This is a genomic window from Spirillospora sp. NPDC048823, from assembly GCF_043198445.1.
Classification (GTDB): Bacteria; Actinomycetota; Actinomycetes; order Streptosporangiales; family Streptosporangiaceae; genus Spirillospora.
The window spans coordinates 1-54635 of sequence record NZ_JBICUT010000013.1 but is presented as its reverse complement, the minus strand read 5'-3'; the positions used below and the strand labels follow the sequence as shown (position 1 = coordinate 54635).

The 54635-nt window shown below is 70.4% G+C and carries 59 protein-coding genes, 2 pseudogenes and 1 riboswitch (1 of these 62 running past the window's edge); of the genes and pseudogenes, 29 read left to right on the top strand and 32 right to left on the bottom strand.

Features of this window, described 5'->3' with window-relative positions; translation table 11 throughout:
* A protein-coding gene (locus ACGFK0_RS26675) for a radical SAM protein (RefSeq protein WP_392909386.1) crosses the window boundary here: on the top strand, positions 1 to 891 show its 3' portion. 699 nt of this gene lie to the left of the window's left edge; only the last 891 of its 1590 coding nucleotides appear in the window; the start codon falls outside the window, past its left edge; it ends in the stop codon at positions 889 to 891.
* Here the strand turns inward: ACGFK0_RS26675 and ACGFK0_RS26670 are convergent.
* The 3 genes from ACGFK0_RS26670 to sigE form a co-directional block, all read right to left on the bottom strand.
* Positions 873 to 2693, bottom strand: a complete 1821-nt coding sequence (locus ACGFK0_RS26670; RefSeq protein ID WP_392909384.1) for a RelA/SpoT family protein — start codon at positions 2691 to 2693, stop codon at positions 873 to 875. The genes ACGFK0_RS26675 and ACGFK0_RS26670 overlap by 19 nt on opposite strands.
* A gap of 172 nt (positions 2694 to 2865) precedes the next feature.
* On the bottom strand, positions 2866 to 3681 hold the full coding sequence (locus ACGFK0_RS26665) for an alpha/beta fold hydrolase (protein ID WP_392909382.1): 816 nt from the start codon (positions 3679 to 3681) through the stop codon (positions 2866 to 2868).
* Positions 3682 to 3739: 58 nt separating this feature from the next.
* Positions 3740 to 4270, bottom strand: coding sequence for an RNA polymerase sigma factor SigE (gene sigE, locus ACGFK0_RS26660; RefSeq protein ID WP_392909789.1), 531 nt, complete (start codon positions 4268 to 4270; stop codon positions 3740 to 3742).
* 231 nt (positions 4271 to 4501) lie between these two features.
* Between sigE and ACGFK0_RS26655 the strand changes: the two genes are divergently transcribed.
* Both ACGFK0_RS26655 and ACGFK0_RS26650 read left to right on the top strand, forming a co-directional pair.
* A complete protein-coding gene (locus tag ACGFK0_RS26655) occupies positions 4502 to 6076 on the top strand; it encodes an acyl-CoA synthetase (protein WP_392909380.1) in 1575 nt (524 codons plus the stop codon).
* Positions 6077 to 6133: 57 nt separating this feature from the next.
* The gene (locus ACGFK0_RS26650) at positions 6134 to 7951 is read left to right on the top strand and encodes a serine/threonine-protein kinase (RefSeq protein ID WP_392909378.1); all 1818 of its coding nucleotides are present in this window, start codon (positions 6134 to 6136) and stop codon (positions 7949 to 7951) included.
* Positions 7952 to 7973: 22 nt separating this feature from the next.
* Here ACGFK0_RS26650 and rho read toward each other — a convergent pair.
* A pseudogene (gene rho / locus ACGFK0_RS26645) lies at positions 7974 to 9098 on the bottom strand (transcription termination factor Rho); the annotation flags it as partial.
* A gap of 563 nt (positions 9099 to 9661) precedes the next feature.
* Between rho and ACGFK0_RS26640 the strand changes: the two are divergent.
* Positions 9662 to 10435, top strand: coding sequence for an enoyl-CoA hydratase/isomerase family protein (locus ACGFK0_RS26640; RefSeq protein WP_392909376.1), 774 nt, complete (start codon positions 9662 to 9664; stop codon positions 10433 to 10435).
* Positions 10436 to 10448: 13 nt separating this feature from the next.
* Here the strand turns inward: ACGFK0_RS26640 and ACGFK0_RS26635 are convergent, their stop codons facing one another.
* From ACGFK0_RS26635 to ACGFK0_RS26620, 4 genes are all read right to left on the bottom strand, one after another.
* A complete protein-coding gene (locus tag ACGFK0_RS26635) occupies positions 10449 to 11342 on the bottom strand; it encodes a hypothetical protein (RefSeq protein ID WP_392909374.1) in 894 nt (297 codons plus the stop codon).
* Between the two features lie 97 nt (positions 11343 to 11439).
* Positions 11440 to 12084, bottom strand: a complete 645-nt coding sequence (locus ACGFK0_RS26630; protein ID WP_392909372.1) for a response regulator — start codon at positions 12082 to 12084, stop codon at positions 11440 to 11442.
* On the bottom strand, positions 12048 to 13361 hold the full coding sequence (locus ACGFK0_RS26625) for a sensor histidine kinase (protein WP_392909370.1): 1314 nt from the start codon (positions 13359 to 13361) through the stop codon (positions 12048 to 12050). Before ACGFK0_RS26625 ends, ACGFK0_RS26630 begins: the two co-directional genes overlap by 37 nt.
* A gap of 250 nt (positions 13362 to 13611) precedes the next feature.
* Entirely contained in the window at positions 13612 to 14445 is an 834-nt protein-coding gene (locus ACGFK0_RS26620) for a polysaccharide deacetylase family protein (protein WP_392909368.1), read from the bottom strand.
* Positions 14446 to 14557: 112 nt separating this feature from the next.
* Between ACGFK0_RS26620 and ACGFK0_RS26615 the strand changes: the two genes are divergently transcribed.
* Together ACGFK0_RS26615 and ACGFK0_RS26610 are read left to right on the top strand one after the other, a co-directional pair.
* Positions 14558 to 14758: a hypothetical protein gene (locus ACGFK0_RS26615; RefSeq protein ID WP_392909366.1), complete on the top strand. Its 201-nt coding sequence runs from the start codon at positions 14558 to 14560 to the stop codon at positions 14756 to 14758.
* Positions 14759 to 16015: an amino acid deaminase gene (locus tag ACGFK0_RS26610; RefSeq protein WP_392909364.1), complete on the top strand. Its 1257-nt coding sequence runs from the start codon at positions 14759 to 14761 to the stop codon at positions 16013 to 16015.
* 19 nt (positions 16016 to 16034) lie between these two features.
* Here ACGFK0_RS26610 and ACGFK0_RS26605 read toward each other — a convergent pair whose 3' ends face one another.
* From ACGFK0_RS26605 to ACGFK0_RS26595, 3 genes are all read right to left on the bottom strand, one after another.
* Complete coding sequence (locus tag ACGFK0_RS26605; protein WP_392909362.1) at positions 16035 to 16664, bottom strand: TetR/AcrR family transcriptional regulator; 630 nt, start codon at positions 16662 to 16664, stop codon at positions 16035 to 16037.
* Between the two features lie 392 nt (positions 16665 to 17056).
* Positions 17057 to 18127 (bottom strand): IS481 family transposase, encoded by a 1071-nt coding sequence (locus ACGFK0_RS26600; protein WP_392909360.1) that lies wholly within the window; start codon positions 18125 to 18127, stop codon positions 17057 to 17059.
* 172 nt (positions 18128 to 18299) lie between these two features.
* Positions 18300 to 18761, bottom strand: coding sequence for an ester cyclase (locus tag ACGFK0_RS26595; protein ID WP_392909358.1), 462 nt, complete (start codon positions 18759 to 18761; stop codon positions 18300 to 18302).
* An 87-nt stretch (positions 18762 to 18848) separates the two neighbouring features.
* On the opposite strand from ACGFK0_RS26595, the gene ACGFK0_RS26590 reads away from it, so the two are divergent.
* A complete protein-coding gene (locus tag ACGFK0_RS26590) occupies positions 18849 to 19316 on the top strand; it encodes a MarR family winged helix-turn-helix transcriptional regulator (protein WP_392909356.1) in 468 nt (155 codons plus the stop codon).
* 308 nt (positions 19317 to 19624) lie between these two features.
* Here ACGFK0_RS26590 and ACGFK0_RS26585 read toward each other — a convergent pair whose 3' ends face one another.
* From ACGFK0_RS26585 to ACGFK0_RS26555, 7 genes and pseudogenes are all read right to left on the bottom strand, one after another.
* The gene (locus tag ACGFK0_RS26585; RefSeq protein WP_392909354.1) at positions 19625 to 20455 is read right to left on the bottom strand and encodes a response regulator transcription factor; all 831 of its coding nucleotides are present in this window, start codon (positions 20453 to 20455) and stop codon (positions 19625 to 19627) included.
* A gap of 181 nt (positions 20456 to 20636) precedes the next feature.
* The gene (locus ACGFK0_RS26580) at positions 20637 to 22271 is read right to left on the bottom strand and encodes an AMP-binding protein (protein WP_392909352.1); all 1635 of its coding nucleotides are present in this window, start codon (positions 22269 to 22271) and stop codon (positions 20637 to 20639) included.
* Positions 22268 to 23995: an AMP-binding protein gene (locus ACGFK0_RS26575; RefSeq protein WP_392909350.1), complete on the bottom strand. Its 1728-nt coding sequence runs from the start codon at positions 23993 to 23995 to the stop codon at positions 22268 to 22270. Before ACGFK0_RS26575 ends, ACGFK0_RS26580 begins: the two co-directional genes overlap by 4 nt.
* Positions 23996 to 24137: 142 nt before the next feature.
* Positions 24138 to 24212 (bottom strand): annotated as a pseudogene (locus ACGFK0_RS26570) (DUF664 domain-containing protein); the annotation flags it as partial.
* A 26-nt stretch (positions 24213 to 24238) separates the two neighbouring features.
* Complete coding sequence (locus ACGFK0_RS26565; RefSeq protein ID WP_358456048.1) at positions 24239 to 25246, bottom strand: nucleotidyl transferase AbiEii/AbiGii toxin family protein; 1008 nt, start codon at positions 25244 to 25246, stop codon at positions 24239 to 24241.
* Positions 25243 to 25893 carry a hypothetical protein gene (locus ACGFK0_RS26560; protein ID WP_392909347.1) on the bottom strand — a complete coding sequence of 217 codons (651 nt, stop codon included), beginning with the start codon at positions 25891 to 25893 and terminating at the stop codon, positions 25243 to 25245. Before ACGFK0_RS26560 ends, ACGFK0_RS26565 begins: the two co-directional genes overlap by 4 nt.
* 112 nt (positions 25894 to 26005) lie before the next feature.
* Entirely contained in the window at positions 26006 to 26524 is a 519-nt protein-coding gene (locus ACGFK0_RS26555; RefSeq protein WP_392909345.1) for a DinB family protein, read from the bottom strand.
* 439 nt (positions 26525 to 26963) lie between these two features.
* On the opposite strand from ACGFK0_RS26555, the gene ACGFK0_RS26550 reads away from it, so the two are divergent.
* Positions 26964 to 27266, top strand: coding sequence for a hypothetical protein (locus ACGFK0_RS26550; RefSeq protein WP_392909343.1), 303 nt, complete (start codon positions 26964 to 26966; stop codon positions 27264 to 27266).
* Positions 27267 to 27320: 54 nt separating this feature from the next.
* A complete protein-coding gene (locus tag ACGFK0_RS26545; protein ID WP_392909341.1) occupies positions 27321 to 27752 on the top strand; it encodes an EF-hand domain-containing protein in 432 nt (143 codons plus the stop codon).
* A gap of 72 nt (positions 27753 to 27824) precedes the next feature.
* Here ACGFK0_RS26545 and ACGFK0_RS26540 read toward each other — a convergent pair whose 3' ends face one another.
* A complete protein-coding gene (locus tag ACGFK0_RS26540) occupies positions 27825 to 28646 on the bottom strand; it encodes an SDR family NAD(P)-dependent oxidoreductase (protein ID WP_392909339.1) in 822 nt (273 codons plus the stop codon).
* A gap of 113 nt (positions 28647 to 28759) precedes the next feature.
* On the opposite strand from ACGFK0_RS26540, the gene ACGFK0_RS26535 reads away from it, so the two are divergent.
* Together ACGFK0_RS26535 and ACGFK0_RS26530 are read left to right on the top strand one after the other, a co-directional pair.
* Positions 28760 to 29362: a TetR/AcrR family transcriptional regulator gene (locus tag ACGFK0_RS26535; RefSeq protein WP_358456283.1), complete on the top strand. Its 603-nt coding sequence runs from the start codon at positions 28760 to 28762 to the stop codon at positions 29360 to 29362.
* A 324-nt stretch (positions 29363 to 29686) separates the two neighbouring features.
* The gene (locus tag ACGFK0_RS26530; RefSeq protein WP_358456033.1) at positions 29687 to 30217 is read left to right on the top strand and encodes a hypothetical protein; all 531 of its coding nucleotides are present in this window, start codon (positions 29687 to 29689) and stop codon (positions 30215 to 30217) included.
* Between the two features lie 61 nt (positions 30218 to 30278).
* On the opposite strand, the gene ACGFK0_RS26525 is transcribed toward ACGFK0_RS26530, so the two are convergent.
* Genes ACGFK0_RS26525 through ACGFK0_RS26515 form a run of 3 tightly spaced genes read right to left on the bottom strand, consistent with a single transcriptional unit; the run spans position 30279 to position 30987 of the window.
* The gene (locus ACGFK0_RS26525; protein ID WP_392909337.1) at positions 30279 to 30479 is read right to left on the bottom strand and encodes a hypothetical protein; all 201 of its coding nucleotides are present in this window, start codon (positions 30477 to 30479) and stop codon (positions 30279 to 30281) included.
* Positions 30476 to 30790: a hypothetical protein gene (locus tag ACGFK0_RS26520; RefSeq protein ID WP_358456030.1), complete on the bottom strand. Its 315-nt coding sequence runs from the start codon at positions 30788 to 30790 to the stop codon at positions 30476 to 30478. The genes ACGFK0_RS26525 and ACGFK0_RS26520 overlap by 4 nt, the downstream gene beginning before the upstream one ends.
* On the bottom strand, positions 30787 to 30987 hold the full coding sequence (locus ACGFK0_RS26515; RefSeq protein WP_358456028.1) for a hypothetical protein: 201 nt from the start codon (positions 30985 to 30987) through the stop codon (positions 30787 to 30789). Before ACGFK0_RS26515 ends, ACGFK0_RS26520 begins: the two co-directional genes overlap by 4 nt.
* Before the next feature lie 209 nt (positions 30988 to 31196).
* Between ACGFK0_RS26515 and ACGFK0_RS26510 the strand changes: the two genes are divergently transcribed.
* The 4 genes from ACGFK0_RS26510 to ACGFK0_RS26495 all read left to right on the top strand — a co-directional run bounded on the left by ACGFK0_RS26510 (position 31197) and on the right by ACGFK0_RS26495 (position 33325).
* Positions 31197 to 31991 carry a helix-turn-helix domain-containing protein gene (locus ACGFK0_RS26510; protein WP_392909334.1) on the top strand — a complete coding sequence of 265 codons (795 nt, stop codon included), beginning with the start codon at positions 31197 to 31199 and terminating at the stop codon, positions 31989 to 31991.
* Positions 31988 to 32191 (top strand): DUF397 domain-containing protein, encoded by a 204-nt coding sequence (locus ACGFK0_RS26505; RefSeq protein ID WP_392909332.1) that lies wholly within the window; start codon positions 31988 to 31990, stop codon positions 32189 to 32191. Before ACGFK0_RS26510 ends, ACGFK0_RS26505 begins: the two co-directional genes overlap by 4 nt.
* A gap of 2 nt (positions 32192 to 32193) precedes the next feature.
* Entirely contained in the window at positions 32194 to 32388 is a 195-nt protein-coding gene (locus ACGFK0_RS26500) for a DUF397 domain-containing protein (RefSeq protein WP_392909330.1), read from the top strand.
* A gap of 424 nt (positions 32389 to 32812) precedes the next feature.
* Positions 32813 to 33325 carry a transcriptional regulator gene (locus ACGFK0_RS26495; RefSeq protein ID WP_392909328.1) on the top strand — a complete coding sequence of 171 codons (513 nt, stop codon included), beginning with the start codon at positions 32813 to 32815 and terminating at the stop codon, positions 33323 to 33325.
* A gap of 40 nt (positions 33326 to 33365) precedes the next feature.
* On the opposite strand, the gene ACGFK0_RS26490 is transcribed toward ACGFK0_RS26495, so the two are convergent.
* A complete protein-coding gene (locus tag ACGFK0_RS26490) occupies positions 33366 to 33992 on the bottom strand; it encodes a TetR/AcrR family transcriptional regulator (RefSeq protein WP_358456013.1) in 627 nt (208 codons plus the stop codon).
* Positions 33993 to 34104: 112 nt separating this feature from the next.
* Between ACGFK0_RS26490 and ACGFK0_RS26485 the strand changes: the two genes are divergently transcribed.
* A complete protein-coding gene (locus tag ACGFK0_RS26485; RefSeq protein WP_358456011.1) occupies positions 34105 to 35103 on the top strand; it encodes an NADPH:quinone oxidoreductase family protein in 999 nt (332 codons plus the stop codon).
* A gap of 71 nt (positions 35104 to 35174) precedes the next feature.
* Here the strand turns inward: ACGFK0_RS26485 and ACGFK0_RS26480 are convergent, their stop codons facing one another.
* The 6 genes from ACGFK0_RS26480 to ACGFK0_RS26455 form a co-directional block, all read right to left on the bottom strand.
* Positions 35175 to 35771, bottom strand: coding sequence for a TetR family transcriptional regulator (locus ACGFK0_RS26480; RefSeq protein ID WP_392909325.1), 597 nt, complete (start codon positions 35769 to 35771; stop codon positions 35175 to 35177).
* Complete coding sequence (locus ACGFK0_RS26475) at positions 35768 to 37894, bottom strand: MMPL family transporter (protein WP_392909323.1); 2127 nt, start codon at positions 37892 to 37894, stop codon at positions 35768 to 35770. Before ACGFK0_RS26475 ends, ACGFK0_RS26480 begins: the two co-directional genes overlap by 4 nt.
* Before the next feature lie 126 nt (positions 37895 to 38020).
* Positions 38021 to 38791: a group II truncated hemoglobin gene (locus ACGFK0_RS26470; protein WP_392909321.1), complete on the bottom strand. Its 771-nt coding sequence runs from the start codon at positions 38789 to 38791 to the stop codon at positions 38021 to 38023.
* Positions 38792 to 38865: 74 nt separating this feature from the next.
* Positions 38866 to 39495: a copper resistance protein CopC gene (locus ACGFK0_RS26465; RefSeq protein WP_392909319.1), complete on the bottom strand. Its 630-nt coding sequence runs from the start codon at positions 39493 to 39495 to the stop codon at positions 38866 to 38868.
* A gap of 19 nt (positions 39496 to 39514) precedes the next feature.
* Complete coding sequence (locus ACGFK0_RS26460) at positions 39515 to 39658, bottom strand: hypothetical protein (protein WP_392909317.1); 144 nt, start codon at positions 39656 to 39658, stop codon at positions 39515 to 39517.
* Positions 39659 to 39737: 79 nt separating this feature from the next.
* Positions 39738 to 40376 carry a hypothetical protein gene (locus ACGFK0_RS26455; protein WP_392909315.1) on the bottom strand — a complete coding sequence of 213 codons (639 nt, stop codon included), beginning with the start codon at positions 40374 to 40376 and terminating at the stop codon, positions 39738 to 39740.
* 106 nt (positions 40377 to 40482) lie between these two features.
* Positions 40483 to 40702: riboswitch (cobalamin riboswitch) on the top strand.
* Between the two features lie 124 nt (positions 40703 to 40826).
* On the opposite strand from ACGFK0_RS26455, the gene ACGFK0_RS26450 reads away from it, so the two are divergent.
* Both ACGFK0_RS26450 and ACGFK0_RS26445 read left to right on the top strand, forming a co-directional pair.
* Entirely contained in the window at positions 40827 to 43181 is a 2355-nt protein-coding gene (locus tag ACGFK0_RS26450) for a ribonucleoside-diphosphate reductase subunit alpha (protein WP_392909313.1), read from the top strand.
* A 23-nt stretch (positions 43182 to 43204) separates the two neighbouring features.
* Positions 43205 to 44200, top strand: coding sequence for a ribonucleotide-diphosphate reductase subunit beta (locus ACGFK0_RS26445; protein WP_392909311.1), 996 nt, complete (start codon positions 43205 to 43207; stop codon positions 44198 to 44200).
* A gap of 38 nt (positions 44201 to 44238) precedes the next feature.
* On the opposite strand, the gene ACGFK0_RS26440 is transcribed toward ACGFK0_RS26445, so the two are convergent.
* A complete protein-coding gene (locus ACGFK0_RS26440) occupies positions 44239 to 44739 on the bottom strand; it encodes a MarR family winged helix-turn-helix transcriptional regulator (protein WP_392909309.1) in 501 nt (166 codons plus the stop codon).
* A 106-nt stretch (positions 44740 to 44845) separates the two neighbouring features.
* Here ACGFK0_RS26440 and ACGFK0_RS26435 point away from each other — a divergent pair, with 106 nt between their 5' ends.
* From ACGFK0_RS26435 to ACGFK0_RS26420, 4 genes are all read left to right on the top strand, one after another.
* On the top strand, positions 44846 to 45775 hold the full coding sequence (locus ACGFK0_RS26435; protein ID WP_392909307.1) for an EamA family transporter: 930 nt from the start codon (positions 44846 to 44848) through the stop codon (positions 45773 to 45775).
* A 32-nt stretch (positions 45776 to 45807) separates the two neighbouring features.
* On the top strand, positions 45808 to 46998 hold the full coding sequence (locus tag ACGFK0_RS26430; RefSeq protein ID WP_392909305.1) for an MFS transporter: 1191 nt from the start codon (positions 45808 to 45810) through the stop codon (positions 46996 to 46998).
* Positions 46999 to 47075: 77 nt separating this feature from the next.
* Positions 47076 to 47234 (top strand): hypothetical protein, encoded by a 159-nt coding sequence (locus ACGFK0_RS26425; RefSeq protein ID WP_392909303.1) that lies wholly within the window; start codon positions 47076 to 47078, stop codon positions 47232 to 47234.
* Between the two features lie 167 nt (positions 47235 to 47401).
* A complete protein-coding gene (locus tag ACGFK0_RS26420) occupies positions 47402 to 48523 on the top strand; it encodes a hypothetical protein (protein ID WP_392909301.1) in 1122 nt (373 codons plus the stop codon).
* Positions 48524 to 48594: 71 nt separating this feature from the next.
* On the opposite strand, the gene ACGFK0_RS26415 is transcribed toward ACGFK0_RS26420, so the two are convergent.
* Complete coding sequence (locus tag ACGFK0_RS26415; RefSeq protein WP_392909299.1) at positions 48595 to 49302, bottom strand: HEAT repeat domain-containing protein; 708 nt, start codon at positions 49300 to 49302, stop codon at positions 48595 to 48597.
* Between the two features lie 134 nt (positions 49303 to 49436).
* Here ACGFK0_RS26415 and ACGFK0_RS26410 point away from each other — a divergent pair, with 134 nt between their 5' ends.
* The 5 genes from ACGFK0_RS26410 (at position 49437) to ACGFK0_RS26390 (ending at position 52774) form a co-directional block, all read left to right on the top strand.
* Positions 49437 to 49730, top strand: a complete 294-nt coding sequence (locus ACGFK0_RS26410; protein WP_392909297.1) for a hypothetical protein — start codon at positions 49437 to 49439, stop codon at positions 49728 to 49730.
* A 155-nt stretch (positions 49731 to 49885) separates the two neighbouring features.
* Positions 49886 to 50743, top strand: coding sequence for an ATP-dependent sacrificial sulfur transferase LarE (gene larE / locus ACGFK0_RS26405; protein ID WP_392909295.1), 858 nt, complete (start codon positions 49886 to 49888; stop codon positions 50741 to 50743).
* Positions 50740 to 51423, top strand: a complete 684-nt coding sequence (locus ACGFK0_RS26400) for an AIR carboxylase family protein (RefSeq protein ID WP_392909293.1) — start codon at positions 50740 to 50742, stop codon at positions 51421 to 51423. Before larE ends, ACGFK0_RS26400 begins: the two co-directional genes overlap by 4 nt.
* Positions 51420 to 52040 carry a nickel pincer cofactor biosynthesis protein LarB gene (gene larB, locus ACGFK0_RS26395; protein ID WP_392909291.1) on the top strand — a complete coding sequence of 207 codons (621 nt, stop codon included), beginning with the start codon at positions 51420 to 51422 and terminating at the stop codon, positions 52038 to 52040. Before ACGFK0_RS26400 ends, larB begins: the two co-directional genes overlap by 4 nt.
* Complete coding sequence (locus ACGFK0_RS26390) at positions 52037 to 52774, top strand: LarC family nickel insertion protein (RefSeq protein ID WP_392909289.1); 738 nt, start codon at positions 52037 to 52039, stop codon at positions 52772 to 52774. The genes larB and ACGFK0_RS26390 overlap by 4 nt, the downstream gene beginning before the upstream one ends.
* A 23-nt stretch (positions 52775 to 52797) precedes the next feature.
* Here the strand turns inward: ACGFK0_RS26390 and ACGFK0_RS26385 are convergent, their stop codons facing one another.
* Complete coding sequence (locus ACGFK0_RS26385; RefSeq protein ID WP_392909786.1) at positions 52798 to 53190, bottom strand: ATP-binding protein; 393 nt, start codon at positions 53188 to 53190, stop codon at positions 52798 to 52800.
* Between the two features lie 136 nt (positions 53191 to 53326).
* On the opposite strand from ACGFK0_RS26385, the gene ACGFK0_RS26380 reads away from it, so the two are divergent.
* Positions 53327 to 54139 (top strand): helix-turn-helix transcriptional regulator, encoded by an 813-nt coding sequence (locus ACGFK0_RS26380; RefSeq protein ID WP_392909287.1) that lies wholly within the window; start codon positions 53327 to 53329, stop codon positions 54137 to 54139.
* Positions 54136 to 54330, top strand: coding sequence for a DUF397 domain-containing protein (locus tag ACGFK0_RS26375; RefSeq protein ID WP_358455957.1), 195 nt, complete (start codon positions 54136 to 54138; stop codon positions 54328 to 54330). Before ACGFK0_RS26380 ends, ACGFK0_RS26375 begins: the two co-directional genes overlap by 4 nt.
* Positions 54331 to 54635 lie beyond the last annotated feature (305 nt).

Here is a 54635-nt window from a genome sequence, read left to right as displayed (position 1 = left end):
CCGACGATCGTGGACAGCGTCGAGGAACTGTTCGGCCTGGGGGTGCGGGCGTTCTCGTTCCACAGCGGCACCCTGGAGGGCGTCACCGACGCCGAGGCCGACGCCGCCGGGCTGATGCCGGTCGACCCGCTGGCCTGGCGGGCTCTGGCCGACCGCCTGCTGGCCTTCCGGGACGTCCACCGGGACCTGTGGCATTTCAACGTCCCGTTCCTGTACTTCACCGAGGGCGAGCTGCGCGAGCAGGTGATCGGGGACGCCGGGCAGACCGACGCCTATCTGGAGCATGTGGACGCGGTGGAGGCGGGCCGCCCTTCGACCAAGCCGGTGCACGCCTGCCCGGCGCTGGACGTCCCCCAGGTGTACGTGTGGGCGAACCAGGGGCCGCAGGGGCGCGGGACCCTGTCGTTGTGCAACATCGACCGGGACCCGGTCGCCGACGCCTACGCCGACTTCGACCCCCAGGCGCGGCGCTGGCGGGTCCGTACCGAACCCGAACGCAACCAGCTACGGCACATGGCCGACTCGCCGCACCTGTGTCCCGCCACCCCGTTCGCGCTCCGTACCCGGACCGACCGCGCGGTCACCGAGATCGGGCCCCTGTTCCACGCCTGCCGCTATATCGCGTCCAACCAGATGGCCGACCCCGCACGCATCGGCCCGCGGATCTACCGCGACGCCGCAGAGTTCTACCGGGTGGTCGGTCGCGCACTGCACGCCTACCCCCGCGGTGGCGGCAGGTCGCCGTTGGCGCGGATCACGCGGGTGACCGGTGGCATCGTCGCGCTGGCCGACCGCACCCGCGCCCTGCGCGCGGACCTGAACGCGGCCGCGGGCGGCGATGAGGAAACCGCGGACCAGGGCGAGGTGAGCCCTCAGGCACCCGGTTTCTGACCGGGGTCCTGGTCCGTGTCGCCTTCCTGCCGGCCGGGGGCGTCGGCCAGGAGCCGGGCGGTGAGGTCGCCGACGGTGACGGTGTTGGCGGCCACCGCCGAATACAGCGATTCCAGATCGTGATACCCCAGGTGCCGCGCCGCCGTCAGCGCGGCCCCGCCGGTCTCCAGGTCCAGAAGCTCCACGTCGCTGGCGGCCAGGGCGTCGGCGACCAGCCGGCGCCCGGCCTGCCCGGCCGCCTCGCTGCGCCGCCCGGCCAACCACTGCTGGATCTCCACGCGGGCACGGCCCGTACGGGCGGCGTCCAGCCACTCGTCCGACGGGCCGGAGCCGGGTCCGGTGAGGATCTCCACGACCTGCCCGTCCTCCAGCGCCGCGGTCATCTGCACCAGCCGTCCGTTGGCGACTGCGCCGATCGCCGTGTGGCCCAGGTCGGTGTCGATCGCGTACGCGAAGTCGACGGCGGTGGCACCCTGCGGAAGGGGGACGACCTCGCCGGACGGGGTGAACGACACGATGCCGCCGCCGTGCAGATCGACCCGCAGGCTGTCGAGGAAATCGGCCGCCGGGGCGTGCGCCTGCCATGCCAGCAGGTTCCGCAGCCACTCCAGATCCGGGCGGCGCGCGGCCTGCCGCGCCCCCCGCCGGGACCCGGCGGCGGCGTCCTGGATCTGGCTGACGATTCCGTAGTCGGCGATACGGTGCATCGCCGGGGTGCGGATCGCCAGTTCCAGCGTCCCGGCTTCGGTGACCACCGTCGTGTGCAGCGATCGGTACATGTTGTACTTCGGCAGCGCGATGAAATCCTTCATCTGGCCCGGGAGCGGCCGCCACACCCCGTGCACGACTCCCAGCGCCACGTAACATTCTTCGGGCGTCCCGTCCACCAGGACCGTGATCCGGGATACCTCACCGGGCTGAAGAGCGTCCGTCGGCTGCACCGGGTTTCTGCGGTGGTCCTGGTAGATCGAATACCGGTGCCGGTCCCGGACCGCGACCTCCGCCTTGAGATTCGCGTCCGCCAGCGCCTTCTCCAGCCGTGCGACCAGGGGCCGCAGCGCGGCGGCGCGGTCCTCGGCGCTGGCCTCCATCGCCGCGGCGATGGCCTGCTCGGCCTCGGGGCGCAGCGTCGCGAACGCCACGTCCTCCATCTCGCGTTTGAAGACGTAGATGCCGAGCCTCTCGGCGAACGGGACCAGAAGCTCCATCGACTGCCGCGCGATCCGCTCCCGCTTGGCCTGCTTGGAGTGGAAGCCCAGGGTCCGCAGGTTGTGCACACGGTCGGCGAGCTTGATGACCAGTACCCGCAGGTCGCCGGCCGCCGTCAGGATCATCTTGCGGAACGTCTCGGCTTCTGCCCCCTCGCCCCACTTGGACCCGTCGAGCTTGGTCACCCCGTCCACCAGGACGGCGACCTCCTCGCCGAAATCGGCGTGGACCTGCCCCAGCGTCAGATCGGTGTCCTCGACGGTGTCGTGCAGCAGCGCCGCCGCCAGCGTCGCGGTGTCCACACCCATCTGCGCCAGCAGGATCGCCACCGCCAGCGGATGCGTCACATAAGGGGCCCCCGACTTGCGGGTCTGCCCCCGGTGGTACCACTCCGCCACCACGAACGCGCGGCGCAGCACATCCACGTCCGCACGCGGGTAGAACTGGCGGTGCTCGTGTATCAGCGGCTCCACTGCGGTGTCGATCTGCGAAGGCGAAGACGGCAGGCTCGACCGCATCAGATCCGTGAACCGCGTCATGCGCTTGCCCGTCCGCCGTCCCGCCGGGTCGGTCGGCTCCATCGGCTCACTCACCCCTCCCGGTCACGTCGCCTTTGCATTGATGTAACCACCATCGGTTCGGCCATCATCCCGCACCACGTCGAACCCGCCGAGGCGTTCGGGTGATCCGGGTTCGGCCACGGCGAACCGGCCCGCCCACCGGATCGAAGGGCGGGCGAGGCGCCGGGTTGCGGGCCGCTGAGGCTCAGGAGGCGGCGGATCGGGGGTGGCTGCCCTGGAGGGGGTGGGCGCTGCCCTCCAAGAGGACCCCGGCGACCTGGGGCGGGTCGTCGGACATGGGGACGTGGCCGCAGCCCTCCAGCCAGACGAAGCGGGCGTGGGGGAGGCGGCGCTGGGCGCGGATGGCCTGGCTGCGCAGGAGGAGGCGGTCCTTGGTGCCCCAGGCGATCGTGACGGGGACGTCCGCGCAGGAGCCGAGGAAGCGGGTGGTTCGGCCGGCGCGGAGGGTGGGTTCGAAGCCGAGGGCGTCGCGCATCGCGCGGGCGTCGCCGGTGAGGGCCTCGATGTCCATCAGGTCGGGTCGGCCGTAGACCATGCCGAACATCGCGGTGCGGCGGCGTGGGGAGCGGGCCAGGCGGGTGAGGAGCGTGTCGGGGACGCGGGCGCCCAGGCGGGACGCGCGCAGGACGGACGCCGCGTAGCGGAGTTCGAGGGCGTTGAAGAAGCCCGCCGGGGACAGGGCCGTGGCGGAGCTGACGAGGCCGCGGTCGGCGGCTTCGAGGGCGAACAGGCCGCCCAGGGAGTTGCCCGCGACGTGCGGTTTCTCCAGGCCGAGGTCGTCGAGCGTCCTGGAGAGGATGGTCAGGACGGTGTCCATGGTGTACGGGGTGCCGGGCGGGAGGGGCGGGGAGTCGCCGAAACCGGGCAGGTCGACCGCGATGACGTCGCGTTCGGCGGCGAGCAGGTCCATGACGGGGGACCAGCCCTGCCGGCGGTGGCCGATTCCGTGCAGGAGGACGAGGGGCGGCCCGTCGCCGCGGCGTTCGAAAACGATGTCCACGGGCCGAGAGTAATCAGAAGTTACTCACCGGTCACTAGTGACGCTCGTCACTCTCGCATCAGCTCTGGGTGACCTCGGCCGGGCGGCGGTGCTCCAGGGCGTCGCGGAGCTGGGCCCGGCCCCGGTGGATGCGGGAGCGGACGGTGCCGAGCTTGACGTTCAACGTCGCGGCGATCTCCTCGTAGGACAGGCCCTCGATGTCGCACAGGACGACGGCGGCCCGGTACTCGGGAACCAGGCCGTCGAGTGCCTTCTGGATGTCGGCGTCCAGGTGCCGGTCGTCATAGGCCTGCTGCGGGGTCGGTTCGCGGCCCTGCAGGCGTTCGGCGGCCTCGTCCCCGAGGGAGTCGAACCGGATGCGCTGCTTGCGGCGCGCGCGGTCGAGGAACAGGTTCGTCGTGATCCGGTGGAGCCAGCCTTCGAACGTGCCCGGACTGTAGGAGGACAGCGAGCGGAAGACCCGGATGAAGACGTCCTGGGTCAGGTCTTCGGCATCGTGCCGGTTGCCGGTCAGCCGGTACGCCAGCCGGAACACCCTGGTCGAGTGCTCGCTGACGATCTCCTCCCACGTCGGCGGGGTCCACGCCATCGCACCTGCGCTCACCACTACCCCCGTCTGATGCTGAATCGTTACGGCCAAGCATGCCGGTACCCGGATAAGAGCCGTGTAAGGACCGACGGCGTGGCCGGATCAGGCGCCCCGGCCGGGGATGCCGATGTGACCCATCTCATTGGACTGGATTACAACAAGGATTGAGTTCGCCGTCCCGCGGCAGGGAGGATCGGGTTCAGGTCCCCACCCCGACATGCGAGGACGTGCATGGTGCGAAGCTACAACCTGGCCGACCTCCTGGAGATCCTGGCCGCGGCCGGGCCCGGACGTTCCGCGCTGGTGGCGGGGGACGAGCGGCGCACATACGCCCAGCTCAACGAGCGTGCGAGCCGGGTGGGCCACCATCTCGCGGGGGCCGGTGTGCGGCCGGGCGAGCATGTCGCGATCCTCGCCCACAACCGCGCCGAATGGATCGAGGCGATGCTCGGCGCGTTCAAGATCCGGGCCGTGCCGGTGCCGGTGAACTTCCGGTACGTCGCCGCGGAGCTGCGGCACGTCCTGTCCGACTCCGACTCTGTCGCGCTCATCGGGGAGCGTTCGCTCTTGGCGAAGGCGGAGGAGATCCGCGCGGATCTGCCGAAGCTCCGGCATGTCGTGGTGCTGGAGGACGGGGCGGCGGACGAGATCCCCGGCGCGGCCGAGTACGAGAAGGCGCTCGCGGACGCCGATCCGGGCGACGGCTTCCCCGAACGCTCCAACGACGACCGCTACATCATGTACACGGGCGGTACGACGGGTTACCCGAAGGGCGTCGAATGGCGCTGCGAGGACATCTTCTTCGGCGCGCTCGGCGGCGGAAACGTCCTCGGCGACCCGATCGGAAGCCCGGAAGAACTCGCCGCCAACGCCGAACAGCCGCCGATGGCCGTCCTCGACTGCGCACCCGTCATGCACGGCGCCGGTCAGTGGGTCGCGTTCATGGGTTTGTTCAGCGGCGCCAAAGTCGTCCTTTACACCGACCACGCATTCGACGCGGACAAGGCGCTCCGGCTGCTCGCCGAAGAACAGGCGAATGTGCTGATGCTCGTCGGTGACGTAATGGCGCGGCCTGTCGCGAAGGCGCTGGCGGCCGGCGATTACGACACGTCCTCGCTGATGGCGGTCGCGTCCGGTGGCGCCCCGCTGACCGAGGGTGCGAAGCAGGCACTGCAGGCGCAGTTGCCGAACATCATGTTCCTCGACAACTACGGCGCGTCGGAGACGGGTGCGTGCGGCCCTTCCGTCGGCGGCAAGGAGGGGACGGCCCGGTTCATGATGAAGCCGGGCATCACCGTCCTGGACGACGATCTGAAGCCCGTCGCGCCCGGCCAGATCGGCAGGCTCGCCCGCAGCGGCCACATCCCGATCGGCTACTACAACGACCCGGAGAAGACGGCGTCGACGTTCTTCACCGACGCGGACGGCACCCGCTGGTCGATCCCCGGCGACTTCGCCTCCCTGGAGGAGGACGGGACGATCGTGCTCCTCGGCCGGGGCTCACTCATGATCAACACGGGTGGGGAGAAGGTGTATCCGGAGGAGGTCGAGGTCGCGCTCAAGGACCACCCGGACGTGTACGACGCGGTCGTCGTCGGGCTGCCGGACGAGCGTTTCGGCGAGCGCGTCGCCGCCGTGATCGCGCCCCGGCCGGGCGCGGAGGTCACGCTCGAGCAACTGACCGGGTACTGCCGCGGCCGCCTCGCCGGCTACAAACTGCCGCGCCAGATCAAGGTCGTGGACGAGGTGCAGCGCACGGCCGTCGGCAAATCCGACTACAAATGGGCCCGGAGCGTCCTCGGCTAAACACTTGGGGTTATACCACGTCCGGGCACTTTTTCCCCGGCGGGCACCGGTCAAGAAATGATTGATGCCGAGGGAGCGTGCCTTGAGCGCGTCCGGGCGATTAACTCCGGCATGAATGGGGATCGGCTGATACCGCTCGCGCGCCGGTATCGTCTGCTCTCTGTGGTCGGCAGGGGCGGCATGGGCACCGTCTGGCGGGCTTACGACGAGATGCTGGACCGGGACGTCGCGGTCAAGGAGGTCCGCCTCCCCGGCCGCGTCACGGAGGGCGAACGCCGGGTGATGTGCCGGCGCCTGCTCACCGAGGCGCGGGCCACCGCCGCGCTGAGACATCCGGGCGTGGTCGCCGTCCACGACCTCATCATCGAGGACGGCCGTCCCTGGATCGTCATGGAGTTCCTTGAGTCGTGCTCCCTGAACCGCCTCGTCGCCGAGGACGGCCCACTCGGCGTGCGCCGGACGGCGGAGATCGGCGCGGCGGTCCTGTCGGTGCTCCGCGCATCGCACGCCGCGGGAATCCTGCACCGCGACGTCAAACCCAGCAACGTCCTGGCCTGCGACGACGGAAGGGTCCTGCTCACCGATTTCGGCCTGGCCGTCCACATGGTCGGCGACCACCGGACCGCCGACACGATGCCGGCGGGGATCGAGGGCTCTCCCGCCTACCTCCCGCCGGAGCGCGTCAACGGACTGCCGGGCGTGGAGGCGTCCGACCTGTGGTCGTTGGGCGCGACGCTTTACACGGCGGTCGAGGGTTTCTCGCCGTTCCTGCGTTGCCACGCGCTGGCGTCCATGATGGCGGTCCTGCTGGGCGACTATGCGCGTCCTGTACGGGCCGGGCCGCTCACCCCCGTCATCGAAGGGTTGCTGCGTCAGCGTCCGGAAGACCGCCTGACGGCCGAAGCGACCGCCGAGTTGCTGCAGGACGTGATCGGGACCGTCCCCGAACCGGGCGCCACGCCGGCGACGCTGCGTCGCGTCCCGCACGACCTGCGCGGCTTCTCCGCGCGGCGGTTCGTGCTCCGCCGTCGTGCGCCGTGGGCCGCGGCGGGCGCCGCGTGGGTGTCGCGGGACGCGGAACGCTCTCGTGTGCGCGTGTTCCGGGGGCCGCGCGTCCCGTGGGCGCTGCGCGGTGCGAAACCGCCCGGCGACCCGCAGGGCGGCACGCCTCCGTGCGGTTCACGGCGAGTCCGCGGCTGGTGGCGGCATCGCGACGCGTGGACCCCGCGTCATTCGGCGCAGCGGGCCGTGCCGGAGCGGCGTGTCCGGTGGAGGCCGCGCGTCCCGGCACTGGCGGCGGGGCGCAGGGTCCGGCCGGGCGCCGTCGCCGGTGTGGCGGTGCTCGCCGTCCTCGCGGCCGGTACCGGCACGTGGGCGGCCCGGTGGACGGCGATCGGCAAGGGCGACTCGGTCGCGCTGCGTCCGGCGGCGGGTGTGACGGCCAAGACGACGAAGTACAGGGAGGCGGGCGGCTACTCGGTGCGCGTCCCGGCGGGCTGGCAGGCCGAGCGGTACGGGCCGGTGATGCGCTGGAAGGACGTCCGCACGGGGCGGGGGCTGCGCATCTCCCCGGCGCCGGGCGACCCTCTGGCCGGGCTGCGCGCCGTGGAACGGGAGGCCGCGGCGGAGCACCGCTACCCCGGATACCGGCGGCTGCGGCTCCAGGCCGCCCCCGAGGTCATCGCCGGCGCGGCGGAATGGGAGTTCACCTGGAGGGGTGAGGTCACCCGCACGTACGAGAACGGCGTCAGGCATGTGCTGTGCAGCCGGGCGGAGGGGTACGAGTTCTGCTTCTACGCGCCCGACCGGGGGTGGACGCCGGGCCAGCGCCTCTACGACAAGATCCTGGATTCGTTCCGTCCGGAGCGGGGCTGAGACGCGTCGCCTGGACGTCCCGTCAGGTCGACTGCTGGAGGCGCAGGAGGAACTCGGCGTTGGACGAGGTGCCCTTCATCTTCTCCAGGAGCTGCTCGACGGCCTGCTGCCTGTCCAGGCCCTGGAGGGCGCGGCGCAGCCGCCAGGAGAGCGCGAGTTCCTCGGGGGACATGAGCAGCTCGTCGCGGCGCGTGCCGGACGCCTCGATGTCGACGGCGGGGAAGATGCGGCGGTCGGCGAGGCTCCGGTCGAGCTTCAGCTCCATGTTGCCGGTGCCCTTGTACTCCTCGAAGAACACGTCGTCCATGCGGGACCCGGTCTCCACCAGCGCGGTGGCGAGGATGGTCAGCGAGCCGCCGTTCTCGATGTTGCGGGCGGCGCCGAAGAACTTCTTCGGCGGGTAGATCGCGGTCGTCGCGACACCGCCGGCCAGGATGCGGCTGCTGGACGGCGCCGCCAGGTTGTAGGCGCGGCCGAGCCGGGTGATCGAGTCGAGCAGCATGACCACGTCGTGGCCCTGCTCGACGAGGCGCTTGGCCCGCTCGATGGCCAGTTCGGCGAGCGCCGTGTGGTCCTTCGCCGGACGGTCGAACGTCGAGTGGATCACCTCGCCGCGCACCGACCGCTCCAGGTCGGTCACCTCCTCGGGACGCTCGTCGACGAGCACGACCATGAGGTGGACCTCGGGGTTGTTCTCCGCGATCGCGTTGGCGAGGGCCTGCATGACCATCGTCTTGCCGACCTTGGGCGGCGACACGATGAGCCCCCGCTGCCCCTTGCCGATCGGTGCGATCAGGTCGATGACGCGGGTGGCGAGCGGGCCGGTGTCCAGGCGCAGCCGCTCGTCGGGGAACAGCGGCGTGAGCATGCCGAACTCGGGGCGGTTCGCCGCCTCGGCGGGCGTCACCCCGTTCACGGTCTCGACGGCGGCGAGGGTGGGGAACTTGTCGCGGCCCGACTTCGGCGGCCTCGCGGTGCCGGTGACGGCGTCGCCGGGACGCAGGTTGCTGGAGTTGACCTGGGCGAGCGAGACGTGGACGTCCTCCTGCCCGGGGTGGTAGCCGGAGGTGCGGACGAACGCGTGCTTGTCCTGGACGGCGAGGATGCCGTGGAACGGGACGACCGGCCCTTCATCGGCGGGGCGCCGTCCCTGGCGCCCGCTCTTCCGGGCGCCCTGTGCGGGCACACCGTGCGCCTGCGACTTGTGATCGGCGCGGCGCTCGGCGGCGGGCCGTTCTGTGGTGAGGGTGGAAGTGGACATGTGGGTCCCTTCTCAGGCCGGTGCGGAACACTCCGCGCGGCCCGGGGTCGAATCCCGTGTACGGCGGCGGAACCCGCGGCGCGTACGCGAGAGAAATGTGAGAGATGCAGCTCCGTTCACCGGGCTGACGTCGACTCCCTTGTGCGGCGGTTCGAAACGCCGGTCTGCGCGCGTACCGAACCGGGGATCACCGAGCTCTCAGATGGCCCGGGCGGGGAAGAAGCGACCTCGCCGCCAATCGTGGCAACTTGAAGACGCTGTCTCGACAATACAGCACTCCGGGACGGTTTCGCATTCCCGGAGTTCCGTGATGACTTTCATGCGGCCCCCCTGTGGCGCAGACGTGCGTCTCCAAGGAGACCACGTGAGAAGCGTCGAAGACCACCCCGGGGATCATCCTGGTGAACAGACCTTCGTACGATGAGCCGCGTCGAAGCATAGGGGGGACGATGGCCGCCGGGCTCAACGCAGAGGTCGCCGAAGGGGTCGGGACGATCACGATCGACCGGCCGGCCAAGCGCAACGCCATGTCGGCGGACATGTGGCGGGCACTCCCCGGCATCCTGGACGGCCTCGCCGCGGACCCGGGCGTGCGGGTCGTGGTGCTGACCGGGGCCGGCGGCGATTTCTGCGCGGGCGCCGACATCTCCGAGCTGGCCGACATCCACCGCGACGACGAATCGCACCTGTCGACGGTCGCCGAGCAGGCCCTCGCCGCGTTCCCGAAGCCGACGCTCGCGGCGATCGAGGGGTACTGCGTCGGCGGTGGCTGCCAGCTCGCGGCGGCCTGCGACCTGCGGTTCGCGGCGGACGGCGCCCGCTTCGGGGTCACCCCGGCGAAGCTCGGCCTCGTCTACCCGGCCACCGCGACGACGCGTCTCGTCCGCCTCGTCGGCCCGTCCGCCGCGAAGTACCTGCTGTACTCCGCGGACCTGATCGACGCCGGGCACGCGCTGCGGATCGGGCTGCTGGACGAGGTCGTCCCCGCGGACGGCCTGCGCAAGAGGGTCGACCAGTTCACCGGGACCCTCGCGTCCCGCTCCCTGCTCACCCAGCAGGCGACGAAGGACATCGTCGACGCCATCGCCGCCGCCGGCCCCGTCGCGGAGAGGACGCGGTGGTGGCTGGAGGAGATGGTCGCCGTCGGCGAGTTCGAGGAGGGCACCGCCGCGTTCCTGGAACGCCGCCCGCCCGCCTTCACCTGGACGGCCCCCACCCGCTGAGCGGCCGGTCGCGTCACCCGGACGGGTCCCGGGCGGCGAGTGCGGTCACGTCGCAGAAGCGGCCTTCGGGGAGCCGGTGGAGGCGGCGTGCGGCGGTGGCCGGGTCGTCCAGCAGCCCGGCGCTTCCGGGGCGGAGCAGTTCGGCGAGGGGGAGTACCCCGCAGACCAGCGACTCCGGTGTCCGGACGATGACGAGGGGCCCGATCTGGACACCGCCCCGGTCCGTGTCGCGGAGGGCGTCCAGCAGCGGCCGGGCCTCCTCGACGGAGGTCGCACAGTTGGTGCGCAGCCCCTGCACCAGGTCGGTGAACTCGCGTTCCAGGACACGGGGACTGTGGCCCGACAGGTAGTAGCGGTCCCGGTCGGTCAGCTCGACGCGCAGCCCGTGCCGTTCGGCGAACCGCTCGTACGGGCCGGTCAGCGAGGGCCGCACCGCGGACGGCCGGACGGTGACGGCCCCGGCCACCATGTCGGCGGGGGCGGCGCCGAGGGACGCGGCGACGGCCTGGTCGAGCCGTCCGACCAGGTGCGCACGGAACCCGGCGATATCGGCGGCCAGCCGCTCCATAGCGGCGCGCTGCAGGTCGGCGGTCTCCCGCTGCAGGTTCAGCCGGTCGTTGACGTCCGGGACCATCCGGTCGTTGATCTGCGCGATCAGGGACCGGATCCGGGCGTCGGCCTCGCCGAGCGCCTCGCGGTCGCGGTCCTGCTCCCGCGTCAGCCGGTCCAGCCGTTCCCGCTGGGACGCGCGGAAGCCCTCCAGCTCGTCCCGCGTGCCCTTCAGCGCGCGGAGCTGGGTGCGGATGTCGGCGATCTCGGGCGCGCCCGGCGAGCGTTTGCGTTCGAACGCCGAATACAGTTCGCGCCCGGCGATCGCCAAGCAGAGCAGGACCAGAATCACCGTCATCGCGCCCTCCCGGGGCCATCTCGCCGAGCAACCTATTTCACCCGGCGCGGGCCCGGATAGACCGATATGGCGGAGAGGGAAGCCGAGGGTGGCCCGCTCAGCGGTTGAGGTAGGCGAGAACGGCCAGGACGCGCCGGTTGTCGTCGCCGGTGACGGCCAGGTCGAGTTTGGAGAAGATGTTCGCGGTGTGCTTGGTCACCGCCCGTTCCGTGACGACGAGCCGTTCCGCGATCGCGGCGTTGGAGCGTCCCTCCGCCATCAGCTCCAGGACCTCCGTCTCGCGCGGGGTGAGGCGCCCCAGCGGCGTGTCGCGGGTGCTGGTGGCGACGAGCCGGGAGATGACCTCGGGGTCCATCGCCGTGCCGCCCGCCGCGACCCGGCGGACCGCGTCGACGAACTGCGCCGCGTCGAACACCCGGTCCTTCAGCAGGTAGCCGATGGCGCCGCTGCCGTCGGCGAGCAGCTCCCGCGCGTAGAGCTGCTCGACGTACTGCGACAGCACCAGGACGGGCATGCCCGGGACCTGGCGGCGCGCCTCCAGCGCCGCCTGCAGGCCCTCGTCGGTGAACGACGGCGGCAGACGCACATCGACCACCGCCACGTCCGGGCGGTGGTCGAGAAGTGCTTTCAGCAGCGAGGGGCCGTTGTCGACGGCGGCCGCGACCTCGAAGTCGTGCGTCTCGAGAAGACTGACCAGCCCCTCCCTCAGGAGGGCGAGGTCTTCGGCGATGACAACTCGCACGGCAGCTCCATGGTCACGATCGTCGGGCCGCCCACCGGTGAACTGAGGGCGAGGACGCCGTCGAATGTACCGATCCTGCGCTCGATCCCGCGCAGGCCCGTGCCGCCGTCCAGCGTGGCGCCGCCGCGGCCGTCGTCGGTGACGGTGATCCGCAGCATCCCGTTCTCGTGCCGCATGTCGACCCAGACGCGGGACGCGCCGGAGTGCTTGGCGGCGTTGGTGAGGATCTCCGACACCGCGAAGTAGGCGGCGGACTCGACCGGCGGCTCGGGACGCGCGGGCAGGTCGGCGACCACCTCGGTCTTCAGCGGGTGGTCGAGTGCGAGGGCCTTGACCGCGTCACCGATGCCGCGGTCGGCGAGCACCGGGGGGTGGATGCCGCGGACGAGGTCGCGCAGCTCGTGCAGCGCCTTCGCCGACGACGCGCGGGTCTCGGCGAGCAGGAACCGGGCCTTCTCGGGGTCCTTGTCGAGCAGGTGCTCGATCGCGCCGAGGGTCATCCCCATCGCGACGAGCCGGGCCTGCGCACCGTCGTGCAGGTCGCGCTCGATGCGGCGCAGCTCGGCGGCGGACGCGTCCACGGCCTCCGACCGGGTCTCGGTGAGGTGCCGGACGCGCAGCGCCAGCTCCGACTTCCTGGTCGGGCCGAGGATCAGCTTCCCCCAGCGCCCGTACACGGTCATCATCTTCGGCGCGATCGCGAACCCGGCGGCGATGCAGACGGTGGCGACGACGACGGTGGACGCGATCCGCTCGGGGTCGCCGTCGTAGCCGGAATGGACGGGGATCCAAGTGTACCAGTCGTAGCCGCCGGCGCGGCCGATCATCCCGCCGGCGAACGCCGCCAGCGCGTACCCCCACAGCCCGTACAGGATCAGCAGGCCGGGCAGCGCGGCGGTGAAGCAGACGACCACCGGGTCGGCGACCACCCACAGGTAGTCGCGCCAGGTCGCCGGGTCGGTGAGCAGCCGCACGAACCGCTTGATGATGCCGTTGAGACCGGGCTCCTCGGCGGGCTCGGGCAGGTAGGGCCGCTCGATCCTGACGTTCGTCCACTTGTTGATCCGGGCGCGGTACGCGTCGAGCTGGGTGCGCATGAGCATCGTCGCGGACGGGAACAGCAGCACCCCGATGAAGCTCGTGATCATCGAGATGACCGTGAGGAACCACAGGCCCACGAGCGTGGCCGGGATGCCGAGCAGCAAGAGTGCCAGCCCCCGCCACGGGGTCCTCATGTGCCGTTGCAGCCGCGTCTCTTTCACCAATTCGCCGTTCACCGGTTCCTCCGCAGGTCGCTTGCCGTCGGACTCCAGTCTTCCGGCGGGCGTCCTCGACCACAGTGTGCCCGCAACCCGAAGGCGGGGTGTACCTGAGTGCACCTCGGGACGCCGTTCGGAGCCATGTCGCGGCGGAGGCACCCGATGGTCGCGATGTGGGACCGGGGCACCGCGAACCCGTCCGGGCAAGAGCCGACGGTTCCGGGGATCTCGGACAGCGCGGCCGGGATGGCGAGCATGCGCCCGGCGGTCAGAGGGCGACGAAGGTGAGGCCGCGTTCTTTCAGCTTCGGGATGGCGTCTTCCAGGGCCTCAAGGGTCTGGGAGCGGTCGCCGCCGCCGTCGTGGCACAGCAGGATGTTGCCGTCCTTGCCCTTGAGCAGCGCCTTGCGGATGCGCCGGACGCCCGGACGCGCCCAGTCGCGCGGGTCGACGGCCCAGTCGATCGGCAGCATGCCGCTCTCGGCCGTCACTTCGAGGACGGTCTTGGACCAGGCGCCGCCCGGCGACCGGAAGAACTGCGGGACGACGCCGGTGGCGTCGGCGATCCGGTCGTGCGCGTCGACGATCTCCTTGCGGACCTTCTTCTCCGACATCCTCGCGATGGACATCGGGTGCGTCTCGGTGTGGTTGCAGATCTGGTGCCCGGCGTCGGCGATGCGGCGGGTGAGCTTCGGGTACTCCTTCACCTGCTCGCCGACGATGAAGAACGTGGCGTGGACCCGCTGCTCGGCCAGCAGGTCGAGGATCCGCGGCGTCCACTCGGGGTGCGGGCCGTCGTCGAGGGTCAGCGCGATCGAGTTCGGCGGCGGCGCCGGGGACAGCTGCGACAGTTCCCGGACGGGCTTCTCCAGCGCGGTCAGCTTCGCCGGCGACCACGCTGCGGGACGGGGAGTCGGAGTCGGGGTCGGAGTCGGGGTCGGAGTCGGGGTCGGATGGATGACCGGCCGTGCACGGGGAGTGGTCTCCGCCGACGCCGCACCGGAGCCGTCCTGTGGACGGGCGGTGTCCGCGCCGAGGGCGGTGAGGCCGGTGAACGCACCCAAGAACCAGAGAGCTTTGCGGCGGGATATCCCACCTGCCACATCAACCTCCACAACCCCCACGCTATCGGTGTTTTGAGGGGGTAGGAGAGCGCTATGGGATCACAATCGGCACAATCGGCGGACGGATGAGCGCGGCCCCGGGATCGGGCCGGTGTCGGTGCTGGTCCTCGTCGCGCTCGCGGTCTCGGCCGCGCTGCTGGTCCACTCGGGTGATCTCGGTCTCGCCCGCGGCATGCCCGTCGGTGCGGGCCGCCGTGCGCTGCCGGTCATCGGGTCGATCGCGGTCCTCGTCACACTGGAACCGGTGGCGACGGGGCGCCTGCACGGCGCGGTCTCGAACGGGAGGTCGTAAGTGGGAATCGACGGCAAGGCCGTGGACGCGCTCGGCGACGAGCGGCTCGACTGGCGGTTCAAGGCGATCCCGGCGTCCGCGCACGGGCTGACGGTCGGCGAGGCCCGCCGGGCTCGGCTGCCGCTGGACGACTTCGGGACGCCGCTGCTGACCCTGGAAGCCGGCGCCCTCGACCACAACGTCCGGGTGATGGCGGAGTGGGCGGACGCGGCCGGACTGCACCTCGCCCCCCACGGCAAGACGACGATGGCCCCGGCCTTGTGGCGGATGCAGCTGGACGCCGGCGCGTGGGGCATCACGCTCGCGAACCTGCCGCAGCTCCGCGTCGCCCGCGCGTTCGGCGTACGCCGCGTCCTGCTCGCCAACACCGTCCTCGACCCCGCCGGTCTCGCGTGGCTGGCGGCCGAGCTGGACGGGAACCCCGAGTTCGAGTTCCAGTGCTGGGTCGACTCGGTCCGCGCGGTCGAGCTGATGGACGAGGCGCTGCGCCTCGCCCGCGCCCAGCGCCAGGTGGACGTGTGCGTCGAACTCGGCGGGCCGGGCGGGCGCATGGGCGTCCGGGACGATGGCGACGCCCGGACGGTCGCGGACGCCGTCCGCAAGGCCCGTACCCTCCGGCTCGCCGGGATCGCCGGCTACGAGGGCGCCCTCGCCCACGACGCGTCCGAGGAGGGGCGCGGCACGGTCGACGCCTACCTGCGCCGGCTCGCGAACCTGCACGAGGGCCTGGAGTACGAGACCGGCGAGCCGGTCGTGTCGGCGGGCGGCAGCGCGTTCTTCGACCAGGTCGCGGAGGTCCTCGGCGGCCTGGAGGGGCGGGTCGTGCTGCGGTCGGGCGCGTACATCGTCCACGACGACGGCTTCTACCGGGGCATCTCGCCGTTCGCGCGGGGCGCGGGCGGCGCGGGTGCGCGGCTGCGTTCGGCGATGCACGGCTGGGCGCGCGTCCTGTCCCGCCCCGAACCCGCCCTCGCGATCCTGGACGCGGGCCGGCGCGACCTGCCGTTCGACGCGGGGCTGCCCGAGCCGCAGCTCGTCCGCGGAAAGGGCGCGGAGCCCGTGGACGGCGCGCGGATCACCGCGCTCAACGACCAGCACGCCTATCTCGCGGACGGCTCCGCCGAGGTCGGCGACGTCGTCAGGCTCGGACCGTCCCACCCCTGCACGGCGATCGACAAGTGGACGATGATCCCGGTCGTCGACGACGCCGACGCCGAGCACCCCACCGTCGTCGACTACGTCCGGACGTGGTTCTGACGCGCGGCCGGGCGGCGGCCTACTGGTCGAGGAGCGACGTGAAGTGCGCCAGGATCGGCGCGCACAGCTTGGGGAGCGCGGCGTGCTGGCCCATCGCGACCTTCCCGGTGACCAGCGACGCCACCCCGCCGACGAGCATCCGGCACGCGAACTGCGGGTCGGGCAGCGAGCGGAACCGCTCGTCCTCCGCCAGCAGCCCGTCGATGATCTCGATGAAGCCGCTCTGCACCGTGCAGCGCATGGTCGTCGCGGCCGGCCCCACCGCGTAGATCTCCAGCAGGAACGTGCGGGCCGCGCCCGCGTCGCCGGCGAGTTCCCGCAGGTAGGCGCGCAGCGCCCGTTCCAGCCTCAGCATCAGCGGCTGGTCGCGGGCCGCGAGCGCGTCGTTGACGACGCCCATGATGCGTTCCGCCGCCGCCTCGTAGGCCGCGAGGAAACACGCCTGCTTGTCGGTGAAATGCTCGTAGAACGTCTCGCGGGACACGTGCGCCCGCTTGAGAACGTCGGCGACGGAGGTGCGGGCGTATCCCTTCTCCCCGACCGTCTGCGTCATGCCCTGGAGCAGACGGTCCCGCTGGGAGGCCGCGACCTGTTCGCGGGTGAGGTGATGGCGCCCGCGCGGCAGCGAGGTGAAGCCGTCGGAGTCCACCCCCACAAGCTATCAACGGGCCTGTGGCGCATGACGAAATCGATTAACCATGAACAACTCTGTTCGCCGAGGTGTTACGGTTTCGAGTGCAATTCGGGGGTCGGACGTCCCTGCCCGGGAACGAGGCGGGACGGCCGTGCGATCACGGCCCGGCGCAGCCGGCGAGTGGTGACCGTTCCGTCCAGGCAGTGCGCCACGGGGGCCGATCTGTCATGGACGACGTCCGCCATCCGCGATGCTGACCCCGTCGCCGGGCTGGATCCGCCGGAAGAATCGCGCGGCCCCGCGGTTTTTCTTGCAGTTCCCCGCCTTCGGACGCGATCGCGGCGGCTTCGGTCGTCGCGGGGTTGGGGCTTGGGCTGGTGTCTAGGTGTGGTGTCTCGGGACATTGGTTACACGAAGTCCTCGAACGTGAGTTGCTGCGGGATGTCGAGGAGCGGTTCGGGTGGCTGGTCGAATACGAGGCGGTAGTCGCTCCCGGCGGTCCGGCTGATGGGCGGTCGGCCCCCGAGGGCGGCGTGGGGCCGGTCGTGGTTGTAGTAGTTCACGAACTCGGCGAGCGCGACGCGGCGTTCGTGTTCGGAGGTGTAGCCGCGTACGTACGCCCACTCGCGGGCGAGCGTCCCGTTATAGCGCTCCACCTTCCCATTCGTGCGCGGCGTGTAGGGCCGTGTCCGCTTGTGCTTTGTGCCGGTCGCGGCGAGGGCGTTGGCCCAGGTCGTGGACCGGTAGCACGAGCCGTTGTCGGTGAGGCAGCGGCGGATCGGGGTGATGTCGTGGGCGGCGAAGAAGGCGACGGCGCGGTGCCAGAAGGCGACCGCGGTGACGGCCTTCTCGTCGTTCAGGGCCTCGGTGTACGCCAGCCGGGAGTGGTCGTCGAGCGCCGAGTGCAGGTAGGTGTATCCGACCTTGCCGGTGCCCTGACCGGTGCGTTTGGAGGCGCGGGCCGCGTCGGTGCCGACGCCGTGCATGCACCAGCCGCCGCCGGTCGGGATGCGTCCGAGCTTCTTCACGTCGACGTGGATCAGGTCGCCGACGCGCTCGTGTTCGTAGCGGATGACCTCGCGCAGTTCCTCGCCGGTCGGAGGGTCGAGGTCGCGGAGCCGGTTGAGGCCGCGACGGACGAGTATGCGGTGCACGGTGGCCGGCGCGATAGTGACGCCGTACAGCCGCTCAAGGTCAGCGGCGAGGCGGGCAGGGCCGTGCTTGGTCTGCCGCCGCAGCGCCTCTACCAGATCGGCGAGCGTCTCGCTGGTGCGGGCCGGGCTCGCGTGTGGACGCGAGGAGTGATCCAGCAGCCCGTTCTCGCCGTGCGCGCGCCAGCGGGCGTACCACTTGGCCAGGCAGCGGCGGGAGATCCCGGCTTCGGCCGCGACGTGCGAGATCGGACGCCCGGCGTCCACGCGCTCACAGAGTCGGCGACGCCCTTCCGGCGTCAGCGGGGCGTTGGGATGCCTCGCCATATCGGCCCATCGGATTGGCGGCTCTGAGTGAGCATTTTGATTCGTTGACCTGTGGCCTTCGTGGCTCTGGCCCCGTCGCCGACGGGGCCAGAGTGTTTCGGTGACGGTGCAGCGACGGCGATGCCGCGGTGACGGGGCGCCCCGTGGAGGCGCCTTGGAATGGCCGCGTCTGTCAGTGGTGGGCAGGACCGTTGGGGCCGGAGATGGCGCCGAGCTGGGACAGACCGTCGAGGATGTCGGTGCAGGTCCAGTACTCGACGAACCGGCCGTCGCGGACGCGCAGGATGTCGTTGCCGCTGAAGGAGATCTTCGTGCCGATGGGGGCGGTGGCCTGGGGGATGCCACCACTGTAGGTGGCTCGCATGGTCCATCGGGCGGAGATCAGGTCGCCGTCGACGATCGGGCCGAGGTCGACGCTGATGGCGATGTCGCCAAAGGCGGCCATGGTCTGCTCGATCTCGGGCAGCAGGCGCGCAGGGCCGGTGAGGGCCTCGGAGTCGCTGCCGTCGGGGCGGGCCTGGTGGACGACGAAGCCGGGGTCGAGGATCTCTTCGGCGTGGCTGAAGTCGCCGCGCCACAGCTCGCTCCAGCGGTCGTATAGGGCGCGAAGCTGTTCTGGGGTGTGGGTGGTCATGGGTTCTCCCGGGGTTGTGCTACAAAAGAATCTGCACCGCACATTATCTGCGCGACGCAGATATAAGTAGGACACGAGGGCGCTTTCATGTCAAACCGAACCCGTAACGAGCTGGTCAGGGCGGTAACCACGACGGCCCGGCGCCACCATGCCGCCTACACGCTGTTCAACCAGGCCCTGGCCGAACACCTCGGCCTGCACCCCACCGACCTGCAGTGCGTAAGCCTGCTCGCCCTGGAACCCGGACCCCGCACCACCGGCGAGATCGCGGAGCTGACCGGTCTGACCTCTGGATCGGCCACACGCCTGGTCGACCGCCTCACAAAGGCCGGCCTGGCCGAGCGCCACACCGACACCCATGACCGGCGCAAGATGCTCGTCACCCTCACCCGCGGCCGCACCCCTGAGATCGAAGCGGCCTGGGACACCCCCGGCAAAGCCTTCGACCAGGCACTGGAGGGCTTTACCGACGACGAGCTCACCGTGATCGAGCGCTACCTGCGGCGCACCACCGACGTCGGCATCGAACAGACCGCACGCCTGCGCACCGGCTGACCGCTCCCGCCCGCGCCTCTGTGCCGTCGGCGTCAGGTCGACGGTGGGGCTTTCCTGTGCCAGCGGTCGGTGCAGTGCTTGCCGCCGCGGGTGATCCGCTGGGTCATCAAGGTGATGCGACTCAGAAGCTGGGTGACTCCACGTTGCCCCACGTCACTTCGAAGGTGCTCGGCTCCACCTTCGGGTACGACCTGGTCTTCCAGTGTGCCGCCGAGTTGAACCACCTTCCTTCCTCCCCGACCTCCACCAAGAGTTCAACGACACGCTCTGAGCCCCACAGACGGCACCAATCTCCCGAGATAGCACATCTAGGGGAGAAGACCGGCGCGGCGTGCGGTGGTGACGGCCTCCAGCCGGGTGTGGCTGTCGAGCTTGCGCATCGCCGAACGCAGATAGCTCTTCACCGTCTCGGGCAGCAGGCCGAGACGTTCGGCGGCCTCCGCGTTGGTGCAGCCGATCGCGACATACGACAGGACGTCCAGCTCGCGCGGCGACAGCACGGGCCGCGGCGGATCGTCCGGCTCGTCCAGCCCGGCGGCGGCCAGGCGCAGCGACGCGGCGCGGAGCCGGTCGCGGGTCGGCAGGTCGAGAACCTCTTCCGCCAGGGCGCGCAGCTCGGCGTGCACGGCCCTGACCTCTTCCCACCGGGCGGTCGACGTGCCCGGCGGCGTGCGGGCGAGCGCCTCGTCCGCCCTGTCCTGGACGGCGAGGTCCTGTTCGAGGTCGCGGGCCGCCTGGACGGCGGAGCCCACCACACGGTCGGCGAGCGACAGCGGTTCCCGCAGCGCCCCGTACAGCACGCCGCGGACGCGCCGCCGGACGACGATCGGGACCGCGACGATCGACAGCAGCCCCTCGCGGCCGACGGGCTTGTCGTAGTCGTGGCTGATCGACGCCGAGCACGGGTAGTTGCTCACCCACAGCGGGCGTCCCGTGGCCATCGCCTTGCCGCCGAGCCCGTTGCCGTGGTGGACGACCAGGCCGTTCAGCGAGTCGGTGGTGTTGCCGACGAGTTCGGTGATGCGCAGGCGGTCCTGCCCGCCGCCGGACACGGCACCGCCGAAGACGACGGGCAGACCGGTCGTTCGCTGCAGCGTCAGCACGGCCGACCGGACGGCACCCGCGTCATCACGCGACATTCTGGGAGGACGACCTTTCAGGCCACCCGGAGTAGGCGCACCCATCCTCAGAGCATGCCCCGCCCGGGACCTGCCACGAAAGGGTCCGCCAACCCAAAACTCATGTGTGTTCAATGTGGGGGGAGGCCCCCCGGCTCGCTTCGGGGCCGGCTGGTCATCGTGCGCCCGGCGACCGGGCCGCTCAGTCGTGTTCGGTGTCGTCCAGGCCGAGGATGTCGACGGCCTCGGTCCGCATCTGCACCTTGCGGACCTTCCCGGTGACCGTCATCGGGAACTCGTCCACGACATGCACATAGCGCGGGATCTTGAAGTGGGCCAGCTTGCCCTCGCAGAACGCGCGCAGCTCCCCGGCGGTCAGGTCCGGCACGCCCTCGCGCAGCCGCACCCACGCCATCAGCTCCTCGCCGTACCTCTCGTCCGGGACGCCGATGACCTGCGCGTCCACGATGTCGGGGTGGGTGTAGAGGAACTCCTCGATCTCGCGCGGGTAGATGTTCTCGCCGCCCCGGATGACCATGTCCTTGATCCGGCCGGTGATGTTGACGTAGCCGTCGTCGTCCATGACCGCGAGGTCGCCGGTGTGCATCCAGCGGGCCGCGTCGACGGCCTCGGCCGTCTTGTCCGGCTGGTCCCAGTAGCCGAGCATCACCGAGTAGCCGCGCGTGCAGAACTCGCCGGGCTGGCCGCGCGGGGCGGTGACGCCGGTGTCGGGGTCGACGACCTTGATCTCCAGGTGGGGGAGGACGGTCCCGACCGTCGACACGCGCCGGTCGAGGGAGTCGCCCGCGCGGGTCTGCGTCGACACCGGCGACGTCTCCGTCATGCCGTAGCAGATCGCGACCTCGCTCATCCCGAGCCGCTCGATGACCTGCTTCATCACCTCGACGGGGCACGGCGACCCGGCCATGATCCCGGTGCGGAGGGCGGACAGGTCGAGCTCGTCCAGCGACGGCTCGGCCAGCGCGGCGATGAACATGGTCGGCACCCCGTACAGCGACGTGCAGCGTTCGGCCGCGGCGGCCTCCAGCGTCGCCTTCGGGTCGAACGCCGGCGCCGGGATCACGACGCACGCGCCGTGGCTGGTCGACGCGAGGTTGCCCATCACCATGCCGAAGCAGTGGTAGAACGGCACCGGAACGCAGATGCGGTCCTCTTCGTCGTAGCCGCACAGTTCGCCGACGAAGTAGCCGTTGTTCAGGATGTTGTGGTGCGACAGTGTCGCGCCCTTGGGGAAGCCCGTCGTCCCGGACGTGTACTGGATGTTGATCGGGTCGTCGGTGCTGAGCGTCCGGCCGATCCCGGTGAGGACGGACGCGTCACCCGCCCGGCCCGACTCGACGAGCGAGTCCCACTCCGGGGTGCCGATGAGCACCACGTCGCGCAGCGCGGCGCACTTCGGCGCGACCTCCTCGATCATCGCCGCGTAGTCGGACGTCTTGAACGACGACGCCGCCACCAGCGTCCGGATGCCCGCCTGGTTGAGGACGAACTCCAGTTCGTGGACCCGGTACGCGGGGTTGATGTTGACGAGGATCGCGCCGAGCTTGGCCGTGGCGTACTGGACGAGCATCCACTCGGCGCAGTTCGGCGCCCAGATCCCGACCCGGTCGCCCTTGACGACGCCGAGGCCGCGCAGCCCGAGCGCGACGGCGTCGACATCGTCGTTGAACTGCTCGTACGTCCAGCGGCGCCCGGACGCCCTGTCGACGAGCGCCTCCCGTTCGGAGAACGCGGCGACCGTCTTGTCGAGGTTCGCGCCGATGGTGTCGCCGAGGAGCGGGGTGGCCGAGACTCCGGAGGCGTAGGAGAGCGTCACCGCAGGTCCTCCTCGCGGTACTCGCCGGCGGGGCGGTCCTCCACGCCGTTCCGGGGGGCGTGGGGGGTCGTCCCCCCACCGGGAGCCGCGCCGGGGTGCTTGTCGATCTCGCTGGTCCGCAGCTCGACGCGGCGGATCTTGCCGGAGATCGTCTTGGGCAGCTCGCCGAACTCCAGCAGCCGGATCCGCTTGAACGGCGACAGCTGCGCCCGGCTGTGCTCGAAGATCGACTTCGCGGTGTCCGCGTTCGGCTCCCAGCCGTTCGCGAGCGTCACGTACGCCTTCGGGACGGCGGCCCTGACCGGGTCGGGCGACGGAACCACGGCGGCCTCCGCCACCGCCTCGTGCTCGATCAGCACGCTCTCCAGCTCGAACGGCGAGATCTTGTAGTCGGACGCCTTGAACACGTCATCGGCCCGCCCGACATAGGTGATGTATCCGTCCTCGTCCCGGGAGCCGATGTCGCCGGTGTGGTAGTAGCCGCCGGCCATCGCCTCCTCGGTGCGGGCGTCGTCGCCGTGGTAGCCCTTCATCAGCCCGAGCGGAGGGTCCTCCAGCTCAAGGCAGATCTCACCCTCGTCGCCCGGCTGCCCGGTGAGCGGGTCGATCAGCGCGATCTTGTAGCCGGGCGCGGCGCGTCCCATGGAACCCGGCTTGACGGGCTGGCCCGGCGTGTTGGCGATCTGCACGGTCGTCTCGGTCTGCCCGAACCCGTCGCGGATCGTCCGGCCCCACGCGTCCCGGACCCGCTCGATCACCTCGGGGTTGAGCGGCTCGCCCGCCGCGACGACCTCCCGCGGCGGCGTCGCCAGCCGTCCCAGATCGGACTGGATCAGCATCCGCCACACCGTCGGCGGCGCGCAGAAACTCGTGATGCCGCACCGTTCGATCGTGTCGAGCAGCCGGTCCGCGTCGAACCGCGTGTAGTTGAAGATGAACACGCACGCCTCGGCGTCCCACGGCGCGAAGACGTTGCTCCACGCGTGCTTCGCCCACCCCGGCGACGAGATGTTCAGATGGACGTCCCCGGGTCGCAGCCCGATCCAGTACATCGTCGACAGGTGGCCCGCGGGGTAGGTCGCGTGCGTGTGCTCGACGAGCTTGGGCTTCGCCGTCGTTCCGGACGTGAAGTACAGCAGCAGCGTGTCCTGCGACATCGTCAGGCCGTAGGGCGTGAACGACTCCGCCTCCTCGTAGGCGTCGGCGTAGCGCACCCACCCGTCCACGGCGCCGCCCACGGCGATCTTCGTGTACTCGCCCTCGACGCCGTCGAACTTGCCGGTGTCGCCCGAGCCGACCACGACATGACGCGCCTTGCCGCGCGTCAGCCGGTCCTGGAGGTCCGCCGTGCCCAGCAGCGGCGTGCTCGGGATCAGGATCGCGCCGAGCTTCATCGCGGCCAGTACCGTCTCCCACAGCTCGACCTGGTTGCCGAGCATCAGGATGATCCGGTCGCCGCGCCGCACCCCCGACCGCCGCAGCAGGTTCGCCACCTGGTTCGACCGCCGCGACAGCTGCGAGAAGGAGTACCTGGCCTCCGAGCCGTCCTCCTCCACGATCCACAGCGCGGGCGAGTCGTTGCTCTCGGCGATCTTGTCGAACCAGTCCAGCGCCCAGTTGAAGCCGGTCAGGACCGGCCAGCGGAACTTCTCGTACGCGGTCGCGTAGTCATCGCGATGCGCGAGCAGGAAGTCGCGCGCCGCACGGAACTCGACTGCGGGCATGGTCTCTCCTCGAAGCCGCACGGACACCCGGTACAACGAATCGTCGCCACACCGAGTGACCCACGCCACCCCCGAACGGGGGTACCGGCGCGATCCTTTGCCCGCCCCCTACCCGCTGGCGACGAAGGCGCACCGGAGGCGACTATTCGCCGGTGGTGCCGTCGATGGCTTCGCGCAGCAGGTCGGCGTGGCCGTTGTGGCGTGCGTACTCCTCCAGCGGTACCTCGTCCGCGAAGATCGTCTTCAGTCGGTCTCGTCGCGGACGGCGAGCATCGGCGCGAGGGCCGTGCCGAGCCGTTGAAGCCATTGCCGGGCGGTTCCGTGGACGCGGGGATGCTCGGCCGTGAATGCCGCCCAGTCCGTGTCCTCGAGCCTGATGGCTTCCAGTTCGAAGTCGTCGGTGGCCCGCCGCCGGAAAACCGTGCGCAGGAGGTGCGGGGCGAGCCGGGTGCGATCGTCTTCGGCCAGCAAGACGGCGTCGTACAGGTCCTTGGACCGCGATCTCGTGCCGGTCGCGGCATCGGTTTGCAGCCAGAGCAGCTTCCAGGCCAGCGACAGTTCCCGGCTCGCCGTCCTGAGGACCGCCGGTGCGCGGCCGTCCGCACGGGGCACCAGGCTCCACACAGGGGGTTCGGGCAGCCGCTCGTCCGCGGCGAAGTCGAGTTGCACCTGCCCCGGGGGCAGTCCCTCCGCCCGCCACGGGATGATCACGCGGCTCCCGGCGGTTTCATCCCCGCCGGCGTCGTTGTAGGCATATCCCCAGTCGCCGTCCACCTGAGCGTGGTCCGCCTGGATCATCACGTCCGGGGCCGCTCTCGGCCGCTGCCGCAGCAGGTCGAGCAGGTCACCATACGGCGGGGCCGCCGGCGTGGCGTCGATCTCCCAGTGCAGACCGTCCGGGGAGACACGAGGATGCAGCCCGCGCGTTTCGAACTCTTCCTCCCCGTCCATCCAGATGTCGTACTCAGTCGCGCCCCAGGCGGCTTCAGGCCACTGCTGGACGACGTCGAACCGGTCCACATAGGGATAGGGATCCAGTTCATCAGGACGCCAGGTCGATTCCGGAAGCACCACGAAATCCAGGTCGGCCGGCTCGCGCGCCAGGTTCCCCGCCCACGCGCACATGCTCATGCTGCCGCGCAGGACCAGGCTCGCGCACCATTCGGCACCCGCGACGAGGCCCAGCACATGATCCAGCGCCGCGCGGTGTGCCGCGCGGCGCCGCGCCGAGCTCTCCCGGTCGCCGTTCATGTACCGGTCTCCGGGCCGCCGGCCCACCCGGCGTCGATGCCCGGGTTGTCGTCGTGCACCACGAACTCCTCCTCGACCTCCACGGGCGTGTGCCCGGCTCGGGCGAGATCGTCCAGCAGGGCCGTCAGTCTCCGGCGCGCTTCCGGACGGCCGACCCGCCGGCACCGCTGGGTGACGAAGCGTTCATGGCGGCCCCCGCCCACCATCCGGCGTGCGTTCCACGACAGGTGCGCCGCGTGGCTCCGGCCCAGCTCCCGCACCTCGGTCAGCTCGTCCGCACCGGCCAGAACCAGCTTCACGTGGTGTTCGAAGTAGCACTCCGGCGGCAGCGCCGCGCACTCCTGCGCGGTCTGCGGGACGTCCGCGTTCCAGGGCGCCGCCTCGATTTTCACCCGGGTGACGCCGACCCCCTCCACGCGCAGCCGCTGCACCCACTCCCGCGCCTGCGCCTGCTGCATGGTGAGTACCCCCGGCCCGCGGTAACTGAGCATCGGCTGGTCGGGGGTTCTGCCTTGCTCCAGGAGAATCCTGGTGTACTTCATCTCGTGGCGCGCCGCCCACCGGCGGATCACCTCATCGCCGTCCTCCGACGGGCGCGGGGGCAGCACCGTCAGATGGGTCTCGAACACGCCCGCGAAGTCCTTCACCGCACCCTTGCAATCGCTCCGCCCCTGTACTGACTCGCCGCCGCTCATTCTGCCGAACGCCACTGACATCGCGCAGGACGGCGCGGACGACGTCACCCGTCAGCGCCAGGTCTTATTCGCCGGTGGTGCCGTCGATGGCTTCGCGAAGCAGATCGGCATGACCGTTGTGGCGTGCGTACTCCTCGAACATGTGCAGGTACACCCAGCGCAGAGTCAGAGTGCCGCCCCTTCCGGGGAATTCCTCGTCCAGCGACCGAGCAGCCACCGTCCGGCGTGCCAGATCGACCTCGCGGGCATATGTCGCGAAGTCGGCCTCGGCATCGGCCGCGTCCGCGAAATCGAAGTCACCGTCGGGGTGTTCGTCGCTGCAGTACAGGTCGGTGACGGTCTCGTCCCGGTCGAATCTGCGGCGGAACCACCAGCGCTCGTTCTCGGCGAGATGCCGCACAAGTCCCAGAAGGCTCAGGCTCGTGCTCGGCACCGGCTTCGACGCCAGTTGCTCACCGGTCAGCCCGCTGCACTTGGACAGCAGCGTGCTGCGATGGAAATCCAGAAACGCCGCCAGTGATGTCCGCTCGTCGTCGCCGCTCGGGAAGTCGCCGCGATCGACCGCAGGTGCCGTCCATGTCATGGAAGGCGATCCTCGCCGCGGAACATCGGCCGGTCAACGAAATTAGCGCTCCCGGAGGCCTGGCTCACCCGGCGCGGTCGCCAGACGTGTCGTCCACCGCCTCTGTCCAGGGGATCGGGGACATCGTCATGGGTGATCGCCATAATCCCCGGCATGGGAAATTCCGCACTGGACACGCTCCTGAGCCTGGTCCCACCACCCGAGTCCCCCTACATCGGTGAACGCGGCTGGGAAGCGGTCTTCGCGGACGTGGGCACCCGGCTGCCGAACGAGTACGTGGAGCTGATCAACCACTACGGCGCCGGGGTGTGGGCGGGCTGGCTGAAGTTCTTCCCGCCGGGCCGATCGGGAAGATACGGAATGCCGGAGAAAGTCCGCGCGGGCCCGCGACGGGTACCGCACGCTGCGCGCCGATTTCCCGGAAGAGTTCCGCCTCCCGGTGTGGCCGGAGCCGGGCGGCTTCCTGCCGGTCGCCGAGTCCGCGAACGGAGATTATCTGGGCTGGCTGACCGAGGGCGAAGACCCCGAATCCTGGCCGCTGATCTTCTGGCCCCGGCACAACGACCAGGGCCCGCCACTGACCTGCGGCGTCGCCGATGTGGTCTACGCACTGCTCATCGGCGACCACGAGAAGTTCGGCTTCCCGAATGGCGAAGACGAGGACGAGGACGAGGACGACCTGGAGTCCAGGCACCCCGACTTCGAGGCGCTCACCGCCGCCGGATTCGACCGGCACGGATAGCCACCGCCACTCTGCTCGATCCCCGACGGAACAATCATCGGCTCCGGCGACGGGATGTGGACTCCGGTGGCGGGCTCGCCGGCGTGGACGCCACGCTCGCTATCGGACCTGAACCGGCGGCCGAGCAAGAGGTGCACGCCCTGGTGGACGCCGCTGCGACGACCTGCCGATCCTCGCCGTGAGTGTGCCTATTGGAGAATTCGGCCCGCCAGGACACAAGATCGTGCTTCGATGTTGCCTGTCCTGAAAGTGCGCATGGAAAGGCTTGTCATGGCCGATCTCGACCCGACCGCCACGTTCAAAGAGTTCGACCGTGACGGCGACGGTTACATCACCCGTGAAGAGTTCACCGCCGCCATGAAGGGGCGCGGAGAGGACGTCACCTCGGACGAGCTCGACTCGATCTTCCAGGCGGCGGACCAGCGCGACGGGGACGCCGACGGGCGCATCTCGCTGGCGGAGTTCCTCGTCGCCTGGGACCGTTGACGAGCGCCCGCGTCCGGGTGTTCGCCCCCGCCCCCGTCCCTGTCGCAACGCCTGGTGAGACCGCACTGCAGGTCAGCCCGGCGCCTTGCGGCTGAGATGCTCCCAGGCGCGGTACTGCGCCGTGCGGGCCTCGTCCATCTGCTGAACCATGTCGTAGGAGGCGCTGCCGACGATGAGGCGCAGCGGCGGCTCCGCCAGATTGGCCAACTCCATGATCACCGGAGCGGCGGTGCTCGGATCGGGACCGGCGTCCTCGCCCCACATCTCGGCCAGCTGGACGCGTAGCGGCTCGTATTCGGTGCGCGGCTCGGTCATCGTGGTGCCGCGCTTGAACAGGTCCGTGCCGTATCCGCCCGGCTGCACGATCGTCACCTTGACCCCGAACGGCGCCACCTCCATCGCCAGCGCCTGGCTCAGCGAGTCGAGCGCCGACTTGCTCGCCGCGTAGAACCCGGCGGACGCGACCCCGCCACCGGTCCCCATCGAGGTGACCTGCAGGATGTGGCCGGAGCCCTGTGCCCGCAGGTGCGGGACCACGGCCTGCGCCACCCAGACCGCGCCGAAGAAGTTGACGTCGAACTGCGCGCGGATCTGCTCCTCGTCCGCCTCCTCGACCATGCCGAGCAGCATCGCGCCCGCGTTGTTGACCACGACGTCGAGCCGGCCGAACGCCGCCGCGGCCTCGTCCACCGTCTTTTGGACGGCCGCCCGATCGGTGACGTCCAGCGTCAACCGAACGAGCTGGTCCGGGTGGGCATCGGCTAGATCAGCGAGCGGGCCGAGATCACGCGCGGCGGCCACGACACGGTCTCCCGCGGCGAGCGCCGCCTCGGCGAACGCCCGGCCCAGACCCCTCGACGCGCCGGTGATGAACCAAACTCTCGCAGTCGTCATGCAATCTCCCCCTCACGTGAGACGAGACGGTTCGTCTCGTTTCGCTTCGTAGGAGTATGCGTCACGTCCCTGGTGAAGTCAAGACGGAACGTCTCGTCTCGCTAGGTGTTACGATTCCGACCGTGTCGCACCCTGGAAAGCCGAACCCGGCCCGGCGCAGTGAGCGGTCCCGGCGGGCCGTCCTCGGCGCCGCACGCGATCTGGTCTCCGAACTCGGGTACGCCAAGGTGTCGATCGAGGCCATCGCGGCGCGGGCGGGAGTGGGCAAGCAGACGATCTACCGCTGGTGGCCGTCCAAAGGCGCGGTGATCTTCGACTCGTTCCTGGAGCTCAGCGAAACCGACGAGGGCATGCGGCTCCCCGACACCGGTGACCTGGAGGCCGACCTCAAGACCGTCATGCGGGCGACCGTCGCCGAATTCGCCGACCCGGCCTTCGAGGCGCCCATCAGGGCGCTCAACATGGAGATCATCGGCGACCCCGCTCTCGCGGCCCAGTACCGCGAGAAGCTGGCCGGCCCCGTGGACGAGGCCAAGAAGGAGCGGCTGCGCAGTGCCCAGCAGGCGGGCCAACTGGCCGCGGACGCCGACCTCGACCTGGTCCTAGAGGTGCTGTACGCCCCGCTCTACCAGCGCTGGCTCCACCGATCGGGACCACTCACCCCTGAGTACGCGGACGCGTTGGTGGAGATCACCCTCCGCGCATTCGCCTCCTGAGCCGTACGGAACGGACGGCGCTGATCAAGCGACGCGGGTTCGAGCGTGGCCAGGGCGTCGTTCGGCTGGCGGACCTGCACCCCCACATGCGGGGTCGCCGAGGAGAAGCCGCTGGCGCCGAGCCGTGACCCGGCTCTCACGACGACCACGTCCCTGCGGCCAAGGAGATGAGTGGTTCGTGACACCGCTGGGCCGACCCGACCGAACCATTGCTGCAAGTGGCGAGCACAGACCGCGCAACGTCGCCGCCCTTCACCGGTGGGGGCCGTGGACGAACCTGATGGCGCCTCGCTCCGTCGTATACACCGGTGGCGAGAAGGGGCGGTGGACGTGATGCGCGGGCAGCGGCTGTCGGTTGGGGCGACGTCGAAGAGCTGGACCATCTTCTGGTCGCTGGTGGCACCCGTACCCCTTGTGCCGCCGGTCGTCTCCATCGTCCTGGCGCTGATCGGGCAGGGCGCCACGGCGGCCGTGCTGCTGGTGATTCCCGTCGTCGTCGGTCCGGCCGTGCTGTGGCGGGGCCTTCAGGAGTATCGGAAGGCGTTCTGGTTGGACGGGCCCGTGCTGGTCCAGCGACAGGTACGCGGGTACCGGAAGTACGACCTGCGCACCGTTCGATTCGCGTTGCACCGCTCGGCGATAACCATGAGCGGCCGGCCGGAGCCCCGCATGCTGATCGTCTTCCCGCCCGGCAAGGCCGCGGTCCACCTGCCGCTCGGAACCTCGGACGATCCCCTCCGCCCTCCTCCCCAGCACGAACTCGACGCCCTGATACGCGCCATCGCTGAGAATCGGACCGACCCCAACGCCCCGGGAATCGCCCACCATCTGAGGCAGTTGTCCGGGACCTGGTAGCGCGGCTTCAACCGGTTCGCCTGAATGTGTCCTCTCGGCTCCGGCGGGGGCGGGCCTGGCGTCAGTGCCCGGACAACTCGAGAAGGCGCCGTCGGAGAACCGGGCCGTCCGACGCCCTGATGAACACGTCGTTGCCCCGGACCGCGATCCAGATCGGACGTTCCGGGTCGGCGATGATGCCGAACCCCGGAAACTCGCGCCTCAACGCGGCGAGGTAGGACGCCGGGTCCAGCCGCCATGCCCCATCGTCGGCGGGCTTCAATCCGGGGCTCCCAGATAGCCCTTGATCACGACCAGGGCGTCGGTGATGCGCTCGCACTCCGCGATGGGCTGCCGCCAGGACGTGAAGAACCAATAGCGGCCTCCGTCCCCGTCGTGTGGAAGGCACGCGACGGTGTCGCCGGACACGCCCCCACCCCCGCAGAGGCCCCGCGCGGTAGAGGTCACGTTGCGGACGACCAGGCCACCGGCCACGTGATGGATCGTGAACCCATGCGCCTTGAGGTGCATCCCGAGGACTTGCAGCCGGACGTAGGACTCCACCGCCGGGGATTCGTGCTCGGGGACGCTCACGGCCGCCTCCTCGTGGACTCGGCGACGGCGACCCGCTCGGACAGCCGGGTCTGCGCATCGCACAGCAACCACAATTCGCCCTCGTCCTTGGCCTGGACTTCGGCCAGGCAGCCGTTCGACATCTGGTATTCGCTCAGCTCGGCGATCCGGTGCGCGACGAACCCGTCGTCCGACGGTTCCCCATACCAATCGGACATGAGGGGCATTCCCCTCACTTTCTCGGAATTAGTTGATACCGGCTTCTTTGCCATGTCGAAGACCTCGTTGTCCGTCGCAGCGTCGAAAAGACTTGCGATCAGACTCACAGGCTAGGTAAAAGGGAGCTAGTGACCGTTTCACACTGCCGGTCAAGCCGAGCCAAGATCACCTCAACCAGCGCCCGCTGGTTAATCCCCCGGAGGCTCCCATGAGCGAGAATCGAGCGCGCATCTTCTTCGGCACCGAACTCCGCCGCAAGCGCGAGGAGGCCGGTCTCACCGGCAAGGAGCTGGCGGACGCACTCGGCTGCACCCCGCAGTGGATAAGCACCATGGAAAGCGGCCGCAAGGTCTCCAAGCAGAGCGCCGAGGACCTCGACACCTACTTCAAGACGGGAGACTACTTCCGCCGCCACTGGAAACTCATCAACGAGGTAGAACTCCAGACTTCGCTGCCCCCGGGTTTTGCTGAGTACGCCGAGCGTGAGAAGAAAGCGTCCTCGGTCCGTGTCTTCTCGGCCCTCCTCGTGAATGGCCTGTTCCAAAACGATCAATACGCTCGGTCTATACTTAGCGACGATATAGCCGCCGATGTCGAGGAACTGGTGGCGCAACGTATGGAACGGCAGGCTCTACTCTTGCGCGACCCTCCTCCCTTCGTGTGCTTCACACTGGACGAGACCGTGCTGCGCCGCATGGTTGGCGGCCCCGAAGTCACGAAGGGGCAGCTGGAGTTCCTGCTTGAACTTGGTGAGCGTCCCAACATCATGGTCAACGTCGTGCCACAGGACGTCGGCTACCACGCCGGACTTGGTGGGAGCTTCACAATCCTCAGTTTCGACGGCTCTGACGTCGCCTATTCGGAGTCGGCGGGAGTTGGAACGCTGATCCAGCAGCACGACAAAGTCGCGGGCTTCGCTCTACGCTGGGAGATGCTCCGAGGTCATGCGCTCCCCGTAGTGGAGTCGCGGGCCATGATCAGGACCGTGTTGGAGAACCTATGAACAACGGGCAGAACGTCAGGTGGCGTAAGAGCAGCCACAGCGACCATCAGGGTGGCGACTGCGTTGAGGTGGCAGACCTGGCCACCACGGTCGGAGTGCGTGATTCTAAGGACCCAGAGGGGTCGAAGTTCACGTTCTCTCCATCCGCCTGGAGCAACTTCACCAGCGAGATCAAGTCCGGCGTGCACGACAAGATGTGATCATGCGAAACGTCCACTGGCGCAAGAGTAGCCGTAGTGCTCATGAGGGCGGTGAGTGCGTCGAAGTGGCGAGCCTCCCGTCCATGGTCGGGGTGCGTGACTCCAAGGATCCGGAGGGGCCGAAGCTGGCGTTCTCTCCGGCCGCCTGGGACGCGTTCACCGGCGGCATCAAGTCCGGTGCGCACGACCTGACCTGACGTCCCCCTGCGAGCCCTGGCCGGATGGTGGCTGGGGCTCAACTTTCCTCTGGGGAAAGTAGCTCGGGAGGTGTCATGAACCCTGATGAGGCTCGCGCTTCGCTCGACGAGATCCGTCGTCTTCAGGACAGAACCCGGAACGAGTACATCCGCCAGGGCACCTCGCGCCCGAGCGTGCTGCTTGTCGCGCTCGGGCTGTTCATCGTGCTTCGCGTCGTTCGATCTACCGGATCCCTGGGACCTTGTCGCCGTGCTGCTCGGGGACGGCCTGATCCTCGGGGTGCTCGCCGTCGGGTACGCCCGCGCGTCCGTCCGTCGAAAGCCCGCCGGCGCCTTACACGATGGCGGGTGCCGCGACGGCCCTCGGGTGCATCGCGTCGACCCGCCCGGTGCGCCGGGCTTACGAGCAGGTCGTCCGGTAGCGATGGACGCGGGCTTCGACGAATTCCTGCATGTTCCGGCGCGGCTGTCGATCGTCGCGCTGCTGGCCCCGGCGGACTGGGCCGAGTTCGCCTTCATCCGCGACAGCGTCGGGACCGGCGACTCTGCGCTCTCCAAGCAGATCACGGCGCTCGCGAACGCCGGCTACGTCACCGTCAGGAAGGGCGGGACGGGGCCGTGCGGCGCACCCATGTCCGGCTCACCCGCAGGGGCGCGAGGCGTTCCGGCGCCACGCGGCGGCCTTGGAACGGATCGTCGCCGCCGCTCGGGTCGTCCCCCAGCCACCGCCCACCGCCTGACGGCCCATCAGGCGATGGGGTCGAGCGCAAGGATGCCGCCCCTTCCGGGAATTCCTCGTTCCGTGACCGGCCCCGCCGCCGCCTGGCGTGCCAGATCAACCTCGCGGGCATATGTCGCGAAGTCGGCCTGGGCATCGGCCGCGTCGGCGAAATCGAAGTCACCGTCGGGTGTTCGTCGCTGCCGTACAGGTCGGTGACGGTCTCGTCCCGGTCGAATCTGCGGCTGCCGGTGGTCATCTAGCTCACTGGGTGTGACGGTGCGGAGGTGAGCGTGTCCCAGGCGGCCATCGCGCAGGTGATGACCTCTTCCAGCTCGGCGCGGTTCGCGCCGTCGCGGGCTTGTACGGATAGGCCTTGCACGACGGTGGTGTAGTAGCGGGCGATGGCGTCGAGGCCGACGGCCGGCGGGGTGAGGTCACCGTCGGTGACGCCGCGGGCGAGCCGGTCTTTGATGGTGCTGAGCATGTCGAACCGAAGGTCGGCTAGGAACTCCCGGATCGCGTGGTTCTCTACGGCGCCGGTGGGCGCGGCCAGGATGAGCATGCAGCCGTGCGGCGTGTCCGGGCGTGTTATCTCATCGGCGGTAGCGCGCAGCATGGCGTGGATCGCGGCGCGTGCGGTCGGCTGTTCGCGCAGCGCGCGCCTGGGCGGCTCGCCTGAGGTTCTGCCGTAGAGCGCCATGACCTTGCGGAACAGATCCTCCTTGCTCCCGAAGCAGGCGTAGATGCTGGCCGAGGCGATTCCCATGGCTTGGGCCAGGTCGTTGAGCGAGGTGCCCTCGTAGCCCCGTTCCCAGAACAGAGCCAGCGCCTTGCGCAGGGCGACGTCGGGGTCGAATGTGCGCGGCCTGCCGCGAGCAGCCATCCAGCGTCCCTCCGGACTTCTTTGTCGTTCGATCAAGTTTACGTTGACCCGCGTTGCAGTGTCATGCCACGCTTTGTTTGTCGTTCGATAAATAAAGAGGGAGCCGATCGTCGTGAGCGTCCCGTCCACCATGTGCGCCTTGCAGCAGACGTCGCTGAACGGCCCACAGGATCTACGCCTGATCACAGACGCGCCGGTACCGAGCCCTGGCCCGGGTGAGGTGCTGATCCGCGTCACCGCCGCCGGCGTCAACTTCGTCGACATCTCACAGGCCCTTGGCACGTTCGCAGACGGACCGCGGCCGCCGTATCTGGCGGGAATCGAGGGCGCCGGTGAGGTCACCGCCGTGGGCGAGGGGGTGACGGACCTGGAGCCCGGCGCCCACGTCATCGGCGTCGGCGTCAAAGGCGGCGCCTTCGCCGAGTACATGGTGCTGCCCGCGGACGCCGCGGTCCCGGTGCCGACGGGCTGGGCCGACGAGCAGGCCCTGGGCCTGGTCGTGAACTGGCCGACCGCACTGGCGGCGCTCAAGCCGCTGGGCGGCGTCACCGCTGGGCAGACCGTGCTGATCCACGCCGCGGCCGGCGGGACCGGCCAGGCCGCGGTGAAGATGGCCAAACACTACGGCGCAACGGTGATCGGCACGGCCTCGCCAGGAAAGCACGAGGTGGTGCGGGCGCTGGGCGCCGACCACGTCATCGACTCCCGCGGCGGCGATATCGCCGCCGAGGTCCTGCGGCTGACCGGCGGCGCGGGCGCCGACCTGGTACTGGAGTCGGTCGGCGGCGCCACCCTGGGCGCCAGCTTGGCCGCGACCAAGCGGGTCACCGGCCGGGTCGTCGTCTACGGCGTGGCCGGCGGCGAAGCCGCGATCACCAACTGGGAACTGGTCTACAAGCACCAGATCCACGTCATCGGCCTGAACATCGGCACCCTGATCCAGGCCGCACCGCAGATATTCGGCGAGGTCATGGGCCAGTTGTCCGGGCTCCTCGCAGCGGGGGTGCTCGGTCCTGGCCGGCCGGCCGTGCATGAGCTGGCCGAGGGGCCGAAAGTACTCGCGGAGCTGGAGGCGCGGGCGACCGTGGGCAAGCTGGCACTGCTGCCCTGAACAGACCGTGACGCCAGGTGTCGGTGCCCTCCTCGGCTTTCCGAGGAGGGCACCGACCACCGTCTGATGGCTCAGTGGTCGGGGTCGAGGGTGGCGAGGGCTTTGTCCAGGGACTGGGGGAGGTCTAGGGACGGGTCTTCGGACCAGCGGAGCATGATGTCGAGCATGATGCCGAAGGCCGCGCCGGTGAGGGTGCGGACGGTGACGTCGTCCGGGCCGCGGTCCGCGCGTTCGGCGAGGATGGCGGTCACGGCGCGCATGGTCTCGAGGTAGTTGCCGAAGGCGGCGCCGCGCAGCGCGGGGACCGACAGGATGAGGACGGTCCGCTCGCGCGCCGTGGCGATGTCCTCGGAGAAGGCGCCGAGTACGTCGCGGATGGCGGCGCGGAGTGCCTGGATCGGCGTCAGCTCCGGTGGCTGGGTGCGCAGCGCCTCATAGAACACCGGGTCGGCCTCGTCGGTGACGACCAGGTCTTCCTTGGTGGGGAAGTAGCGGAAGACGGTCGTGTGCGCGACCTCCGCCGCGTGGGCGACCTGCTCGACGGTCGTCGCGTCGTAGCCGCGCTCGGTGAACAGCCGCAGGGCTTCCCTTTGGATCGCGGCGCGGGTCCTGGCCTTCTTCAGCTCCCGCAGGCCCTGCTTCGACGCCATCGCCCAGCCTTTCGTCACCCCGTCCTGGACGAGGAGCCTACTGGCGCCGGTGGCGTCCGGTCGTGGAGGCGTTCGCCTTCGACGTCCACGTGCGGGAGGACGTCGTCCAGGCGGGAGGGCAGCCACCAGCCGGCGCGGCCGAGCAGCGCCATGACGGCGGGGACGATCGTCATGCGGACGAGGAACGCGTCGAAGAGGACGGCGGCGGCGAGCGCGAAACCGAACGACTGCACCATGGGCGTGTCCGACAGCATGAACCCCGCGAACACGCTGATCATGATGACGGCGGCGGCGGTGACGACACGGGCGCCGTGCCCGAGACCGGCGACGACGGCGTCGGTGGGGGACGCGCCCCGGACGTGTTCTTCGCGCATCCGGGTGACGAGGAAGACCTGGTAGTCCATCGCCAGCCCGAACACCATGCCGATCAGCATGACCGGGAGCAGGTGGACGATGACGCCGGACGAGTGGACGCCCAGAAGACCGTTCAGCCAGCCCCACTGGAACACGGCGACGACCGCGCCGAACGTCGCGGCGACGCTGAGCAGGAAGCCCGCCGTCGCCTTCAGCGGCACCAGAATCGAGCGGAACACGAGCGTCAGCAGGACGAAGGCGAGGCCGACGACGACGGCCAGGTAGGGGACCAGGGCGCCGGCGAGCTTCTCGGAGGTGTCGATGTCGATCGCGGTCTGCCCCGTGACCGCGACCGTGGCTCCGTCGCGGGCGGCGAACCGGTCCCGGATGGTGGTGATGAGGTCTTCGGTGGCCTCGCTGGTCGGCCCGCCGGTGGGAACGACGCCGATCAGGGCCGTGTCGCCGGCCGGGTTGAGCATGGGCGGTTCGACCGCCGCGACGCCGTCCAGGGACGTGACGTCCCGCGCGACGCGTTCGGCGGCGGCCTCGGTGTCTCGCGGGGCCTGCACGACGAGCATGAGGGGGCCGTTGATTCCGGGGCCGAAGCTCTCGGCGAGCAGGTCGTACGCCTGCCGCTGGGTCGTCTCGGGCGGAGCGGTGCCGTCGTCGGGGAGTCCCAGCCGCAGGTCCAGCGCGGGTGCCGCGGCGATGAGCAGCCCGCCGGCGGCGAGGGCGAGCACGGGGAGGGGACGGGACGTGACGAGCCGTCCCCAGCGGCGCCCGGCCGCCGCGGCGGGACGGCGGCGGGCGAGGGCACGGTGGCCCGCGAACCCGAGCAGCGCGGGAAGCAGCGTCAGGGCGACGAGCACCGCGACCGCCACGGTGAACGCGGCCGCCAGGCCGAGCTGGGTCAGGACGGGGATGTTCACGACCGCGAGCCCGGCCAGCGCGATGATGACCGTCAGCCCGGCGAACACGACGGCGGACCCGGCGGTGCCCGCCGCCTGACCGGCGGCGTCGATGGGCTGCCGTCCGTCCAGGACCTCCTGGCGGTAGCGGGAGATGATGAGCAGCGCGTAGTCGATCGCGACGGCGAGGCCGAGCATGAGCGCGAGAGCCAGGGTGTCGGAGCTCAGCTCGATGAACGCGGACGTCACGCTGATCAGCGACAGGGCGATGACGATTCCGGTGGCGGCGGTGAGCAGCGGCAGCCCGGCGGCGATGAGCGACCCCAGCGTGACGAGCAGGACGATCGCGGCGGCCGCGACGCCGAGCAGTTCGCCCGCACCCTCCCCGGGGGGCGCCACGGCGTCGCCGCTCATCTCCACGCGGACGCCGCGGATCGCGGCGGCCTCCCCGAGCGCGTTCCGGTCCGCATCGGTCAGCTCGTACTCGGGGACGCGGTAGCCGACCTCGGCCAGCGCGACCCGGCCGTCCTGGGAGACGACGGGTCCGCTGACGCCGGCGACCTTCGGCGCGTCCTTGATCCGGGCGGCGGCCTGCTCCACGGCGGTCCGGCTCGCGGGCTCGTTCAGCGAGGTCCCCGCGGGGGCGGCGAAGACGACCCGGGCGCGGGCCCCGTCGGTGGCGACCTGCGGAAACCGCTCCTTGAGCAGGTCGTTCGCACGCTGGGACTCGGTGCCGGGCACCGAGAACGTCTCCGGGGCCGGTTCGGACAGGAACGCCCCGCCCAACGCGGTGACCACGAGCAGCCCGGCCCACAGCAGGACGACGAGCCGGCGCCGCCGGAAGCACAACCGGCCCAGCCTGGACAGGTACACCGCCATGACAGTCACTCCCTTTTGCGATTGAATAGGAAGTATTAGTCAACTAGCGTTTCCTGTCAACGTCCTCCCGAGAACGCGAACGTGCCGCCCTCCCACGCTGGGAGGACGGCACGTAAGGGTTGTGGATCAGGGCTGGGACGGGATGTAGGGCGGGGCCACGCCCCAGTCCCAGTGCGGCATCGGGGCTTCCAGGGGCGGCTTCGCGTCCGGCTGGGAGTTGGCGAGGGCGATACGGGTGCCCCACTCGATGTAGGACGTGAACGCGGCGCGGAACTCGGGGTCGTCGGGGAGGCCGACCTCGTCCGCGGCGTCCATGAGAAGGGAGACCCAGCGGCGCCGCTGCGGCTCGGAGATGGCCCTGCGGAGGTGGTGCCGGATCATGTGGTGGTAGCCGCCGCGTTCCGCGCTGTAGCGCTCGGGGCCGCGGAAGACCTCGCCCAGCCAGATCGCGACCCACTTCGGGTGGTCCGGGGCCATGTGCTCGAACAGCGGCCTGAGCAGGTCGTCCTTCAGCACGTTGGTGTAGAACACCTCGGTGAGCCGTTCGAGCGCCTCGCCGCCGCCCGCCCACGCGTACATCGTCGGGACGGACGAGCCGGCGCCGCGCACGGACGTCCGCTCGTAGTGCCGCATCTCCTCGATGGCCTGGACGTACGGCTTGATCTCGGCGAAGAACGCGGGGAAGTGCTCGCCGCCCCGGAAGCCTTTCATGTGGTCGTCGGCGGACGTCCAGCCGATGCGCAGGATGTAGACGGACGGCTCCTCGACGCACCGGGAGAGTTCGTAGTCCACGCACTGGGGCGCGGCGGCGAGGGAGGCGGACGCCCGCGCGTAGGCGGCCTCGAAGTCTTCGATGGACGGCGGGTCGATGCGGTAGCGGATGTACTCGACGATCATTCGGGCCCCCAGGGGATGCAAACCGGTCGGGTAATCACAGTAATCCTGTAATCACCCGACCGGTAGCGAAATGATCAACTCTTGGGCGCCGCTGAACGTCGCAGCCACGCGACCGCGCCGGCGGCCCCCGCGATGACGAGCCCGATCAGCCCGATCCACAGCCAGCCCGACGAGGTGCCCGAATCCTCGGCGGACGTGGCGTTCGCCGGGGAGGACTCGGGGGACCCGGCCGGGGGCTGGGCGCCGGCACCGGGCGAGTCGCCGGCTGCGTCACCCAGCGCCTTGGCGGGCGAGCCCTCCACGGTGAACGTGTAGGCGTCCTGCACAGGATGGCCGTCCGCGGACACGACACGCCAGGCCACCGTGTACTCGCCGTTGGGCAGCGTGCCGCCGAGCCGCTGCGTGACCTTGTTGTCGACCGCGCGCGGCTCCCCGGACTGGACCTGCTTCTCGGACGCGTCCGTCACGATCACCCGCGGCAGCCGCACCGGTTCCGAATACGTCAGGACGATCTGGGACGGCGCCTTGACCGTCGAATCCTCCTCCGGGTCGGCGGACGTCAGCGCGGTGTGCGCGGACGCCGGGGCCGCGGACATCGCCAGTACCAGCCCCGCGGCCGCGGCGCCCGCCGCGGACCGCCTCACGGCGTTCATGACGGGGTGCGTGAAGGTGTGCATCTCGGCATTCCTTTCGAGGTGGGTCATGCCCGGCTCCGGGCGCGGGTCAGGCCGAGTCCGCCGACGCCTTCTCGGCGGTCTTCGGGTTGGCGGTGACGTGCGCGGACGCGGCCGTCGCCAGCCCGAGCACGGATATGGCGGACAGGGAAGCGACCGCGCCCACCCTGCGGGCATGCGGGACGAAGGACATGACGGAACTCCGTTCGAGTCGTACGAGAAGAAGCCGGAAACGCCGCTGAATCGGCGTCCGGTGACGTACGGCGCTCGCCTCAGATGCGGGCGAGCGCCCTCGAACGCGGCGGGGGACCCCGCCGGAGGACCTGGTGCCGCAGCACACGGCCGATGGCCATGACGGCGGCCGACGCCGGTACCACGGGGGTACGGCGCGGAGGCGCCGCGGGTTCAACGGCCGGCAGGGCGACCAGGAGCCGGATCGGGCGGTCCGCCATGGCGGCGACCCGCCGGGCCAGCGACCATGCGGCCCGCTCGCCGCGCCGCAGCCACCACGCCGCCACCAGCGCGGCCACGGTGTGCGCGAGCGTCATCGCCGTCCCGCCCGTGCCGTGCGCGACCGGCAGCATCACGTCCGGACCGGCCGGCGCCGCCCCGCCCATCGCCGCGTGCATCTCCGCCGAGTGCCGCTGGATCGGCTCGGACGCGGCCGTGAACAGGGCGTGCAGAGCGAACTGGCCGCCGAGGAGGCCGCCGAGGATCGTCGCCAGCGAGCGTTCGTGGCCGACCAGCATGAACGTCACGCCCAGCACGGCGCAGAATCCCGCGACCGCCGCCCAGGCCGCAACCGTCCCCGACGCGAGCACGTGCCCCGTGATCGCAAGCGTGACGCACACGGTGGCGAACACCACCGCGCGGGCGGTTCGCAGAGCGGAGTGCGGGGCATGCGGGGACATGGCGCGACCATCCTCCCACCCGGGTCGCCGTCCACGCATCCGCCCCTTGCCACCTTTCAGACCCGCCCAACATCTTGGGGTTGCGCAAAGATCGTCATCTAGATGTAGGGTTCAATCCCGTGCTGGTTCGCCCCCGCCGTTTCGCGGCGGGGGCGACGCGAGAGGGAACCCGGTGCGAGTCCGGGACTGCCCCGCAGCGGTGAGCGGGAACGACCGCCGTCATGAAGCACTGGGCCCACGCGGCCCGGGAAGCGACGGCCAGTAGGACGCCTCGGAAGAGGCGGCGCCCGCGAGTCCGAAGACCTGCCCGCACGGTGTCCGGGACGCGTCCCGGACCGACACGTCCAGGCTTCGCGGGTGGGCCGGGGACGGAGCGCGGCGTGCCCCGGTGGGGACGGCTCGCGTCCCGTTCGCATGCCTCCGCGAGGCGGCTTGCGAGGGGAGAAGCACGTGACACAGGACCTGGCCGCGCCGCCGGCACCGGCGCCGCCCGCCGAGATCACCGCCGAGGCGGAGATCGCCGCCGAGGTCGAGGCGGCCTGCGACGGGGTACCGGGCGCCGACGCGGGACGGGTGCTGGCCGCCGTCCGCGCCTCCGGCGGGATGGACGCGGCGGCGCTGCGGGACCTCGCGATCGGCGAGGCCGGCGCGCTGGTGCCCGCCGAACCCGGCTACTCCCGGGTCGCCGCGCGGCTGCTCGGCACCAGGATCCGGGACGAGGCGGCCGCCGCCGGTGTCCGGACGTTCGCCGAATCCGTCGCCGCCGCGCACCGGGAAGGCCTCCTGGCCGACGCCCCGGCCGCGTTCGCCGCCGCCCACGCGCCGGCGCTCAACGCCCTCATCGACGAGCCGGCCGACGACCGCTTCGAGTACTTCGGGCTCCGCACCCTCTACGACCGGTACCTGCTGCGGCATCCGCGGACACGGCTCGTCCTCGAACGCCCCCAGCACTTCCTCCTGCGCGTGGCGTGCGGCCTCGCCGACACCGTGGACGATGCCGCCGAGCTGTACGGCCTGCTCAGCACGCTGTCGTACCTGCCGAGCTCGCCGACGCTGTTCAACTCCGCCGCCCGGCGCCCCCAGCTGTCGTCCTGCTTCCTGCTCGACTCGCCGCGCGACGAGCTGGAGTCGATCTACGAGCGGTACGGGCAGGTCGCGCGGCTCAGCAAGTACGCGGGCGGCATCGGGATCTCGTGGACGAAGGTCCGGTCGCGGGGCTCGCTGATCCGCGGCACCAACGGGCACTCGAACGGGATCGTCCCGTGGCTGCGCACGCTCGACTCGTCCGTCGCCGCCGTCAACCAGGGCGGACGCCGCAAGGGCGCGGCGTGCGTGTACCTGGAGCCGTGGCACGCCGACGTCGAGGAGTTCCTGGAGCTGCGCGACAACACCGGCGAGGACGCGCGCCGCACCCACAACCTCAACCTCGCCAACTGGATCCCGGACGAGTTCATGCGCCGCGTCGAGGACGACGCGACATGGTCGCTGTTCGACCCGAAGGAGGTCCCCGAGCTGGCCGACCTGTGGGGCGACGCGTTCGACGCGGCGTACCGGACGGCCGAGAAGGAGGGCCGGTACGTCCGGCAGATCCCGGCCCGCAAGCTGTACGGGCGGATGATGCGGACCCTCGCCGAGACGGGCAACGGATGGATGACGTTCAAGGACGCCGCCAACCGCGCCTGCAACCAGACCGCCGAACCGGGGGAGACCGTCCACCTCTCCAACCTGTGCACGGAGATCCTGGAGGTGACGAGCGACGGTGAGGCGGCCGTGTGCAACCTCGGGTCGGTGAACCTGGCCGCGCACGTCGGCGCGTCCGGCATGGACTGGGCGCGGCTCCGCGCGACCGTCCGCACCGCCGTCCGGTTCCTGGACCGCACCATCGACCGCGGCTTCTACCCGACGCCCGAGGCGGAGGCGGCGAACGGCAAGTGGCGGCCGATCGGCCTGGGCGTGATGGGCCTGGCCGACGTCTTCTTCACGCTCCGCCTGCCGTTCGACTCGCCGGAGGCCCGCGAGCTGTCGACGCGCATCTCCGAGGCGATCGCGCTGGCGGCCTACGACGCGTCCGCCGACCTGGCCGCCGCGCACGGACCGCTGCCCGCCTACGACCGGACGCGCACGGCCCGCGGCCGGCTCCACCTCGACCATTTCCCGGACGCGGCGCCGACCCGTCCCGCCGAATGGGAGCGGCTGCGGGCGCGCGTCGCCGAGGTCGGGCTCCGCAACTCGCTGCTGATCGCGATCGCGCCGACCGCCACGATCGCGTCGATCGCGGGCTGCTACGAGTGCATTGAGCCGCAGGTGTCCAACCTGTTCAAGCGCGAGACGCTGTCCGGGGAGTTCCTGCAGATCAACGGCTACCTGGTGGACGACCTGAAGTCGCTCGGCCTCTGGACGCCGCCGGTCCGCGAGGCGATCAAGAGGGCGAACGGCTCCGTCCAGGGCATCGCCGGCCTTCCCGACGAGATGCGGACCCTCTACCGGACGGCCTGGGAACTGCCGCAGAAGGCTCTGATCGACCTCGCCGCCGCTCGCACCCCGTACATCGACCAGTCCCACTCGCTGAACCTGTTCATGGAGACGCCGACCATCGGCAAGCTCTCCTCGATGTACGCCTACGCGTGGCGGCGCGGCCTCAAGACGACCTACTACCTGCGCTCCCGCCCGGCCACCCGGATCGCGCAGACGACCGTCGCCCAGACCGCGGGCACGCAGACCACTGGCACGCAGACCACTGGCACGCAGACCGCTGGGGCCGCGTGCTCCCTGGAGAACCCCGAGACCTGCGAGGCGTGCCAGTGAGCGCGCGAACAGAAGGAAGCGGCATGCTGCTCGACCCCGGTATGGACCTGACCCTGCGGCCCATGCGCTACCCCGGCTTCTACGAGCGCTACCGCGCCGCGATCCGCAACACGTGGACGGTCGAGGAGGTCGACCTCGCGTCCGACCTCGTGGACCTCGCCCGCCTCACGCCCGCCGAGGTGCATCTCGTCAACCGCCTGGTCGCGTTCTTCGCCACCGGAGACTCGATCGTGGCGAACAACCTGGTGCTCAACCTCTACAAGCACGTGAACGCTCCGGAGGCCCGGCTCTACCTGTCCCGGCAGCTGTACGAGGAGGCCGTCCACGTTCAGTTCTACCTGACCCTCCTGGACACCTATCTGCCCGATCAGGACGAGCGCGCCAAGGCTTTCGCGGCGATCGAGCACATCCCGTCGATCCGCTCCAAGGCGGAGTTCTGTTTCCGCTGGATCGACACACTCGGCTCACTGGACGAGCTGCGTACCGCCGCCGACCGCCGGGCGTTCCTGCTCAACCTCATCTGCTTCGCCGCGTGCATCGAGGGCCTGTTCTTCTACGGCGCGTTCGCCTACGTGTACTGGCTCCGCTCCCGCGGCCTGCTGAACGGCCTCGCGTCCGGAACGAACTGGGTCTTCCGGGACGAGAGCATGCACATGGCGTTCGCGTTCTCCGTGGTGGACACCGTCCGCGCGGAGGAACCCGAACTGTTCGACGCCGACCTGACCGACCAGGTCACTCGCATGGTGGAAGAGGCCGTCCAGGCGGAACTCGACTTCGCCCGCGACCTGTGCGGCGACGGCCTGCTCGGCATGAGCGCGGACGACATGCGCGCCTACCTCGAATACGTCGCCGACCAGCGCCTGGTCCGCCTGGGCCTCCCCGTCCGCTATGGCACCGCGAACCCGTTCGCGTTCATGGAGCTCCAGGACGTCCAGGAGTTGTCCAACTTCTTCGAACGCCGCGTTTCGGCCTACCAGATCGGCGTCGAGGGCGACGTCGCCCTGGACGAGGCCTTCTGACCGAACCGCCCGTCCGCTGACCGCTCCGGCGGCACGTCCTACATCAGGGACGTGTCGCCGAGCGATTCCAGTAGCTCGCGCAGCGCACCCGCGAGGTGATCCCGCTCCTCCGTCCGGAGCGCTCCCAGAATGCGCTCCTCGTTCGCCACGTGCAGTAGGAGGATCTCCTCGATCAAGGTCCACCCCGGCTCGGTCAGCCGGACCCGCACCGACCGCCGGTCGCCGTCGTCCCGGATCCGTTCGACGAGGCCCCTGGCCGCCAGCCGGTCGATCCGGTTGGTGATCGCCCCGGAGGTCACCATGGCGGCCTTGTTCAGGGCCCCGGCCGTCAGCTCGTAGGGCGGGCCGGACCGGCGCAGCGTGGCCAGCACGTCGAACTCCCACCGTTCCAGCCCGTGCGCACCGAAGAACTCCTTCAGCTCGCGCTCCAGCAGCAGCGACAGCCGGGAGATCCGCCCGATGATCCCCATCGGCCAGACGGGGACGTCGGGCCGCTCCCGCCTCCACTGCTCCAGCACCTGGTCCACCGCATCGCTCATCGCCGATCCTCTCCCTCCGGATAAATCTTAACGTTCATCTACTTGACGTTGAATCTCATCTCGGGCATTATCTCAGCATTGAGATTATCGACGGGAAGGCAACGAGATGTCCAGTACCTCATCGCGCGCCTCCGGGACGGTCGCGCTCACCGCGCTCACCCCCATCGTCTGGGGATCGACCTACATCGTCACCACCGAGCTGCTGCCGCCCGACCGTCCCCTGCTGACCGCGCTGCTGCGGGCGCTGCCCGCCGGGCTGGCGCTGCTGGCCATCACCCGGGTCCTGCCCCGCGGTGTGTGGATATGGCGGTCCGCGATACTCGGTGCGCTGAACATCGGCGTGTTCCTCCCGATGCTCTTCCTCGCCGCCTACCGGCTTCCCGGCGGCGTCGCCGCCGTCCTCGGCGCGGTCGGGCCGCTGTTCGTGCTCGCCTTCGCCGCCACCCTGCTGTCCGAACGTCCCACCGGGCGGAAGATCCTCGCCGGGTTCACCGGGATGCTGGGGGTCGGCCTGGTGGTCGTGCGCTCCGACGTGACCCTCGACACCATCGGTATCGCCGCCGGGCTCGCCGGGGCCGCGTCCATGGCCGCGGGGACCGTCCTCACCAAACGCTGGGGCCGGCCGGACGGGGTGAGCCTGCTGACCTTCACCGGCTGGCAGCTCACGGTCGGCGGCGTGCTGCTCGCCCCGGTGGCCCTGCTCGTGGAGGGCGCCCCGCCCGCACTCGACGGCCGCGCCGTCACCGGCTACCTCTACCTCGGCGTCGTCGGCACCGCCCTCGCGTACTGGATCTGGTTCCGCGGCATCTCCCGCCTCCCCGCCACCTCGGTCGCGTTCCTTACCCTGCTGAGCCCGCTGTCCGCGGCCGTCATCGGCTGGGTCGCCCTCGGCCAGGCCCTCACCCCGCTCCAGTTGCTGGGCATGGCCATCGCCTTCGGCGGCACCCTGCTCGGCCAGACCCCCGCGAAGACCCCGCCCACCCCGGCCGTGCAGCCCCCACCGGCCCGGACGCCGACGGCCGAGCTGGCCGCCTGAGACCCGACTCGCCGAACCTGGAGCCGAGAACCATGAACCACATCGACGCACCCGCCACCACCGAACCCGTCTCCGAACACGTGTCCCTCAAGCGCTGGCTGGCCGTCGCGGCGGTCGCGGTCGGGACGTTCCTCGTCGTGACGGCCGAACAGCTGCCCGTGGGCCTGCTCACCTCCGTCGGCGGCGACCTCGGGATATCCACGGGCACCGCGGGCCTGATGGTCACCGTGCCCGGCCTGGTCGCCGCCGCGAGCGCACTGCTGGTCCCGGTGGCGATCGGACGCATCGACCGCCGGGTCGTCCTCCTCGGCCTGATCAGCCTGATGGTGGTGGCCAACGTGCTGTCGTTCCTGGCCCCCGGCTTCCCGATCCTGCTGGCGTCGCGTTTCCTGGTCGGGATCAGCATCGGCGGGTTCTGGGCAATCGCCGCCGGCATCGCCGTCCGGCTCGTCCCGGATGGTCAGGTCGCCCGCGCCACCTCGATCGCCTTCGGCGGCGCCACCGCCGCCAGCGTTCTCGGTGTCCCGGCCGGCACCCTGATCGGCGGCCTCACCGACTGGCGCATCGCGTTCCTCACCCTGGCCGGCCTCGGACTCCTGGCCCTCGCGGCACTGTTCGTGCTGCTGCCCGCCATCCCCGCCGCCGGCTCCATCCGGCTCGGCACCCTGCTCGGGCTGCTGCGCGACCCGATCGTGCGCGCCGCCACGCTGACCACCTTCCTGCTGGTCAGCGGCCACATGGCGGCCTACACCTTCATCAGCCCCATCCTCCAGGAGATCTCCGGCATCGACGAGGGCCTCATCGGCCCGGTGCTGCTCGTGTTCGGCGTCGCCGGCGTCGCGGGCACCTTCGTCGCCGGAGCCGCCGCCGGACGCGACGTCCGCGCCACCATCGTCGCCGGCGGCGTCCTGCTCACCGCCGTCCTGGCACTCTTCCCCCTCGCCGGCGCGACCCCCGTGACCGGCATCGCCTTCCTGATCCTGTGGGGGCTGGCCTTCGGCGGCGTCCCCGTCGGCGTCCAAATGTGGATCTTCAAGGCCGCACCCGACCACGCCGAACCCGCCACCGCTCTCAACACCGTCATGTTCAACCTCGCCATCGCCGTAGGCGCCCTGTTCGGCGGCTTCGTCGTCGACGGCGCGTCCACCACCGCGGTCTTGTGGTTCGGAGCGCTCCTCACCGCCATGACCTTCCTCGCCGTCCGCTCCGCCCGGAGGACGTGACCCTGCGGACGGCGCGGGCCGAACTTTCCGGATAGGGCACGCGTTAACTGGGTACCGCTAGGCCGAGGAGGAAGAAGATGGCTTCCATCGTCATCCGGATCAAGAGGTTTCTCCGGAGTCCGCAGGGCCAGAAGGCGCGGGCCAGGGCCCAGCGGATGGCCCGTGACCCGCGTACCCAGGCCAAGGCCCGCCGCCTGCTCGGCAAGTTCCGCGGCGGCGGCGGCGCCCGCCACTGACCCTCGGCCCCCAACCAATCGCCGAACTGGCCCGTCCCCACCCCGGGGCGGGCCTTCGCCGTGCCGAAGCCCCGTGTCATGCTCGCGGATCCCGGGAACCGCGGAGTGCCGATACCCGCCTAAGCGTGATCCATTGACGCGGACGGCGCAGCCCCGGAGACCTCCTCATGACCACCGAGATCGTCATTGTTTCGTTGCCGCTGACCCAGATCGTCGAGTTCGGCGGTCTGCCCGTGCTGGACGCGGTGCCCACGCAGAGCAGCTGGAACCTGCGGCGGGACGCGGCGAAGGCGTTGGACCGCCTTGGCGCGGCCGTCCCGCCCCATCTTGAGCCCGATGAGGATCGTGACGCCACGCGCCTGGCCGCGGCGCTCGGCGACCCGGGTTCGGTCGCGTGGTGGCTGCCCCTGGTGTCCTGGGAGGACGACGGTCACCGCTACGCCGATGACCACCTGGAATGGCTCCTACGGCAAGTGCCCGGCGAGGCGATCACCACGCTGGTGATCGGCGGCACCGTCGACCACCTCCAGGTCGAGGACGACGGAGAAGAGCCGGTCGCCCCGAACAGGGGGCGGACCTTCTCCGCGCCCGCGAAGGACCCGTCCAGCAACGAGGAGGCGCTGCCCGACGCCGTCCAGGCGCTGGCGCGGCGTGCTGCGGACCTTCCGAATCTGCGCGCTCTGTACGTCGGGGAGATCGACACCGGCCAGCAGCACCATTGCGAGGACGTCGACGTGGCGGCGCTGCTGGAGGCCTTCCCCCGGCTGGAAGAGCTCACCGCGTGCGCCTTCCTCTCGCTGCGAATCCGCGTGGCCGATCACGCCCGCCTGCGCCGCCTCGCGCTCCATGGCGCGTTGATGGACGACGAAGTCATCGGCCTCGCCGGCAGCGCGCTTCCCGCCCTCGAACATCTGGAGGTGTGGTCACAGGAGCAGATGGCCGATGAACCGGATCCGGGCGAGCGGGAGGCGTTCGGCCTGCTGTTCGGGAGCGAGACGATGCCGCGCTTGCGCCATCTGGGCCTGCGCGAGTTCACGTTCGCCGACGAGATGGTCGAAGAACTGGCGGCCTCGCCTCTGCTGCCCCGGCTCCACACCCTCGACCTGTCCCGCAGCGCCGTCACCGACGCGGGCGCGCGGACGCTGCTGACCGCCGACGCCTTCCGGAGCCTCACCCGCCTGGACCTTCGCCGCCACTACATGTCCGCCGAGATGGTCGAAACGGTCCGCCAGACCTTCACCACGGCAGGTGTGGACATCGACACCGGCGACGGCGGCCACCTCGGCTGACCTCACCTCTGCCGAAGGCCGACACCCGGCATGAGTACCTCGGCCGGAACGGATCACCGCGATCCGTGCTGTCAGGGGAGTTGGTTCAAGGCGATGGCGGCCCATTCGCGCACTCGGCGGTCCGGGTCGTTGCGGAGCCGTATGGCGTGCGGGACCGCGGCGGCGGACCTGGTGTAGCCGAGAGCGCTGAGCAGCGATATCCGCACCTGAGGGTCGCGGTCCTTCAGCGCGGCGGCCATCGCGTCCATGGCCTCCGGGAGCCGCCGGGCGAGCATACCGGCGGGACCCGCCGCCGCGGACCGCACGCGGAAATGCGGATCCTTGAGCGCGGCCGTCACCCGGGGAAGGTCCTCGTCGGAGACGATGAAGTCCAGGGCCCAGACGCCTGTGGCGCGCAGTTCGCCGTCATCGGCGTCGACCAGGTCGAGCACCGCCGGACGCGCCCGCGCGGGGTCCTGTTCGAGGAGGTCGCAGATGATCGCCAGGAAGGTGTCCTGGTCGTCCCCCAGGTCCCGGGCCGCGGCGCGCAGCAGGACCGGGAGCGCGTCCACGCCGGCGATGCCCGCCAGAACCTCCCCGATCACGTCGCGCCCGTAGAAGTCCTTCCGCTCCAGGAAGGTCTCCAGGTGTCCCTCCAGTTCGGGGACCAGCGTGAGATCGGCGCCGTCGATCAGCATGCCGGTCAACTCGGTGATCTTGTCGAACTCGTCATCGAGATCCCGGTCCTCTTCTGGATCCTCCCCGGGCAGCAGGTGGATCAACTGGGCCAGAAGCGACATGCCCGCCATCTTGCCGCGAACGCTCCGGGTCCGCCACGCGATCGGACCGCCGCGCCGCCTTGGGCCGGGTGCCCCTGCTCTGAACTTTCGGTGGTGAGTGGTCGTTGGGGTGTAGAGGGGTAGGGAGGATCACCATGGCGTTGATAGATCGGATCATGCGGTTCGCGCGGGGGCCTCAGGTGCAGAGGGCACGTGCCAAGGCGGAGCAGGCGGCGCGGAGCCCGCAGGCGCAGAAGGCGCGGGCCAAGGCCGAGCAGGCCGCGCGGAGCCCCCAGGCGCATAAGGCGCGTGCCAAGGCCGAGCAGGCCGCGCGGAGCCCCCAGGCGCAGAAGGCGCGTGCGAGGGCGGAGCGGTTCGTGAACGATCCGCGTAATCAGGAGAAGGCGCGCAGCCTGCTGGCGCGGCTGCGTGGTGGCCGCCGCCACTGAACGAGTGTCCGCGAAGGGCCTGCTCCTCTCTGGAGCGGGCCCTTCGTTCTGCCGACGTGCCGAAGCCGGGGGAGGTCGCCCGTCGGATGACGGATTCGGGGCGGCTCCTTCGCGCCTAGCGTCACGAGGCGGAGGACTACGCCGAAGGAGAATCCATGGCCGACAGGCCCGTTTCGCGGCTCCCGGACACGTCGAAGGTCACGGCCCTGCGCAGGGCGCTTGCTTCGCTGCCGGGTGCCGTGGTCGCCTACTCGGGCGGTGTGGACAGTTCACTGCTGGCCTACCTCGCGCATCGGGAGCTGGGAGAGCGGGCCGTCGCGGTGACCGCCGACTCGCCGTCGCTGGCCCGGACGGAGCTGGCGGACGCGCGTGCGCAGGCCGCGCGGCTCGGGATGCGGCACCGGGTGGTGACGACCGACGAGATGGACGACGAGCGGTATGCGGCCAACCGCGCCGACCGCTGCCGGTTCTGCAAGGAGGCCCTGGTCTCGGTGCTGAACGCGGTTGCGGCGGAGGCGGGGGACTGGCCCGTCCTGCTCGGCGTGAACACCGACGACCTCGGCGACCACCGGCCCGGTCAGAGCGCGGCCCGCCGGATGGGGGCGCGGTTCCCCATGGTGGACGCGGGGCTCAGCAAGGCCGACGTGCGGCTCGCCGCCCGCGGGCTGGGGCTGCCCACGTCCGACAAGCCGGCGTCCGCGTGCCTGTCGTCGCGTCTCGCCTATGGCGTGCCGGTCACGCGGGAGGCGCTGCGGCGGATCGAGGACGCCGAGGACGCGCTGCGGCGGGCCGGGTTCGGCGGGAGGTTCCGCGTCCGCGACCAGGGCGGCGACCTGGCGCGGATCGAGGTGGAGGCGGCCGATATCGCGCGTGCCGCCGAGCGGGCGTCCGAGATCGCCGCCCTGCTGAAGGACGCCGGGTTCCGGTACGTGACTCTGGATCTCGAACCGTACCGGCAGGGCAGCCACAACGCCGTGCTCGGCCTTCCCCGCGTGCGGGCGGCCGCCACATGACCGCCGAGGTCGACGAGCTGGGCTTCGCCCGGGTCGACATCGGGCGGGGGCGGCGCCGCGGCCACCCGGAGGCGGTCTTCTGCGAGGGCAAGACGACGGCGGAGGTCGTCGCGATCGCCGAAAGCCTGACCCGTGCGGGCGCGACGAACGTGCTCGCGACCCGCGCGCCGGCTCGGACCCTGCTGGCGCTGCGGACGGCGTTCCCCGGGACGGTGGTCCACGAGCGTGCCCGGCTGGCCGTTCTGTCACCGGTCGCGCGGGGTGGTGCCGGACGGGTCGAGGTCGTGTGCGGGCGGCCCGAGGACGAGCCCGCCGCCGAGGAGGCGGCGCTGGTCGCGGAGGCGATGGGGAGCCGGGTGATGCGGCGTTATGACGCACCCGTGCACGATCCCGCCGCCCTGCCCGGGTGGCTTCACGAGCAGGACGGACCCGAGGTGTTCATCGTCGCCGACGGGACGGGCGGGGCCCTGCCGACGCTCGTGTCCGGGCTGGTGGACCGCATGGTCATCGCGCTTCCGACGTCGGCGAGCGGCGACCTGCCGGGACGGGCCGCGCTGCTGTCGGCGCTGAACGCCTGTTCGCCGGGCGTCGTCGCGGTCAACATCGACAACGGGTACGGCGCCGGATACGCCGCCCACCTCCACAACACGCGCCCCGGCGGACCACGGGAGGATGTGTGAGCCACGCGATCGTCGCCGCCGCCGACGCCGGCGGCCTCGACCCGGACCAGGTGCGCGAGCGAGTCAAGGAACTGCTCGCCCGCGACGCCGAGGCCGCCTTCTTGCGGCGGGCGTCGCGGGACCAGTACGAGGCCGCGCGGGAGGCCGCGCCCGACGCCGTCCATCATCCGCGGTCCGGGCTCGTGGTGCTGACCCGTCCGCGGCCCCGCCCCTGTTCCCGGGTGCCGCTGCCGGTCGCCGTCGTCTCGGCGGGGACGGCCGACCTGCCGGTGGCGGAGGAGGCGATGGTCGCGGCGCACACGTTCGGCCTGCCCGCCACGCTGACGGCCGACGTCGGCGTGGCGGGGCTGCACCGCCTGCTCGCCGTGCGGGACGACCTCGACCTGGCGCGGCTCCTCATCGTCGTGGCGGGCATGGACGGCGCGCTGCCGTCGGTCGTGGCGCGGTTGTCGTCCCGCCCGGTGGTGGCGGTCCCGACCAGCGTCGGCTACGGCAGTTCCGAAGGCGGACTCGCGGCCCTGGCGGCGCTGCTGACCTCGGGGGCGCCGGGCCTGGCCGTCACCGGAATCGACGACGGCCTCGGGGCCGCAGTGCTGGCGCGGAGGTTGATGACGTGAAGACGGTCGCCTACTTCAACTGCTTCGCCGGGGTCGCCGGCGACATGGCCCTCGGTTCGCTGCTCGACGCGGGCGCCGAGCTGGACGAGGTGCGCGCCATGCTCAAGGGCCTGGACGTCCCCGGCTGGTCCCTGGACGCCGAGCAGGTGTCGCGGCGCGGCATCGCGGCCACCCGCGCCATCGTCGGCGTCGAGGACGACGCCGTGTCCCGGACGCACGCCGTCATCGAAGACCTCGTAGGGTCCGCGCCCCTGCCGGGGCGCGTGCGGGACCGCGCGCTCGCGGTGTTCCGGACACTCGCCGAAGCGGAGGGACGGGTGCACGGGCTCCCCCCGGAGGACGTGCATTTCCACGAGGTCGGCGGGCACGACGCGATCGTCGACATCGTCGGGACGTGCGCCGCGCTGGAGACCCTCGGCGTGGACGAGGTTCGGGCCGCGCCGGTCCCGGTCGGACGCGGCTTCATCCGGTGCCGGCATGGCCTGATCCCCAACCCGGGCCCCGCGGTCGTCGAACTGCTGGCCCGCGCACGCGCGCCCATCCACGGGCACGACATCGACGCCGAGATGGCCACCCCGACCGGTACGGCGCTCCTGGTCACCCTCGCGGCCGAGTTCGGCCCGATGCCCGCGATGACCGTCACCGCCAACGGCTTCGGCGCCGGAACGAAGATCTTCGGCGACTTCCCCAACGTCACCCAGGCCGTCCTCGGCGAGGTCCCCCCGGGACCATAACGCGGAGAGCCGGTGCGGTGAGATCAGGGTTTGAGGCGGGCCCAGACCCACTTGCCGCCGGTTGGGTCGGGGGTGTGGCCGCACTTGGTGGCGAGGGCCGCGATGATCGGGAGGCCCCGGCCGCCGTTGTCGTCCCAGTGGTCTTCGGAGACATCGAGCGTGTTGAGCGTCATGTCGATCTGGGGGCGCACTCGGGGGCGAGTCGGGCTCCCGTCCCACACGGCGATGAGGACGCCGTGTTCGTCTCGGCTGCACTGGTAGCGGATCTCCTTGCCGGGCGTGGCCACCACGGCGTTAGTGATCAATTCCGAGGCGATCAGGAATGCATCGTCTGAAATATGCACATAACCCCATTTATTAAGTCGCGATCGCGTCAGAGTGCGAGCAAGGCCGGGGGCAGCCTTTGACGCCAGCATGGGGATCAGCAGGCAGTCGGGGGTTGCGATCATGGTCGAGCCTCTCGGGTGCTGTTTCCTTGTTTCTCCTCCAAGGATTGGGCAACTGGAGCTATCTTCTTGTGTATCTCCGAAAACCGGAAACACGGGAGGTTGCGTGGCCCGCGTCAGAGATCCCCTCGACCCCAAGATCTCGCTCTGGCACTTTCTGGCATATGCCCTGCGCTTTGAGCGCGAGAAACACGGTCTCTCGCTGGCCCAGTGTGGCGAGATCATTAACGCTGCTCGTTCGACTGTTTCCAACATCGAGGCGGGCAGGCTCAAGCTCGGCGATGACCAGGCCAGGAAGCTCGATGCGCGGTACAACACCCCGCATATGTTCGAGTTGCTGATCTTCTTCGCGAACACATCCCATGATCCGGATTGGTTCCGGCAGTACACCGAGTACGAATCGAAGGCCGAAATCATCCGGATCTACCAGGGGCAGGTCATACCCGTCCCATTGCAGACAGATGACTACGCCCGAGCGTTCCTTACCGTGGCGGGCGTCAAAGACGTCGACCGTGCGCTGGCGGCGCGCGTCGCTCGGCAGGACGCGATCTTCGAGCGCCCGAAGCCGCCCGTCCTCCTTGTCCTGCTGGATGAGGACGCGATAGATCGTCCAGTGGGTGGCTTCGATGTGATGAAAGCGCAGCTCCAGCATCTTCTTGATCTGGGGGAGCGATCAGATGTGATCACCCGCATCGTCCCCCGCGAGGTTGGCGCGCATATCGGCCTCAACGGGCCGTTCCAGGTCATGAGCCGCGAGTCTGACGTCGCCTACATCGGCGCGTTCCATGGTGGGCGATTGGTCCAAGATCCTGTTGAAGTGCGGGAGCTCGCCGTAGATTTCGAGATGATCGGGGCGAAGGCGTTGAGCGAGGACGCTTCCAGCGCCCTGGTCGTTGAGATCATGGAAGGTTTCTCATGACGATCCACTGGCGCAAGAGCACCCGCAGCGGAAGCGCGACCGATGAGGCATGTGTCGAGGTGGCTGTGTTGCCCGAGGGAGTCGGAGTCAGAGACTCCAAGAGTCCGGACTGCGGGCGGCTTGTCGTGAACCGGGTCCAGTTCGGGAGCCTGTTGCAGGCGATCAAGGAAGGGGCGTTCGACAGGGCCTGATGAACACGGCCGGACTTGTGGCGTGGTCCTCAGTTGCCGATCAGAACGCGGCACGCCCCGGGCGCCACATGAGGAAGGCGCCGGGGCGCTTGTGCACGAGCTAGGGAACGGGGGGCAGGGCGTCCCGTCTCGCCGACCTCCATATCAAGACCGTGAAGTCGGCCGCTCCTCGCACCAGTGACAGCAGCATGCCAACTTTCGGAGTGTGCTCCGCCGTAAAGCCGGTGGGAAGGGATTCGGGCACCGCCGGACGTCGTTGGCCGGCGGTACCCGTGCTCGGTGGGGCGCGGGTCAGCGGCGCCAGA

Coding starts and splice junctions, on each gene's coding strand:
- ACGFK0_RS26655 (WP_392909380.1), top strand. CDS start 4,502: ATGGTGCGAAGCTACAACCTGGCCGACCTCCTGGAGATCCTGGCCGCG.
- ACGFK0_RS26590 (WP_392909356.1), top strand. CDS start 18,849: ATGTCAAACCGAACCCGTAACGAGCTGGTCAGGGCGGTAACCACGACG.
- sigE (WP_392909789.1), bottom strand. CDS start 4,270: ATGGCGTGGACCCCGCCGACGTGGGAGGAGATCGTCAGCGAGCACTCG.
- ACGFK0_RS26435 (WP_392909307.1), top strand. CDS start 44,846: ATGTCCAGTACCTCATCGCGCGCCTCCGGGACGGTCGCGCTCACCGCG.
- ACGFK0_RS26440 (WP_392909309.1), bottom strand. CDS start 44,739: ATGAGCGATGCGGTGGACCAGGTGCTGGAGCAGTGGAGGCGGGAGCGG.
- ACGFK0_RS26540 (WP_392909339.1), bottom strand. CDS start 28,646: ATGACGACTGCGAGAGTTTGGTTCATCACCGGCGCGTCGAGGGGTCTG.
- ACGFK0_RS26635 (WP_392909374.1), bottom strand. CDS start 11,342: ATGACGGTGATTCTGGTCCTGCTCTGCTTGGCGATCGCCGGGCGCGAA.
- larE (WP_392909295.1), top strand. CDS start 49,886: ATGGCCGACAGGCCCGTTTCGCGGCTCCCGGACACGTCGAAGGTCACG.
- ACGFK0_RS26415 (WP_392909299.1), bottom strand. CDS start 49,302: ATGTCGCTTCTGGCCCAGTTGATCCACCTGCTGCCCGGGGAGGATCCA.
- ACGFK0_RS26500 (WP_392909330.1), top strand. CDS start 32,194: ATGCGAAACGTCCACTGGCGCAAGAGTAGCCGTAGTGCTCATGAGGGC.
- ACGFK0_RS26575 (WP_392909350.1), bottom strand. CDS start 23,995: ATGCCCGCAGTCGAGTTCCGTGCGGCGCGCGACTTCCTGCTCGCGCAT.
- ACGFK0_RS26445 (WP_392909311.1), top strand. CDS start 43,205: ATGCTGCTCGACCCCGGTATGGACCTGACCCTGCGGCCCATGCGCTAC.
- ACGFK0_RS26470 (WP_392909321.1), bottom strand. CDS start 38,791: ATGATCGTCGAGTACATCCGCTACCGCATCGACCCGCCGTCCATCGAA.
- ACGFK0_RS26455 (WP_392909315.1), bottom strand. CDS start 40,376: ATGTCCCCGCATGCCCCGCACTCCGCTCTGCGAACCGCCCGCGCGGTG.
- ACGFK0_RS26460 (WP_392909317.1), bottom strand. CDS start 39,658: ATGTCCTTCGTCCCGCATGCCCGCAGGGTGGGCGCGGTCGCTTCCCTG.
- ACGFK0_RS26475 (WP_392909323.1), bottom strand. CDS start 37,894: ATGGCGGTGTACCTGTCCAGGCTGGGCCGGTTGTGCTTCCGGCGGCGC.
- ACGFK0_RS26495 (WP_392909328.1), top strand. CDS start 32,813: ATGGACGCGGGCTTCGACGAATTCCTGCATGTTCCGGCGCGGCTGTCG.
- ACGFK0_RS26420 (WP_392909301.1), top strand. CDS start 47,402: ATGACCACCGAGATCGTCATTGTTTCGTTGCCGCTGACCCAGATCGTC.
- ACGFK0_RS26505 (WP_392909332.1), top strand. CDS start 31,988: ATGAACAACGGGCAGAACGTCAGGTGGCGTAAGAGCAGCCACAGCGAC.
- ACGFK0_RS26650 (WP_392909378.1), top strand. CDS start 6,134: ATGATTGATGCCGAGGGAGCGTGCCTTGAGCGCGTCCGGGCGATTAAC.
- ACGFK0_RS26400 (WP_392909293.1), top strand. CDS start 50,740: ATGACCGCCGAGGTCGACGAGCTGGGCTTCGCCCGGGTCGACATCGGG.
- ACGFK0_RS26490 (WP_358456013.1), bottom strand. CDS start 33,992: ATGGCTGCTCGCGGCAGGCCGCGCACATTCGACCCCGACGTCGCCCTG.
- ACGFK0_RS26565 (WP_358456048.1), bottom strand. CDS start 25,246: ATGAACGGCGACCGGGAGAGCTCGGCGCGGCGCCGCGCGGCACACCGC.
- ACGFK0_RS26595 (WP_392909358.1), bottom strand. CDS start 18,761: ATGACCACCCACACCCCAGAACAGCTTCGCGCCCTATACGACCGCTGG.
- ACGFK0_RS26425 (WP_392909303.1), top strand. CDS start 47,076: ATGGCTTCCATCGTCATCCGGATCAAGAGGTTTCTCCGGAGTCCGCAG.
- ACGFK0_RS26555 (WP_392909345.1), bottom strand. CDS start 26,524: ATGACATGGACGGCACCTGCGGTCGATCGCGGCGACTTCCCGAGCGGC.
- ACGFK0_RS26510 (WP_392909334.1), top strand. CDS start 31,197: ATGAGCGAGAATCGAGCGCGCATCTTCTTCGGCACCGAACTCCGCCGC.
- ACGFK0_RS26640 (WP_392909376.1), top strand. CDS start 9,662: ATGGCCGCCGGGCTCAACGCAGAGGTCGCCGAAGGGGTCGGGACGATC.
- ACGFK0_RS26430 (WP_392909305.1), top strand. CDS start 45,808: ATGAACCACATCGACGCACCCGCCACCACCGAACCCGTCTCCGAACAC.
- ACGFK0_RS26515 (WP_358456028.1), bottom strand. CDS start 30,987: ATGTCCGATTGGTATGGGGAACCGTCGGACGACGGGTTCGTCGCGCAC.
- ACGFK0_RS26375 (WP_358455957.1), top strand. CDS start 54,136: ATGACGATCCACTGGCGCAAGAGCACCCGCAGCGGAAGCGCGACCGAT.
- ACGFK0_RS26465 (WP_392909319.1), bottom strand. CDS start 39,495: ATGACCCACCTCGAAAGGAATGCCGAGATGCACACCTTCACGCACCCC.
- ACGFK0_RS26600 (WP_392909360.1), bottom strand. CDS start 18,127: ATGGCGAGGCATCCCAACGCCCCGCTGACGCCGGAAGGGCGTCGCCGA.
- ACGFK0_RS26545 (WP_392909341.1), top strand. CDS start 27,321: ATGTGGACTCCGGTGGCGGGCTCGCCGGCGTGGACGCCACGCTCGCTA.
- ACGFK0_RS26385 (WP_392909786.1), bottom strand. CDS start 53,190: ATGCTGGCGTCAAAGGCTGCCCCCGGCCTTGCTCGCACTCTGACGCGA.
- ACGFK0_RS26410 (WP_392909297.1), top strand. CDS start 49,437: ATGGCGTTGATAGATCGGATCATGCGGTTCGCGCGGGGGCCTCAGGTG.
- ACGFK0_RS26585 (WP_392909354.1), bottom strand. CDS start 20,455: ATGTCGCGTGATGACGCGGGTGCCGTCCGGTCGGCCGTGCTGACGCTG.